Origin of the sequence: Lysobacter sp. Root604 (genome assembly GCF_001427505.1) — a bacterium.
Lineage (GTDB): Bacteria > Pseudomonadota > Gammaproteobacteria > Xanthomonadales > Xanthomonadaceae > Lysobacter.
Map to the genome: position 1 here is coordinate 1,649,833 of NZ_LMGS01000001.1, position 57,671 is coordinate 1,707,503.

The window sequence follows — 57,671 nt, forward strand, 5'->3', positions numbered from 1 at the left end:
ACCCGCCGCCAGACCCTGAGCAACGCCGAGCGCTACATCACCGAGGAACTCAAGCAATTCGAGGACAAGGTGCTGTCGGCGCGCGAACGCTCGCTCAGCCGCGAGCGCCTGCTCTACGAACACCTGCTGGATGCGCTCAACGAGCGCCTGGCCCCGCTCAAGCGCTGCGCGGCCGCGTTGGCCGAACTCGACGTGCTGTGCGGCTTCGCCGAACGCGCGCAGGCGCTGGACTGGTCGCCGCCGGAACTGCGCGACGAACCCGGCCTGCGCATCGAGCGCGGCCGCCACCCGGTGGTCGAGGCCGTGCGCAGCGAGCCCTTCGAGCCCAACGACCTGATCCTGGACGAGGCCAACGGCCGCCGCATGCTGGTCATCACCGGCCCCAACATGGGCGGCAAATCGACCTACATGCGCCAGAACGCGCTGATCGTGCTGCTGGCCCACATCGGCAGCTTCGTGCCCGCCGCGCGCGCGGTGCTCGGCCCGATCGACCGCATCCTGACCCGTATCGGCGCCGGCGACGACCTCGCGCGCGGGCAGTCGACCTTCATGGTCGAGATGAGCGAGACCAGCTACATCCTGCATCACGCCAGCGACCAATCGCTGGTGCTGATGGACGAGATCGGCCGCGGCACCTCGACCTACGACGGCCTGGCCCTGGCCGAAGCCTGCGCGCGCCATCTGGCCGAGCGCAACCGCGCCTACACCCTGTTCGCCACCCACTACTTCGAACTCACCGCCCTGGCCGAACCCGGCAGCGGCATCGCCAACGTGCACCTGGACGCCGTCGAGCACGGCGAACAACTGGTGTTCATGCACGCGGTCAAGGACGGCCCGGCCGACCGCAGCTTCGGCCTGCAGGTGGCGGCGCTGGCCGGCCTGCCCAAGTCGGTGGTCAAGCAGGCGCGCGGGCGTCTGATCGAACTCGAACAGCAGGGCCGCGACACGCCCACGCCGTCCTTCGCCCAGGCCGCGCTGGATCAGCCGCAGCAGTTCGGCCTGTTCGCGCCGTCCTCGGCCGCGCTGGATGCCTTGGCCGCGGTCGACCCGGACGAACTGACGCCGAAGCAGGCGCTGGAGGCGCTGTACCGGATCAAGGCGCTGACCTGATCGCGCGCGCGCTGCGGAAGCGCGCACGCGACCGGCTAGACTTGCGGCCGGAACGGACACCGGAGCGAGCGTGGAAACCCTGCTATTCGTGGCCGGCCTGGTCGCCGGCCTGATCCTGGCGCGACTCTATCGCCCCGGCGCCGCGGCGGCGTCGGCGCCGCCCGTCGCCGCCACGGCGGACGCCGATGGCGCGACCGACCAAGCCGCCGCGCCACCGGCGTCCGAAGAGACACCCGATGGCACGCAGGAAACGCCGCAAGACCGGCTCGCGCGCCTGCTGCGCGAGGTCATGGTCCACGACGACCGCATCCAGCGCCCGCAGGACCTGATGGCGCAGGCCGAGTTCCAACAGGGCACCGACCTGCTCGCCAGCGCCGCCTTCGACGCGGCCGAACTGCTGCGCCAGGTGCCGGGCAACGGTTATGTGCTGCAGTCGATGGCGATACGCGCCGCCGGGCGTCGCGACGATGTCGCGCTCGAACCGCTGCTGGAACAGGCCGGCCAGCTGGGCGCCTATCCGCTGTACTTCCTGGTCGAGTTGCTGCGCGCGCGGCCCGACGCCGGCGAGCGCTTGTTGGCGCTGATGCGCCACGCCCAGCCCTGGTGGTGGGAGTTCGTGCCGCTGCGCCAGCAGTTGCGCGATTACCTGCAAGCGGCCGAAGGCGCCGCGCCGCCGGCCGCGCTGCCGGCGCTGGACGATCTCGACGAGGACGCGGTCGGGCACCTGCGCGACACCCTCAAGCGCTTCCAGTCGCCGCTGCTGGCGCCCCTGCAGGAGCAGGTCGAACGCGCCGTCGGCGCGCGTCGCGAGTCGCGTGTGCTGGGCGGTTTCGGACGCGTGAATCCGGCGCTCAAGCCGCGTACCCGCATCGTCCACGACGAACTGGCCGCGCAGCTGCAACGCCTGCACGAACTCTACGCCGGCGACGAAGCCGCCTCGGTGCTGGTGTCGGGCGAGCACGGCGTCGGCAAGAGCGTGTTGATCGACCTGCTGAGCGAGCGCCTGCGCAACGAGGGCTGGCTGGTGTTCGAGGCCTCGGCGGCCGAGGTGCTGGCCGGCCAGAGCTACATCGGCGAACTGGAAGAGCGCGTGCGCGAGATGCTCGGCGTGCTCAATCGCAAGCGCGCCCTGTGGCGGGTGTCCGAATTCGTCGACCTGCTCGCCAAGGGCGCGCATTCGCGCGACCCGCGCGGCCTGCTCGATCTGGTTCTGCCGGCGATCGAACGCGGCGAGCTGCGCCTGATCGGCGAAGTCACGCCGCGCCAGCTCGCGCAACTGCTGGTCGCGCGGCCGGTCATCAAGCACCACTTCCAGATCCTCGGCCTGGCGCCGCTGGACCCGGCCGCGATGGAGCCGGTGGCTCAGCGCTGGGCGCAGGCCGAGCGCGAACGCCAAGGCCGCGAGGTTGCCGACGCGCGCACCCTGACCGAGGCCGCGCGCATGGCCGCGCAGTACTTTCCCGAGCAACAGGAACCCGGCCGCCTGCTGCGCCTGCTCGACGACGCCCTGCAGGCCGCGACCGCAGCCGATCCGCCGACGCTGCCGCTGGATGCCGAACAGGTGCTGGCGACGATCGCGCGCCGCAGCGGCCTGCCCCTGGACGTGATCGACGACCGCCAGAGCCTGGACCTGGAGCGCCTGCGCGCGTTCTTCCGCACCCGCGTGATCGGCCAGGACGAGGCGGTGGACGCCCTGCTCGACCGCATCGCCATGCTCAAGGCCGGCCTGACCGACAACGGCCGCCCGATCGGCGTGTTCCTGTTCGCCGGGCCCACCGGCACCGGCAAGACCGAACTGGCCAAGGCGCTCAGCGAACTGCTGTTCGGCAGCGACGAGCGCCTGCTGCGCCTGGACATGAGCGAGTTCCAATCCGAGGACGCGGCCTGGCGCCTGACCGCCGACGAGGACGCCAACGGCGGCGTGCGCTCGCTCACCGCGCGCATCCGCGAGCAGCCGTTCTCGGTGCTGCTGCTGGACGAGTTCGAGAAGTCCCACCCCAAGGTCTGGGACCTGTTCCTGCAGGTGTTCGACGACGCCCGTCTCAGCGACCGCAGTGGCAACACCGTCGACTTCCGCCACAGCATCATCATCCTGACCAGCAACATCGGCTCGACCATCTCGCGCAACGCCGGGCCGGGCTTCACCTCGGCGCGCGGCGGCTATTCCAGGCTCGCCGTCGAAAAGGCGCTGTTCGAGACCTTCCGCCGCGAGTTCATCAACCGCATCGACCGGGTCGTGCTGTTCAACCCGCTCGATCGCAACCTGATGCGCGAGATCCTGCACAAGGAGCTGGACCGGGTGCTGACCCGGCGCGGCCTGCGCAATCGCGACTGGGCGGTGGAATGGGAGCCGTCGGCGATCGAGTTCCTGCTCGACAAGGGCTTCACCCCGGACCTGGGCGCGCGGCCGCTGCGGCGCGCGATCGAGCACTACCTGCTGGCCCCATTGGCGCGCAGCATCGTCGAACACCGCGCCCCACAGGGCGACCAGTTCCTGTTCGTGCGCAGCGCTGGCGACCGGCTCGACGTCGAATTCATCGATCCCGCGCCCGCGCTGACGACGCCGCCGCCCGGTGCGGACGCGTCGGCGCAGGCGCACGACGCCGGCGACCTGCGCGACCTGGTGTACGCGCCGCCCACCGACGCGGACGCGGTCGCGCGCCTGGACGCGCGCCTGGCCGAGCTGGAAGAGATCGTGCTGGACCCGTCATGGCGCGGCGAGCGCGAGGCCGACTACGCGCGCATGGCCGCGGCCGACTTCTGGAACTCGCCCGAGCGCCATGGCGTGCTGGACCGGATCGAGCGCCGCGACCGCATCGAAAGCGCGCTGGACACCGCGCTGCGCATGCATCAGCGCCTCGGCCGCGACGGCGGCAACGCCAGCTTCGCCCAGTCGCTGGCGCAGCTGCTGTTCCTGCTCGGGCTGGCGGTGGACGCGCTGCGCGCACAGCGCCCGCAGGACGCGCTGATCGAGATCGACGTCAGCGAATCCGCGCAGCAGCGCCACGGCGAGGAACTGCGCCTGTGGTGGCAGCGCGTGGTCGGCATGTACCAGGCCTGGGCGCAGCGCCGCAACATGCGCGTGCAGGTGCTGCGCGAAGATCCCGAACGCTGCAGCGCCTGGCTGGCGGTGAGCGGCTTCGGCGCGTTCGACCTGCTGGAGCCCGAGTCCGGCCTGCATGTTTACGAAGACAAGAGCGACGACAACACCCAGCGGCTGTCGGTACTGGTGCAGGTCGCGCCGGACCTGCCCGGCCGCGCGCGCCAGTCGCAGGGCGCGCCCGAGGGCGAACGCCGCATTTGCCGCCGCTATCGTCAGGCGCCCTCGCCGCTGGTGCGCGACAGCGTGCGCGGTTGGCGCAGCGGCCGTCTGGACCGGGTGCTGGACGGCGAGTTCGATGTGATCCAGGGCAGCTGAGCGCGACCCGCGAGCCGACGGCGCCACGCCGTCGGCTCCATCGGGCTCAGGGGTTGCCGCCGCCGGGGCATACCCGTCGGTAGGTGTGGGTCTTGGCAACCTGCTGCCCATCGGAGGACGTCACCGTTACCGTGGCGGTGTCCTGCCAATACATGCGCACGCTTCGGGTGGAGCCCGCCACCGGCACGAAGGTACCGGACCAGCTGTACTGATAGGGCGGCGACCCGCCGGCCGCCGTGGCGGTGAACATGACGTACTCCCTGCATGCGGATTCGGCCGTGGTGATCGCCACGCTCAGCGGCAGCGCGAACTCGTAAGCCACGCGATCGTCGAACAGCTGCGCCCAGCGCCCGTCGAAGCCGCCGTTGGCTGGGGTGTACCAGGCCCCCGTCAGCCAGGTCCCGGCTTCGTAGAGCTCGCGCGTATCGACCGCGCCGCTGTGGACGAAGAAATCGTGCTGGCGCCAGTAATTGTTCAAGGAGCCGAGGTCGCCGCTGGCATCGGCGCGGTTGCGGCCGTCGCCGCCGCGCCCCGCCCCCTCGTAACCTTTGAACTTGTCGGAGCCGGACACGATGTCGGCGTTGGTCTCCGCCGAATACGCGCCCATGAACCAATCCTTGCCCAGCACGCCATTGCGTCCATCGGTCTGGCTGGACGCGCTGCTGTCGCGCGAGCCCAGGTAGAAGCGCTGCAGTCCGGCCGGCACTTCGACCTGTCCGGCCTCGTCCAGCAGCGCGGTCTCCAGCAGCACGTCCTCGGTGGAATCGGCCGTCCAACTGATCGGCCACGTCGCTGCATCCCACTGGCCGCGGAAGACGTCGGCGATATCCTGCAGTTCGTAGGTGATGCGCTTCACCGCATACCAGGGCGTCTCGCCGTCCTGCCGGGAGGCCAACGAGGTGGCGTTTCCGTAGTGGATCGGCTGCGCGCCCCAAGCGCTTACCGCGGCGGCGGAGGCTTCCGGCACCCAGACGTAGTGCACCTTCTTGTCGCCATCGTTGGTGACGTCCACCTTCGCATTGCCCGCCGTCTGCGCCCAGGATTGGATCTGGGCATAGCTGTGCTGGACGAAATGCAATTCGTGGGCGGTGGCGCCGCCCGGATCCAGACCGCCGTCCTCGTCGGCCTGCCAAAGCAACACGTGCTTGCCGCTGGCGACGCTCATGAAATTCAAGTCGGGGCTGCCGGCGGCGCGCATGACATGGTCGTGGTGGCTGGTCACGGTGACATGGCCGACGGACTCGCCTAAGGCGCCCGGCGTACCGCCCACCCCGCGCACGCCGATCTCCACGCGCTCCCAATCGTGGATTTCGTTACCTTTCTTATCCACCGGGTGGTAGACGTGGTACAGCAGGATCAGGCCTTTTCCGCCACCGTCCGTGTATTCCACCAACGACGTATACAGGGTCGGGCGAATGCGCCACTGCTTGTAGTCGCCGCTAGCCGCAGCCGAGCCCGCGACGTACTGCGGCAGCAAGTTCACCCAGGTGTAACGATTGTTGGCGAAGTTGCCGTCGCGATCGAAGTCGTAGTTGCTGATCCAATCCCGCCCGGGTTTGCCGCCGTTCTCCTCCGAGCGCTGCAGGATCAACGGCGCGTAGTACTGCAGGTAGCTCTGCCGTTGCAGCGGACTCAAGCTCCAGACCTGCGCGGACGCGGGGCCGGCCGACAGCAGAACGCAGGCTATGGCCATCATCAGGGCATAGCCGTATCGACGCGCCCGTTCTATCCAGTTCCCGGTTCGCGCTCCGGGCGCCTCCGCCGCGTCGCTCCCGGCGGTGCGCATCGGCCGACTCCAGGCCGACGCGGCCGACCAGCGCCAGCGAATCTTGCCGCTCTTCATCTTCAATCCTCCGTTGATCGAATGGGGTGGCGCCGCGCGCACGGGCGCTGCCAGGACGATGCTAGAGACCTCGCGCGCCAAGCGGCGCGCCCGCGCGTACAAACAAACCGAAAGCTGCGCTTCGGACACAGTTCGCTGGCACCTGCCAGCCGTCCGGAGCGGGTCGCGATCCCATGACACGCCTATTCATAGTTAAAAGCTATCGAATACGTCGAAAGGATCGATTTCACACGGAGTAGCGGACCGCCGTACTGTCCAGGGGCGCCTGCGACTCCCCTCCCCCATAAAGGCGAGCGAACGATCGAAACGCCGACACATTCCTAAGCGAAGTTCGAACGGAGCCATCGACTATTCCGTTCGCGCATCGGCATCGCGCTTCCACCCTACCCAATCGTTGCGTCCGCACCGTCAACAGCGAAGAGGCAAATCACCCATGTCAAACGAAGCGAAGTGCCCGTTCAATCACACCGCTGGCGGCGGTACCTCGAACCGGGATTGGTGGCCTCATCAGGTCAGCCTCAAGGTCCTGCACCAGCAAACGCCGGCCTCCGATCCCATGGACCCGGACTTCGATTACGCCAAGGCCTTCAAGACCCTCGACCTGGCGGCGCTCAAGCGCGATCTCACCGCGCTGATGACCGACTCGCAGGAATGGTGGCCGGCCGACTTCGGCCATTACGGCCCCTTGTTCATCCGCATGGCCTGGCATAGCGCGGGCACCTACCGCACCATCGACGGCCGCGGCGGCGGCGGCGCCGGCCAACAGCGCTTCGCCCCGCTCAACAGCTGGCCGGACAACGGCAATCTCGACAAGGCGCGCCGCCTGCTGTGGCCGATCAAGCAAAAGTACGGCAACAAGATTTCCTGGGCCGACCTGATGATCCTCACCGGCAACGTCGCGCTGGAATCGATGGGCTTCAAGACCTTCGGTTTCGCCGGCGGCCGCGCCGACGTGTGGGAACCCGAGGAAGTGTATTGGGGCGCCGAAACCACCTGGCTGGGCGACCAACGCTATAGCGGCGACCGCAATCTGGAGAATCCGCTGGGCGCCGTGCAGATGGGCCTGATCTACGTCAATCCGCAGGGCCCGAACGGCAATCCCGATCCGGTCGCGGCCGCGCGCGACATCCGCGATACCTTCGCGCGCATGGCGATGGACGACGAAGAAACCGTCGCGCTGATCGCCGGCGGCCACACCTTCGGCAAGACCCACGGCGCCGGCCCGGAATCGCATGTCGGTCGCGAGCCTGAGGGCGGCGACATCGAGCAGCAGGGCCTGGGCTGGGCCAGCAGCTTCAACAGCGGCATTGCCGGCGACGCGATCACCAGCGGCCTGGACGTGACCTGGACCAGCAAGCCGACCCAGTGGAGCAACGAGTTCTTCGCCAACCTGTTCGGTTTCGAATGGGAGCTCAGCAAGAGCCCGGCCGGCGCGCACCAATGGATCGCGAAGGACGGCGCGGGCGCGGGCACGATTCCGGACGCGTTCGATGCCAACAAGCGCCGCGCCCCGACCATGCTGACCACCGACTTGTCGCTGCGCATGGACCCCGCCTACGAAAAGATCTCGCGGCGCTTCTTCGAAAACCCGGACCAGTTCGCCGATGCGTTCGCGCGCGCCTGGTTCAAACTCACCCACCGCGACATGGGCCCGCGCGCGCGCTACCTCGGCCCGGAAGTGCCGGCCGAAGAACTGATCTGGCAGGACCCGGTGCCGCCGGTCGACCATGCTTTGATCGACGATCAGGACGTGGCGACGCTCAAGGCCAAGATCCTGGCCAGCGGCGTGCCGATCTCGCAGTGGGTGTCCACCGCCTGGGCCGCGGCGTCCAGCTTCCGCGGCTCCGATAAGCGCGGTGGCGCCAACGGCGCGCGCATCCGCCTGGCGCCGCAAAAGGATTGGGAAGCCAATCAGCCCGCGCAACTGGCGCAGGTGCTGCAGACGCTGGAAGGCATCCAGCGCGACTTCAATGCCGCCCAGTCCGGCGGCAAGAAGGTGTCGCTGGCCGATCTGATCGTGCTGGCCGGTAGCGCCGGCGTCGAGCAGGCCGCGAAGAACGCCGGCTATCCGGTCCAGGTGCCTTTCAGCGCGGGCCGCACCGATGCCACCCAGGCGCAGACCGACGCGCATTCCTTCGCCGTGCTGGAACCGATCGCCGACGGCTTCCGCAACTACCTACAGGGCAAACCCAACGTGTCCAGCGAGGCCCTGCTGGTCGACAAGGCCCAGTTGCTGACGCTGACCGCGCCGGAGATGACGGCGTTGATCGGCGGTCTGCGCGTGCTCAACACCAACGTCGGCCAGACCCGGCACGGCGTGTTCACCCAGCGCGCCGACACCCTGAGCAACGACTTCTTCGTCAACCTGCTCGACATGGGCACGCAGTGGAAGGCGACCTCGGACGCCAAGGACGTGTTCGAAGGACGCGACCGCAAGACCGGCGAACTCAAGTGGACGGCGACCCGCGCCGATCTGATCTTCGGTTCGCATTCGCAGCTGCGCGCCCTGGCCGAGGTTTACGCCAGCTCGGACGCGCAGGAGAAGTTGGTCCACGACTTCGTGGCGGCCTGGACCAAGGTGATGAACCTGGACCGTTTCGATCTCGCGTAAGACCGGAGGCCGGACCGTCGGGCGCAGGCCCGACCGTTCGGCGCCGATGGCCGATCCGGCCCGCGCGCGTAGCCGTCAGTCCTGCGCGCGCGGTTCCGGCATCGGCGTCGCCCTGCAATCCCTGTGCACCTCACTGGCCCGGCGAGCGATCGCTGGGTCTTTTTTTCGCGTTTAGCCCGCGTATCCGTCGGCACCCAGCGCCAATGCCGCCGCGAGCACCGACAGGGGCAGTTGCGCCTGCTCGGGCTCGTCGTCCTCCAGGTGCCAGGCCGCCGACACGCCCTGCTGCGCCGCGATCCAGGCCAACAGCCGCGCGGGCGCCAGGCCGCTGGTCTCGGCGACCACCTGCAGGCGGCGTTCCAGGCGGCGCGGCAGCTCGCGCCCCAGTTGCAAGGGGTCGCCGAACAGGGTCGCGTGGTCGTAGCCGCGATCGCCGATCACGCGCTTGGGATCGATCGCCAACCAGCCGCGTTGCGGGCCGAAATCCAGCACGTTCTCGTGGTGCAGATCGCCGTGCAGCGGGACCGGATCGACCGTCGCTTGCAGCAGGCCTTCGGCGATCCGCCAAGCGCGCGCGTACAGCCCGCCGTGATCGCGCGCGGCCTGAGCCAGGGACTCGAAATACATCGACAGCGGTTGCAAGCCGTCCGGCGGCACGGCGGGGTGCGCGTGCAGGCGCCGCGCCACCTCGCACAGGATGCGGCAGGCCCGATCGTCGCGACCGTCCGAGGCCATCGCCAGCAGGGAGTCGCGACCGGTCGCACGCTCGATCAACAGCACGTGGCCCTCGCTGGCGAGCACGCGCGCGGCGCCATCGCCATCCCACCAGCGCGTCAACACGCCGCCCCAGCGCTCCTCCGGGTCGTAGGCCAGCTTGAGCATGGCCGGCGCCCCCGCGTGCAGCACCGGTTGCAAGGCGCTGGACGGGGTATCGAAGGCCGCGCCGTCGGCTTGCAGGCCCCAATGCCGGCGCCAAGGACGCAAGGCGGTGTCCGGATCCGGGCGGAGTTCGTCGTCGTGCAGGGCTGCGGGCGATTCGCTCATCGGGCTCGTACTCATCCTGGGTGCGGGGCGGCGTCGCGTTGCCGGCATTCGGCCTGGCCTGGGTTTGGCCGACACGCCGCGGGGGCTAGCGGATCCTGAGGCTTGCGGACACCTCGCCGCCATGCCGGATCCGGCGGCATCGCCGCGCGCGCCCCAGGGACTATGCACAGAGTTCGTGCCGGTTCGCGCAGACCTTGCGGCAGGCCCGCTCGCGGCAGCGGACCGGCGACGGGCGGTCGTCACCACGCTGGCGCGAAACGGCGCTAGGATCGGTTTCCAATTGCCAAAAGGACGCGCCCCCATGAGCTTGACCGACGACCTCCTCCGCCAACTTCAGGGCCAGCCGCTGGAGCAGATGAGCAGCCAGCTCGGCCTGTCGCAGTCGCAGACCGCGGGCGCGGTGTCGGCGGCGCTGCCGCTGCTGCTGGGCGCGCTGGGTCGCAACACCAGTCAGCCGCAAGGCGCCGAGGCTCTGTTCGGTGCGCTCCAGCGCGACCACGCCGGCGCCGCCAGCGGCCTGGACATCGGCAGCGTGCTGGGCGCGGTGCTCGGCGGCGGCGCTCCCAGCCGCCAGACCGACGGCGCCGGCATCCTCGGCCACATCTTCGGCGGCCGCGAGGACACCGCGGCCCAGGGCCTGGGCCAGGCCACCGGCCTCGGCGGCAGCCAGGCCAACACCCTGCTCAAGATCCTCGCCCCGATCGTGCTGTCGTACCTGGCCCAGCGCATGTTCTCCGGCGGCGGCCAGGCCGCGGCCTCGCCGCAGGCCCTGGGCAACGTGCTCGGCCAGGAACGCGAACGCATCCAGCAGGACAGCGGCGCCGGCGGCCTGCTCGGCGCGGTGCTGGACCAGGACGGCGACGGCCAGCTCGGTTTGGGCGACCTGCTCAAGATCGGCGGCGGCCTGCTGGGCGGCGGCGGCAATCGCTGAAGCCTGGATCATCCGGCACTCCCTCTGCGGCCGCGTTTCGACGCGGCCGCAGTCGTTTTGGGGTCGACTGGGATCGCATCGCGGCTGACGCCGCTCCCACACGAAGCGATCGTGCTGCTTCGGGGTAGGAGCGGCGCAAGCCGCGGCCGCGCAAGGCGATGACGGCGATAGTCGGCATGTGCGCGTCGCCGGCTCCGGCGGCGGCGCGCACCTATGCCGGCGGCGACTCGACATCCATAAGGCGCTAGCGCTGCCTACTGTGGGAGCGGCGTGAGCCGCGATCGCGCCATCTCAGCGGCGGCGCTGCTCACGCAATGCGACCGTCCCTCAGCGCGGGCTAGGCGCGCCCCTACAACGCGTCGATATCGCCCAGCGCGCGGATCAGCCGTCGCGCGCGTTTGTCGGGCTTGGTCTCGGGCGCCTGGTAGCCGTTGCGTTCGGCCACGCGCAAGGCGCGGGCCGCTTCGCGCGCGGCGCGCGAGGCCTCGGTTTCGGCGTACAGGGCCTGGGCGACGCTGGCGGGGCCGCGGGTGTCGCTGAGCGCGAGCACGTTGACCTCGAACAGTTCCTCGCCACGCGCGATGCGCAGCGCATCGCCCGCGCGCAGTGCGCGCGAGGCCTTGGCGCGTTGGCCGCCGACTTCGATCTTGCCGGTCTCGATGGCGCTGCGCGCGAGGCTGCGGGTCTTGTAGAAACGCGCCGCCCACAGCCACAGGTCCAGGCGCACGCTGGCGGTCGCGGGCGCCGCTTCGACGGTGGACGGTTTTTTCTCGGAATTCGTTTTCATCGGTATCACGAATGCGGCGCGCCCAGGATCACGCTAGGCATTGAAATTGCGGTGCTTCCAGGCTTTGCGTACTCGCCTCGCGTTGACCGAGCGCAGCGCGATCGCAGCGGGACGACTACGCGCAGGCGCAGATTCCGCGGAGGCTCAGATCTCTTCCAAGGCCAAGGTGAACACACCGGCTTCGCCCGCGTCGTAGGCCTCGCGCCAGATCCGGTAACCCTCCAGATCCTCATCGGTCACCGGCATCGAGCCGATCACCCGCGGTGCGGCTTCGGCCACGCGGCTGTCGACGATGGGAAAGTGACCGAGCAGCGGCAGGCCCTTGAGTTCGGCGACATCGTCCACGTGCTCGGCCAGGACTTCGTCGGCGGCGTTCACGTCGAACTTGCGCAGCGACATCGCCGCGCCGCCGTCGGGCAACGCGTCGATGCGCTGCACCCAGAAGAAACCCCAGAGGCCATCGCTGCGCTGGTAGGTGCAGATATCGCCTACGGACAAGTTCGATTGCATGCATGCGCTCCTGCGCGGACCCTTCGGGTACGGCATCGGCGATGCCTTGCGACCAATCTAGCGCATGGCGCCCGTCGGATAAAAGCTTGCGCCCGCATCGCGCGTCGCGGCGCTGGCAGGCACGATACGCGGCGCACCGGGCGCCCGGCGGAAATGCGACATCGCACACGCGGCATCGCAGTTGGACGCCGTGAACCACGCTTCGAAACGAGATGCCTCAAACGAAAACGGCCGCCTCGCGGCGGCCGTTTTCCACGCTGCGCGCGAGGCGCGCGACGCGGAATTACTCGGCGGCGTTCTTGGCGCGCGCGTAAGCGGCCAGGTCTTCCTTGATGCGCGCCTTCTTGCCTTCCAGGCCACGCAGGTAGTACAGCTTGCCCGAGCGGACCTTACCGCGGCGCTTGACGTCGACCGAGTCGATGATCGCGCTGTGGGTCTGGAACACGCGCTCGACGCCGAAGCCGTGCGAGATCTTGCGCACCGTGAACGAGGAGTTCAGGCCACCGTTCTTCTTCGCGATGACCACGCCTTCGTAGGCCTGGACGCGCTCACGGTTGCCTTCCTTGACCTTCACGTTGACGACGATGGTGTCGCCGGGGCCGAAGTCCGGCAGCTGGCGCTGGACCTGTTCGGCTTCGAAATTCTGCAGCAGGGTGTGGAGCGAGGGCTTGTTCATGGCACGGCCTGTTGGATTAGTTGTTGCGCGAGTGCACGTGGACCCGCGTCATGGCATGGATGGAGCAATGAAGCCGTGCATTATAACGGCCTTTTTCGTTGCGTGACTAGGGCTTAGCCGATTCGGCCTGCGCCGCCGGGTCCGCCCCGGCCTCCTCGCCCCCGGCCCGAGCCGGCCCGGATACCGCCGCGGCGGCCTGTTCGGCCCGATAGGCGGCCAACAGGGCGCGATCGTCCTTGGACAAGCCGGCTTCGTCCAGTAAATCGGGGCGCCGCTCGGCAGTCCGGCCCAGCGCCTGCTGGCGCCGCCAGCGCGCGATCCGGGCGTGGTTGCCGGACATCAGCACCTCCGGAACCGGGCCCAACTCGTGCTCGACCGGGCGGGTGTAGTGCGGGCAGTCCAGCAGGCCGTCGTCCTCGAAGCTGTCCTGGACCGCGGATTCGGCGTCGTTGAGCACGCCCTCGCGCAGGCGCGCGACCGCGTCCACCACCACCGCCGCGGCCAGCTCGCCGCCGGACAGGACGTAGTCGCCGATCGACAGCTCCTCGTCGACCTCGGCCCGGATCAGGCGCTCATCCACGCCCTCGTAGCGGCCGCACAGCAGGATCAGACGTTCGCTGGCGGCGAGTTCGCGGACCTTGGCCTGGGTCAGGCGCGCGCCCTGCGGGCTGAGATAGATCACCCGCGCCGGCGCCGGATCGGCCGCGCGCGCCGCGCGCAGGCTGGCGCGCAGCGGATCGATCAGCATCACCATGCCGGGACCGCCGCCGAACGGACGGTCGTCGACCCGGCGGTAATTGCCCTCGGCGTAGTCGCGCGGGTTCCAGCCCTGCAGCGACAGCAGCCCGCGCTCGGCCGCGCGCCCGACCACGCCGAAAGCCGCGCACTGGGCGACGAATTCGGGGAACAGGCTGACGACGTCGATACGCATAGGGCCAGGAACGAGCGGGTAGGAGTGAGGAACGAGAGTCAAAGCCTAAGTGGATCGGCGGGTCGGTAACGAGACCGGGAAAGAAAGCGCTCTCGCTCCTTTTTACTCTGCGCTCGTTCCTAGAACTCGGGATCCCAGTCCACCGTGACCACGCCGGCCTCGAAATCCACCGAGGTCACGTACTGCGGGATCACGAACGGAATCATGCGCTCGCGCTCGTCGTCGCGCGCGACCAGCACGTCGTTGGCGCCGGTGGCGAACAGATGCGACACGGTGCCCAGCTGGACACCGTCGACGGTGACCACGCGCAGGCCTTCCAGGTCGACCCAGTAGTACTCGCCCTCGCTGGGTGGCGGCAGGGCCGAACGCGGGACATAGATTTCGGTGCCGCGCAGGGCTTCGACGGCGTCGCGGTCGGCGACGTCGGGGAAACTGGCGACCAGATATTTGCCGCTTTCGCGGCCACGCACGCCCGACAGCTCGCGCTCGCGTCCTTGCGGGTCGCGCACGATCCAGGGCTGGTAGCGGAAGATGGCGCTGCGAGGCTCGGTCCAGGACTCGAGCTTGACCTCGCCGCGCACGCCGAAAGCGCTCAGCACCCTGCCCAGCAGGATGCGACGCGTGGATTCGGTCATTGCGATGCGGCCGTGAGGCGGTCGCCGCGCGCGCGAGGCGCGCGGCGAAGCGGCTTAGGCGGCCGGAGCGGCCTTGCCGGCCTGCTTGTAGAGGCCAGCGACCTTCTCGGTCAGCTGAGCGCCCTTGCTCACCCAATGCTCGACGCGAGCGATGTCGAGTTCGACGCGCTTCTCGTTGCCGGTGGCGACCGGGTTGTAGAAACCGACGCGCTCGATGTTGCGGCCGTCGCGGGCGCTGCGGCTGTCGGTGACGATGATGTGGTAGAACGGACGCTTCTTGGCGCCGCCACGAGTCAGGCGAATCTTGACCATCTTTACAGTTCCTGTGTTGCCCAGTCGCCGGATTGGCGAGGTAAGCCGGAAATTGTAGCCGATTCGTGGGCTTAGGCAAACTCGCCCCCGGCCTCCACGCGCCCAGGCGGCCCCGCCCGGCCCTGGCGCGGCGGCGGGCCCTCCCTGGCCACGCCGCCTGCCCCTGCCTGAATGGCCGTCCCTGGCCGGCCCCGCCTTCCGTGGCGGGGCCCGATAAGGCTTACAGCCCGTAGCGGATGCTGCCGCGCAGGGGCTTATCGGCGCCGTCGCAGAACTGCTCGAAGTCCACGTGGATCCCGATCAGGCGCCCATTGAGGGGGTCGTAACGCACGCCCTTGACCTCGACCTGGCCGCCGCTGATCCAGCTGCAGCGCCCCTGGCTCGGACGATCGAACACGAACAGGGCACTGGTGTCGGTGCCGATGGGCCAGGTGCCCGGCTGCAGCACGCCGCCGACCGGCGGCCTGAGCTTGGCGCGCCAGACGTCGCGCTGGCCGCTCACGGTGAAATCCATGTAGTTCGACTCTCCCAGCAAATGGAAGGTGCTGGTGTCGCCGAAGTAGCTCTTCTGCAGGCCCTGGCCGACCGGGTCGTCGCCGCCGCTGTCGAGCTTCACCGAGTACGGGGCCACGTTGTGCCGGATCACCGCCGCCAGCACCGGTGCGCTCGCGCTGCCGCAGCGTTGCAGCACCGTGGCCTCCAATGCCGCCACCCGCCCCTGCCGATCCAGTTCCAGCTGCTGGATATGGATCTCGCCCCACAGATCGTCGCAACGGCGACCGCCATTGGCCATGTACACGTAGGGCGCGCGGCCGGTACGCAAGGTGGGGTGCTCGGCGTCGTAGTAACGGCCCAGTTCGAACTTGCGCTGCGTCGGCGCCCCCACGGAGACGTACCAGTGGTCGTCGCCGCGCGCGACGGTCAGACGGATGGAGTGCGCGTCGGCCTCCATCGTCATCGTCGAGTCGGCATCGGTGTACACGGCGGACTGGCCCGCACCGACCGGATCGCCGGCCTGGCTGTGGATGGCAAACACCGTGTCCGCATGCGCGGAAGCGGCGAACAGACCCGCAAACGCGAGCGCGGCGGTGGTGCAACGGCGGAACATCTTCGTCATATGCGCTTCACTCCTTGATGATGGCCGCGCCGCCCTTACCCCGGAGCGACGCGGCCTGTGGCGAACCCGCCGGCCCTGGCGAGCCGGCGGCCAGTCGGTGGCGACTGCGCGGCGCGTTGCGGTCCTGCATCGCGCTGCAGGGATATGATCGCGTTCGCACGTCTCCGCCATTAAGACGGCGCGGCGCCGCCGGTCGGGCGACGCGCGGCGAACGCAATCGCAGCGGGCGATACGCGGGTGGTGTACCTATGCGGACACGGCGATCGCGAATGCCGCGATGTCGCAGCGGCGACGCAGTCGCGGCTCTCCATGTATCGATCGCGGCTTACACCGCTCCCACAGAAGGCCGGGGTTGCGCTGCTTTGGGGTAGGAGCGGCGTAAGCCGCGACCGCGCGATGGCGATGGCGATGGCGTCGAAAGCCTCGCTGGCTGCGCGCCTGATTCGTCGCTACTTCATAGGCCGCTCGACGCAAGGCCCCGACCCGGCTTGCCCAGCGCACCGGATGCCGGCGCTCGGCCTGAATCTGATCGCGGCTCACGCCGCTCCTACCCCAAGGCCGCGCAACCGCTTTCTGTGGGAGCGGCGTGAGCCGCGATTGCGCGACTTCGTGCGGCGACGCGGTCGCCGCTCGCGCCGTTCCTACAGGAGGCAGCGGCTGCCCTTGGGAGGGCGAGCGGTGGCGATACGTTGCGTTCGCGCAAACGAAAACGGCGGCCAGTGGCCGCCGTTTCGATGCTGTCGCGCCCGCGCCGGACGATCAGCGGAACGGCATGCCGCCGCGGCCGCCCATCATGCCCTTCATGCCGCGCATCAGGCCCTTCATGCCGCCGCCGGAGAGCTTGCTCATCATCTTTTCCATCTGCTGGAACTGCTTCATGAGCTTGTTGACATCGGCCGGGGTCATGCCCGAGCCCTTGGCGATGCGCGCGCGGCGCGAACCGTTCAGCAGCGCCGGATTGCGACGCTCCTTCTTGGTCATCGAGTTGATGATCGCGACCATGCGCGGCACTTCCTTGCCGGTGACCTGGTTCTTGACCGCCTCGGGGATCTGGCCCATGCCCGGCAGCTTGTCCATGAGCCCGTGCAGGCCGCCCATGTTCTGCATCTGCTCGAGCTGGTCCTTCATGTCGTTGAGGTCGAACTTCTTGCCCTTGGCGACCTTCTCGGCGAGCTTCTGCGCCTTGTCCTTGTCGACCTGCTGCTCGACCTGCTCGACCAGCGACAGCACGTCGCCCATGTCGAGGATGCGGCTGGCGACGCGGTCGGGGTGGAACACGTCCAGGCCGTCGGGCTTCTCGCCGACGCCGATAAACTTGATCGGACGGCCGGTGATGTAGCGCACCGACAGCGCGGCGCCACCGCGCGCGTCGCCGTCGGTCTTGGTCAGGACCACGCCGGTCAGCGGCAGCGCTTCGCTGAAGTGCTTGGCGGTGACCGCGGCGTCCTGGCCGGTCATGGAGTCGACCACGAACAGGGTTTCGACCGGCGACACCGCGGCATGCAGGGCCTTGATCTCGGCCATCATCGCTTCGTCGATGCTGGTGCGGCCGGCGGTGTCTACGATCAGCACGTCGACATAGGACTTGCGCGCGTCGTCGATCGCGGCGCGCACGATCGCTTCGGGCTTCTGGTCGGCGCTGGAGGCGAAGAACAGCACGTCGACCTGTTCGGCCAGGGTCTTGAGCTGCTCGATCGCGGCCGGACGGTAGACGTCGGCCGAAACCACCATGACCTTCTTCTTGCGGCGTTCCTTGAGGTGCTTGGCGAGCTTGGCGACGGTGGTGGTCTTGCCCGCGCCCTGCAGGCCGGCCATCAGGATCACCGCCGGCGCCGGCACGTTGAGGTTGAGGTCGGCGGCCTGCGAGCCCATGACCGCGGTGAGCTCGTCGCGCACCACCTTGATCAGGGCCTGGCCCGGGGTCAGCGACTTCAGCACTTCCTGGCCGACCGCGCGCACCTTGATGCGCTCGATCAGGGCCTGCACCACCGGCAGCGCGACGTCGGCCTCGAGCAGGGCGATGCGGACCTCGCGAGTGGCCTCGCGGATGTTCTCCTCGGTCAGCCGGCCGCGGCCGCGCAGGCGCTCGATGGTGCCGGACAGGCGTTGGGTCAGGGATTCGAACATGGGGCGTCGGGGGCGTTAGGCGGAATCGCGAAGTATAGCGTCCGAGAGGCGGGAGGCCGTGCGGGGATCGAGAGGTCGGGGCTTGCGAAAGGGCTATCGCCCTGGCTCGAAGCGCAAATCCCCCTCGCTCCCCTTTTCCAAAGGGGGAGGAAAAGCGACGCCGCGGATTTGCACGGGGCGGTGCCGGAACACACGACAGCCACGCAGCGCCGTACGACCCTGCTCCCTGGCTCTTGCGAATCCCCAATCTCCAATCCCCAATCCCGGCTCTTATGCCACACTGCCGCGATGACAATCGTTCTCATCGCCGTGGTCCTCTATGTGGTCGCCGCCGCGCTGCTGGTCGCGGCCGTGCGCAAGGACGGCGGGCGCAAGGCCCGGTTGTGGCTGCTACCAGCCGATCTGGCGGTGTTGCTGCACGGCGCCGCCCACCTGATGGCCTGGAAACTCGCCGGCGGCGCCGATCTGCATTTCTTCGCCGCCCTGTCCCTGGTCGGACTGGGCATGGCGGCGCTGACCGCGGTGGTCGGCGCGTCCGGGCGCATGGCCGCGCTGGGCGTGGTGGTGTTCCCGCTGGCGGCGCTGACCCTGATCGGCTACCACGCCTACGGCCACGTGCTGGCCGAGCCGCTGGACTGGCGCCTGCAGCTGCACGCCTGGTTCGCCCTGCTCGCCTACGCCACCCTCGCGATCGCGGCCCTGCTGGCGACGATGCTGTGGCTGCAGGAACGCGCGCTGCGCCGGCGCGAGTTCCACGGCTGGCTGCGCGGCCTGCCGCCGCTGGTGGAGCTGGAGACCCTGCTGTTCCGCACCATCGCGGTCGGCTTCGCCCTGCTCACCGCTACCCTGCTGACCGGCCTGCTGTTCGTCGAGAACCTGCTGGCCCAGCACCTGGTGCACAAGACCGCGCTGAGCGTGCTGTCCTGGCTGGCATTCGGCGGCCTGCTGCTGGGCCGCTGGCGCTACGGCTGGCGCGGCGGCACCGCGGTGCGCTGGACCCTGGCGGCGATGGCGCTGCTGGTGCTGGCGTTCTTCGGCAGCAAGTTCGTGCTGGAGCTGGTCCTGCAACGGACCTGAGCCCACCGCCCTCTCGTACCACCGCAATCGGAATCGCGCATGCAGGACTGGATCCGCTCGCTGTCGCCACGCAGCGAGTTCGTGGTGGTGATCGGGCTGGCGTTCGGCTGGGCCTTGCTGTCCAGCCTGCAGAGCGTGCTGTCCGGCGCGCCCGCGCAGACCGACGCGGCCTACACTTTCAGCGCCGCCGACCTGTGGAGCGTGCTCATCGTCGAACTGACGGTGATCGCGATGCTCGGCTACTTCCTACGCCTGCGCGGCTGGACGATGGCGCATTTCGGGCCGCCGGCGCAGGCCGGCGATGCGGTGCCCGCGCTGGTCCTGGTGGCGGCGTCGATACTGTCGTACCAGTTGTTGGCGACGCTGGCGCTGTCCAGCGGCACCGCGCTCAAGCCCGCGCAGACGACGCCGGACGTGGGCTGGACGGCGATCCTGGCGACTTCGGCGGTGAACGGCTTCTACGAGGAGATCTTCGTCTGCGGCTACGTGCTGGTGGCCCTGCGCGAACGCTGGGGCCTGTGGCCGGCGATCCATGTCAGCACCGCGATCCGGGTCGCCTACCACCTCTATCAGGGCTCGGCCGGAGTGCTGGGCATCGTGCCGCTGGGCCTGCTGTTCGCCGGCTGGTACGCCCGTACCGGACGGCTGTGGCCGGTGATCCTGGCCCATGTGTTGCTGGACGTGATCGCCTTGGCGGCGTTGGCCTGAGCGAAGACTACGTCGCATCCAACTGATTTACCTGAATAATTTCCGCCTGAGACCTTTATGACAGGCCCTGGGCGGGCCCGGGCGCGCTCGCCCGCGCGCCGCGACACGGCGTTCCATTGACGTAACAATATTTGCATTGACAACTATTGCAGAGGGTAGCAATATGCCGCCCCATGAAGACCGCCCCTCCCCCGATCGCCTGCAGCGGCTCCACCCTGGGCCTGCTGTTCCGCCAAGTCCGCGACGCCATGTGGGCGCAGATGGAGCGCGAGCTGGCCGCCGCCGGCCATGAACTCACGTTCAGCCAGTACATCACCCTGAAGAAGCTCGCCGACGGCACCGCCGGCGTGACCGACCTGGCGCGCGCCGCCGAACTCAATCCCGGCGCCATGACCCGCCTGCTCGACCGGCTGGAAGCGCGCGGCCTGGTCGCGCGGGTCGCCGATCCGTCGGATCGCCGGGCTTTGAACATTCATCTCACCGACGCCGGTGTGACCATCTGGCAGGACATCAACAAGTGCGGCCAGCGCGTGCGCGAGCAGGCGTTGAGCGGCATGAGCGACGTAGAACGCGAAACCCTCACGCGCCTGCTCGAACAGGTGCGCGACAACCTCACTCCCTCCGGTTCCTGAGCCATGAACATGCCTGTCTCGACCGCCCGCACCGCGCTACCGCGACGCGCGCTGCGCCCCCTGCTCACCGCGCTGGCCGCGGCGCTGATCCTGGCCGGCTGCGCCAGCACCCACGGCCTGACCCCCGAAGGCCGAGCGCTCGACGCCGACGCGTTGGAGAGCCAGCGCAGCCTGGGCGCCTACGCGGTGTCCGACGCCGCGTTCCCGAAGCAGGATTGGTGGACCGCGCTAGGCGATGCCCAGCTCGACAGCCTGATCGCCGAAGCCCTGGCCGGCACGCCCAGCCTGGACGCCGCCGACGCGCGCGTGCGCCAGGCGATCGCGCAGGCCGGCCTGGCCGACGCCGCGCGCAAGGCCACCGTCGGCGCCGGCGCCCAGTACGCGGGCGTGCGCATTCCCGAAACCGTGGCCCCGGAACCGCTGGGCGGCCACTACAGCGGCGTCGAACTGCTGTCGCTGAGCTTCAAGTACAGCCCCGACCTGTGGGGCGGCCATCGCGCGCGCTGGGAATCGGCCCTGGGCCAGGCCCGCGCCGCCGAGGTCGAGGCTCAGGCCGCGCGTCTGACCCTGTCGTCCAACATCGCGCGCGCCTACGTCGCCCTGGCGCAGGCGCATGCGGCGCAGGACGTCGCGGTCGCCGAAAAGGAACGCGCCAGCCGCCTGCTCGGCCTCGGCCGTCAGCGCGTCAAGGCAGGTCTGGACAACCAGTTGCAGATCCGTAACGCCGAAAGCACGGTCGCCTCCGCGCAGCAGCAGGCGCAGGCGGCGCAGCAGCAGATCGACGCCAGTCGCAACGCGATCTCCGCGCTGCTGGGCAAGGGCCCCGACCGCGGCCAGAGCATCGCCAAGCCGGGCCTGCTGAGCGCGTCCGCGCCGGCGATCCCGGCGGTCGCATCGAGCGAACTGTTGGGCCACCGCCCCGACGTGGTCGCCGCGCGCTGGCGCGTGGAAGCGGCCGCGCACGGCATCGACGCCAGCAAGGCCGACTTCTATCCGACCGTGAACCTCAGCGCCATGATCGGCCTGGCCTCGGGCGGCCTGTCCGACCTGTTCTCCAGCGACGCCCTGCTGCTGCAAGGCGGCCCGGCGATCAGCATGCCGATCTTCGACGGCGGCCGTCTGCGCAATCAGCTGGCCAAGAGCGACGCCGACTACGACCTCGCCGTCGCCACCTACAACCAGAGCCTGGTCGGCGCGCTGCGCGAAGTCGCCGACGCCCTGCAGGCCGCGCGCTCGCTGGACGCGCAGCTGGTCTCCGCGCAACAGGCGCGCGACGCCGCGCAGTCGGCCTGGCAACTGGCCACGGCGCGCTACCGCGGCGGCCTGGGCACCCAGCTCGACGTGCTGGCCGCGCAGCGCCCGCTGCTGCAGCTGGATCAGCAGATCGTCACCCTGCGCGCGCAGCGCTTGAGCGCTTCGATCGAACTCGACCGCGCGCTCGGCGGCGGACTCCAGCTCGCCGCCCCCACCACCGCCATCTCCAATTCCGACATCGCCAAGGCCTCCACGCCATGACCACCGAAATCAATCCGCAAGCCGCGGCCCCGGCCGCGCCGACCAACGGCAAGCGCCGCAAGTTCCTGCTCCTCCTGCTGGCCGTGGTGGTGATCGCCGCGATCGGCTGGACGGCCTGGTACCTGCTGGTCGCGCGCTGGCACCAGGACACCGACGACGCCTACGTGCAGGGCAACATCGTCAGCATCACCCCGCAGTCGATCGGCACCGTGGTCAGCATCGGCGCCGACGACGGCATGAAGGTGAGCGCCGGCCAGGTGCTGGTCCAGCTCGATCCCAACGACGCCCAGGTCGCCTACGAACAGGCGGTCGCCAACCTCGCCAACACGGTGCGCCAGGTGCGCGGCCTGTACAGCGCGGTCGATGCCGGCCAAGCCGATCTGAGCGCGCGCGAAGTCGCGGTGCAGAAGGCGCGCGCCGACGTGAAGCGTCGCGAGGGTCTGGTCGCCAGCGGCGCGGTCTCGGCCGAGGAGCTGGCCCACGCGCGCGACGAACTGGCCGCCGCCGAAGCCAGCCTGTCGTCCTCGCGCGGCACCCTGTCGCGCAACCGCGCGCTGGTCGACGCCACCACCCTGGGCAAGCAGCCGCAGGTCGCCGCCGCCGCCGCGCAGCTGCGCCAGGCCTACCTCAACCTGCAGCGCGCCGCCATCGTCGCGCCGGTCTCCGGCTACGTCGCCAAGCGCAACGTGCAGCTGGGCCAGCGCGTGCAGCCCGGCGCCACGCTGATGACCATCGTGCCGCTGGAGCAGGTCTGGGTGGACGCGAACTTCAAGGAAACCCAGCTCAACAACATGCGCATCGGCCAGCCGGTCGAGCTGCATTCGGACCTCTACGGCAGCGATGTGGCCTTCGAAGGCAAGGTCGCCGCGATCGGCATGGGCACCGGCAGCGCGTTCGCCCTGCTGCCGGCGCAGAACGCCAGCGGCAACTGGATCAAGATTGTGCAGCGCGTGCCGGTGCGCATCGAGGTCGATCGCAAGCAGGTGCTCGAACACCCGCTGCGCCTGGGCCTGAGCATGCACGTCGACGTCAACATCCGCGGCCAGGACGGCGCGATGCTGGCCGGCTCGACCCCGGCCAAGCCGGTGCTGACCACCGACGCCTACACCAAGCAGCTCGCCGACGCCGACGCGCTGATCGAGAAGATCGTCAACGACAACCTGCCCAACCGCCACGGCTGAGCGCAGGCGGCGCGGGCCGGTCCCGCGCGCGCATCCGACGCCCGGCGCAATGAGCCGGGCGCCCTCGCCCAACCGCACTGCGATGCCGCAGCCGATCGCGACCTCGCCCCGTTAGCGACGAACGCCGCGCCACTCCTTCTCAAGGCCGTTCCATGTCCGCCACCGCCACCGCAGCCGCGCCCGCCCCGCAAGCCGGCTTCCGGCCACCGAACATCCCGCTGACCACGCTCGGCCTCGCGCTGGCGTCGTTCATGCAGGTGCTCGACCTGACCATCGCCAACGTCTCGCTGCCGACCATCTCCGGCAACCTGGGCGGCAGCGCCAACCAGGCGACCTGGGTGATCACCTCGTTCGCGGTCAGCAACGCCATCGCGTTGCCGCTGACCGGCTGGCTGACCCGCCACTTCGGCGAGCGCAAGCTGTTCGTGTGGGCGACCTTTTTGTTCGTGATCGCCTCCCTGCTGTGCGGCCTGGCCAACAGCATGGGCCTGCTGGTGGCCGCGCGCGCGCTGCAGGGCTTCGTCGCCGGCCCGATGTACCCGATCACCCAGGCCCTGCTGATCTCGATCTATCCACCGCACAAACGCGGACAGGCGATCGCGTTGCTGGCGATGGTCACCGTGGTCGCGCCGATCGCCGGCCCCATCCTCGGCGGCTGGATCACCGACAACTACAGCTGGGAATGGATCTTCTTCATCAACGTGCCGATCGGCATCTTCGCCAGCCTGGTCGTCGGCAGCCAGCTGCGCGGCCGCCCGGAGAAGCTGGAAAAGCCGAAGATGGACTACGTCGGCCTGATCACCCTGGTGATCGGCGTCGGCGCCCTGCAGATCCTGCTCGACCTGGGCAACGACGAGGACTGGTTCCGTTCCAACCTGATCGTGATCCTGGCGATCGTGTCGGCGATCGCGCTGGCGGTGTTCGTGATCTGGGAGCTCACCGACAAGGACCCGATCGTCAACCTGCGCCTGTTCCGGCACCGCAATTTCGCCGCCGGCACCGCCGCCATGGTGATCGCCTACGCGGCCTTCTTCGCGGTCGGCATCCTGGTGCCGCTGTGGCTGCAGCGCAACCTGGGGTTCACCGCGATCTGGGCCGGTTTCGCGACCGCGCCGATCGGCATATTGCCGGTATTGCTGACGCCGTTCGTGGGCCGCTACGCGCACAAGTTCGACCTGCGCTGGCTGGCCACCTTCGCCTTCATCGCGATGTCGCTGACCAGCTTCGCGCGTTCGGGCTTCAACCTCGACGTCGACTTCAACCACATCGCGATGGTGCAGCTGTTCCAGGGCTTCGGCGTGGCGCTGTTCTTCATGCCGGTGCTGCAGATCCTGTTGTCGGATCTGCAGCCGCATGAGATCGCGGCCGGCTCCGGCCTGGCGACCTTCATGCGCACCCTGGGCGGCAGCTTCGCCGCCTCGCTGACCACCTACGCCTGGACCGAGCGCGGCGCGGTCCACCACGCCCACCTCACCGAGAAGCTGTCGGCCTACGATCCCAACCTGATCGAGACCGCCACCCGCATGGGCGGGGGCAACCTGCAGACCGGCGCGGCGATGCTGGAGCGGATGATCTCCAACCAGGCCGCGCAGATCGGCTTCAACGAGATCTTCCACCTGCTCGGCCTGATCTTCCTGGCGGTGATCGTGTTCGTCTGGTTCGCCAAGCCGCCGTTCCAAGCCAAAGCCGGCGCGGCCGCGGCCGGCGGCCACTAGGCCTCCGACACAAGCGCCAGCGTAGGGCCGGGTCTTCCCGGCCCTACGCATTTGTGTCTAACGCATCATCAAGCCGACGAGGCGGCCTCGCGCGAATCGTGGGTGTCGCGCGCGGGCTCGCTCGCCGGCGCCGGCGCGCCCTTGCGCACGAAGCGTTGGCGGGCCTCGTGGTAGGCCGGATCGGGGCCGAAGAAGTTGCGGTACATGTGGCTGAGCTCCTCGGCGGCGTAGCTCTCCAGCGGCTTGCGGCGCTCGTCGCTGCTGCGGCGCCGGCGCTTGAGGCCGATCGCCTTGCGCCAGGCCGCGGGCTCGACCAGGGCTTGCGCACGCGCTTCCACCTCCGCGCGGAAACCGGCGCCGTCCTCGCCGAACGCGGCGTCGATCAGACCGATGCGGGCGGCGTGTTCGCTGGTCAGCGGACGCAGGCTCTCGGTAAGCTCCTGCGCGCGCGCCAAGCCGACCCGGCGCGGCATCAGATAGGTCCAGTACTCCGAGCCGTACAGGCCGCCCATGCCACGGTAATGCGGGTTCAGCACCAGCCCAGCGCGCGCCCACACCTGATCCGCGGCCAGGGCCAGCACCACGCCGCCGGCGCCGGCGTTGCCCTGCATGGCCGCGATCACGCGATGGCTGTCGGTGAGCACGATCTCGCGCACCAGCGCGTTCATGGCCAGGATGTTGTGCCAGGACTCCAGCGCCGGATCCTTCGCCGCCTCGATCTGGTTGAGGTGGATGCCATTGCTCCACACGTCCCGGCCGCCCATCAAGGCGATCGCCTTCGTCGGCCGCTGCCGCGCGTACAGGAAGGCGGCGCGCAGGCGCTCGCATTGCCGGGTCGACATGGCGCCGTTGTAGAAATCGAAATGCAGGTAGCCGACCTCGCCGTCCTCGCGGTAGCGAATGTCGCGCCAGGTGTCGGGCCCTTCCGGCGCGTCGAACGCCAACGCCCGCTCCGGCACCTTGGCCATGCGGCGCCGGCCCAACACCTGCGCCGCCGGTAGCTTGATCCCGTCCTTGACGCGCAGATGGCCCAGCCATAACGCGCCGTCGCCGCTGCCCACGCAGACCGCGCCTTCGCGCTGCGCCAGCAACTCGCCCGGGCGTCCGCGCAGGGTCGCTTCCGGCCAGGCGTCGTAGAGCTGACAGGGCAAGCCGGCCAGCAAGGCGCGCGCGCCCGGCGCGCTGTCGCCGCAGCGCACGCGGCGCAGGATCGTCGCGCTGGGCAGGTCCCAATCCACCGCACGATCGGCCGCGCGCATGGCCGGACGCAAGCGCCCGCGCACATCCGCGTCGCGATAGTCGAGCGCGCGCGGCGTATGCAGCCCGGACGCAAAACGCTCGATCGCCTGCAGCAAGGCACGCAACGCCGCCTGCGCGACTTCGTGGCGATAGAGTTCGCTCTTGCCGATCTCGCGCATGGGGAAGGTCGCGCTGGCCCAGATGTCGCCGGCGTCCATCTCCGCCGCCGCCTGCAGCACGGTCACGCCCCACTCGCGCTCGCCTTCCAGGATCGCCCAATCCAACGAGGAAGGACCGCGATCGCCGACGATGCCGGGATGCACGATCAGGCAAGTGCTGCGATTCCAGATCGCCTCGGGGATCGCCGATTTCAGCATCGGCGCCACGATCAGATCGGGGCGCTCGCGCTGCGCCGCCTGCTGCATGGTTTCGGGGTCGCTCGCGACCTGGATGACGACGTCGTGGCCCAGTTCCGACAACCGGCACGAGACCAGTTGGGTCAGCCCATTGCACGCCGTGCACAGAAGCAGAATGCGCAGTGCCATCGAACATTCCTTGTTCGTCCGTGTGAACTCACTGTCGGCCAAGGCCGACAGGCAAACTCGCTCCCTAGTCACAATTCCTACGAGTTATTTATGCCGAACCGGTCAAAACCGGACGGCGGTCGAATTCGGGTCGCAGCCAGGCTTGGGAATGGGCAGCGGATGGCGTTCGGATGCAGGTCCGCCAAGGCACAGACGCCCGCCACCGCGCTTGCCGCGCCTCTACGCCCGCCCCCCGTGTCCGGGCGCATACGATCCGTCCGGCCGACAAGGCCGACCTGGTCGATCTACGTCCGGGCGCCGTAACGGCGCCCGGACGCGACCTACTAAGGCGTCAAACGACGATTCAATGCGGCGTCGCCAGGGCCAGCGTGTACACGCTCTGCCAGCTGTGCCCGCCGCCCAGATCGGCGTCGGACGCCCCCCCGGCCTGCGGCGCGAAGCTCGCCATCGCCGAGATCAGGGCGGCGACGTTGCGGTCGCGCTCGGCCGCGCCGGCCGCGGCATCGGGACGAATGCCGTGGCCGCCACCGGCGCGGACTTCGGCCAAGCCGGCATCGTCGAGCCGCAGGTATCCAGCCGACGGCGTCTCCACCCGTTCCAAGGCAGGCAGGCGTCCACCCAGCGCGATCGCCGACGCCGTACGTTGCGCGACCGGATCCACTTCCTGCGCATAACGGCCGTTCTCCGCCCACGGCGCATCGGCCACCACGCCATCGACGCCGCAGTCACTGGCGGTCGGTCCGCCGCGGAATTGCGCCGCCGATGCCAGCGGCGCCGGCGCCAGACCCGCGACCACGTCGTCCTGGGTCCACACCGTGCCGTCGGCGAAGCGGATCCGCTCGACCGCATTGGGTCGTCCCCCGCCCGCCGCCGTGGCGAAGTAAGCCGCCACGGTCACCGCATCGGCGCTGCCGATGCGCTCGATCAGCAGATCGTCGCCCACACGCGACACATGCAGATCGCTGGCCGCGATGCCGACGCCGAATGCGATCTCGTCGAGGTCGCCTGGCGCCGCATCGTGGACGTAGTCGGAGATGCGGTCGCGGCCGAAGCCGAGCTCGAAGGCGTAGACGTCGCTGCCTGCGCCGCCGAACAAGCTGTCGCTGCCGGCCCCGCCGATCAGGATGTCGTTGCCGCCGTCGCCGGCCAGCAGATCGTCGCCATCGCCGCCTTCGATGCGGTCATGGCCGCCCTGCCCCGACAGCCGATCGTTACCGGCGCCGCCGGTCATCAGATCGTCGCCCGCGAAGCCGCGCAAGGTATCGTCGCCAGCCCCGCCGGTAGTCAGGTAGGCGGCGATTTGCGCGTAGCTCCACTCGCTGCCGTCCTGGAAGCGGAACGCATCGATCGACAGCGCATCGCGATTGCCGTCGGCATCGAAGTAGTCGGTCACGGTCAAGCGGTCGTCCGTGCCGGCGATGGCGATCACCAGATCGCGGTCCTGGCGCTGCCAGCGCAAATCGCCGGCCGCGATGCCGACCCCGAAGGTCACCACGTCCCAGGTCGCATCGCCATTGCGCGGCGACGGGCCGACGGTCCTCGATTCGGCCAGGATGCGATCGCGTCCCCAACCGCGGCCGAAGTGGAAGCTGTCGCTGCCGCTGCCGCCAAGCAAGGTGTCGTCGCCTTGCTCGCCATTGAGCATATCGTTGCCGGCGCCGCCATCGAGCGCATCGTTACCCTGTCCGCCGAACAAGGTGTCGCTGCCTTCGCCGCCACTCAGGGTGTCGTCGCCAAAGCCCGCATTGAGCACGTCGTGACCGTCACCGCCGCTGAGGTCGTCGTCGCCGCTGGCCGCGTCGAGGAAGTCGTTGCCCGAACCGCCGAGCATGAAGTCCTCGCCGACGCCGCCGAACAGGCGATCCCAGCCCGAGCCGCCGTGCAGAGAGCTGCCGTAGATGCTCGCCATGAGAAAATCGTCGCCGGCGCCGCCAAACAAGCCGTCGCGATGACCCCTTCCGTAGAGGCGGTCGTTACCGCCGCCGCCGGACACTGCGGTTCTAAGGCCTGTCCTCGTACTCATTTCGTCGTCGTCGACACTGCCCAGGCGCACCGGGTAGTACTGGTACCAGTACTCGCTCGCGAAGGTGAAGCCTGCACCGTCTTCCTCGGGCTCCAGCGGCGGCGCCTCCGTGGCGGTCGCCAGCCGGTTGGCGATCTGCGCGGTGGTCCACACCGTGCCGTCGGCGAAACGAATCCGATCCAGCGCACCCACGGTTTCCCCGTCGGCTTCGAAGTGGCCCTGGATGGTGATGCTGTCGCTACTCCCTTCGATATGCACGATCAGGTCAACCCCGGACCGATGCAGGCTGACGTCGGAGACGGCGACGCCGTCCTTCAGTTCCAGCACATCCACGTCGCTGAGCAAGGCGTCGCCGTAGACGACCGTATCCCGGCCGTCGCCGCGGCCGAACCGCACCACGTCGTTGCCCAAGCCACCGTCCAGCCGGTCGTCGCCGACGCCGCCGTCGAGACGGTCGTCGCCGTGGCCGCCGGACAGTACATCGTCGCCCGCGTCGCCGCTCAGATCATCGTCGCCGTCGCGGCCGTTCAAGCTGTCGTCGCCGTCTCCGCCCGAGATGAGGTCGCCGGAGGCGAGACCGTCGATGACGTCGCTGTCGTCGCTGCCGGCGAGCAAGCGTGCGCGCACGTCGGCCGCCGTCCAACGCGTGCCGTCGGCGAATACGATGGCATACGCGGCGCCATCGCCACCGTCGACCAATGCGTAATCTTCGATCTGCAGGCTATCCTCGCTGCCGTCGATACTCAGCACCAACCCGGAACCGAAGGTCCCCAGCCGCACCGAAACGTCGGTGACCGCGATTCCCGCGCCCAGTTCGATCGTGCTGGTCTCCCCAGGCTCGACACCGGCATAGCCGTTGCGCACGTAGTCCTCGCCGGAACCGCGACCGAAACGATAGGTGTCGTTGCCGCTGCCGCCTTCCAGGAAATCGCTACCGGCGCCGCCTTCGAGCACATCGTCGCCGGCGCCGCCGTAGAGGCGATCGTCGCCAGCCCCGCCCTGGATCGTGTCGCCGTCCGAGGATCCCAGCACCCGGTCGTCGCCGTCCCCGCTAGCGAGCAGGCGCGCGCGAATCTGAGCAGCGTCCCACACCGTGCCGTCGTCGAAGCGGATCTGGGCGAGACGGCCCGCATCCAGGCGCAGCTGGTCCTCGCTACCGATCAGGCGCAACACATGCCCCTGATCGCTGCTGCCATACGCCTGCAGCACCACGTCGTCCACCGAGATACCCGCGCCGAGGCGCAGCACCGAATCGGCATCGTCGTCGATCAGCGTGTCGCTGCCGGCGCCGCGGCCGAATACGTAGCTGTCGGCTCCGGCGCCGCCATCCAACTCGTCCGATCCCGCGCCGCCGTCGAGCACATCGTCGCCACCCTGACCGTAGAGTACGTCGTCGCCGGCACCGCCCGACAACGCATCGTCGCCCCCGCCGCCGACGAGCACGTCATTGCCTTCGGTCGCGGACGCGAGCATCAGCGCGCGAATCGCCGCCGCGTCGTAGCTGCTGCCGTCGGCGAAACGGAGCTGCGCCAGATTGCCGTTCAACACGAACACGTCTTCGCTGCCGCGGATACGTAGCGTCGCACCCGGCTCGTTACCACGGCCCTGCACGATCAAATCCGCGAGCGTCAGCCCGCTCTTGAGCTCGATCACGGCACCGCCGCCGCTGTCGTAAGCGTAGTCGTAGCCGTCGCCGCTGCCGAAGCGGTAAACGTTCTCGCCGCTGCCGCCGTCCAAGGTGTCGTTGCCGGCGCCGCCATCGAGGATGTCGTTGCCCAAGCCGCCGTACAAGCTATCGTTGCCATCGCCGCCGATCAGGCGGTCGTTGCCGGCCTTGCCGATCAAGGTATCGTCGCCATCGCCGCCGTCCAGGGTATCGGCGCCGCCGCGCCCGATCAGGGTATCGCCGTAGATGCCGCCCTGTATCAGCCCGGCTCCGGTGACCTGGTCGAGAATGTCGGCCTGCAGCCAGGCACTACCGTCGGCGAAGCGGATCTCCGAAATCGCCTGATCCGGACGCGAGAAGTAGTCGCGGATGGTCAGCGTCGAGTCCTGCTCGTGGTCGCGCTGACGCAGGAGCAGGTCGTTACCAACGCGCTCCAACGACACGTCATCGGCATAGGCGTCGATCTCGACCACGTCGTAGCCGGCCGTTTCGCCGGCACCGACGCTGTTATCGATCACGTCATTACCCCAGTCGTAGCGGTAGGTGTCGTCGCCCATGCCGCCCTTCATCAGGTCGTTACCGTAAGGCGCGCCGAAATCGACCCGGAACAGACCGCCATCGAGGATGTCGTTGCCCGCGCCGCCGTCGATCACGTCGTCGCCCTGATTGCCGCGAATGAGGTCGTTGCCGCCGCGGCCGGACAGTACGCTCGTATCGGCGTCGCCGTCGTCGCCGACGATCACGTCGTCGCCCTCGCCGCTGCGGCGCTGCCCATCGATCAGGGCCTGCACGCGCTCGCGGTCCCAAGTGGTGCCATCGGCGAAGCGGAAGAACTCGGCCGCACGGCCGACATCCTCCGGGCCGGTATAGGCGCCGTCGCCACCGGCATCCGAGAACCGGGCGAACGCCGGTCCAGAACCGGGGTCCCCGCCATCATCGACGGACGCCGCCCAGCCGAAGTAGTGAGGCACGCGCAACACGTCCTGGGTGTCGCGGATCGACAGCACCAGGTCATTGCCTTCGCGCCGCAGCACTACGTCGCCCTCGGCGATGCCGTCCCCGAACTCGACCGTGTCGATCCCTTCGGACGCGGCGCGGAACAGGGCCACGTAGTGAGCGTTGTCCCACTCGCCTTGCGGATCCTTCGGGATCTCGACCAGCGTATCGCTTCCGGAACCCCGACCGAAACGATAGACGTCGTGACCGGCGCCGCCGTCCAGCAGATCGTCGCCCGCGCCGCCGTCGATCACATCGTTGCCGCGACCTCCGTGCAGATCGTCGCCGCCCAGACCGCCGGACAGGCTGTCGTCGCTGTCGTAACCGAACAGGCTGTCGTCGCCGTCGGTGCTCTGCAAGGCCATGGCCATCACGGTTGCGACGTTCCAAACCGTGCCGTCGGCGAAGCGGATGTTATCGACCGCATAGCCCGATCGGCCGTCGTCGCGGAAGTAGTTCAGGATCACCAGTTGGTCGTCCGAGCCTGCGAAACTCAGCACCAGATCCTGGCCGTTGCGATTTTTCGCGGACACGTCGGCCGGCGAAATGCCCGCGCCGAACTCGACGTCGTCGGTATAGCCGCCTCGGTCGCCATATCGCACGTTCTCGATGGTGTCGTGCCCGAAGCCGCGATCGAAGCGATAGCGATCGTAACCGGAGTCGCCGATCAGATAGTCGTCGCCCGTACCGCCGACCAGCAGGTCGTCGCCGCTGCCGCCATCCAGGCTGTCGTCTCCATCCCCGCCGAGCAGAATGTCGTTATCTTGAGCGCCGCCGATCACGTCGTTGTCGGCGCCGCCGTCCAGCGTGTCGCTGCCATAGTGGCCGTAGAGCTTGTCGTCGCCAGCGCCGCCGGAGAAGTGCTCGCTGCTCACGTTGCCGTAGAACTCGTCCGCACCGCCGCCACCTTGATAGGAATAGACCAGCTGCGAATCTGTCGCGGTGATGCGCACGCCGTCGCTGAACTCGATGCTGTGATTGCTGCCCGGGGCGAAGAAGCCGTCGATGCCCAGGCTGCTGATCGTCCCCGATTGGTTGAACACCAGGACCAAATCGTCGCTACCCTCCTCCGTCGGACCGAAACTCATGTCCGCCGCATTGAAGGCGAAGTTGAAGCGGATCGTGTCCCGACCCGCGCCGGAATCGCCAAGGCCGACCACCGTATCCATTCCGAAGTAGGCGTCGAAGTTGTAGACATCGTCGCCTTCGTCGCCTTGCAACAGGTCGTTGCCGCTGCCGCCGGCCAATACGTCGTTGCCTTTTCCGCCGCTGATCTGGTCGTCGCCACCGGCGCCGTCCAGCCGATCGTTGCCGTCTTCGCCGAACAGGGTGTCGTTGCCTCCGGTCCCACCGATTACGTCGTCGCCGCTCGAACCGACCACCGGCACCAGCGCACCCAGCAGTTGTTCCAGTTGTGCGCGGTCCAGCGTGGTGCCATCGGCGAAACTCAGACCGATCTGAGTGTCGGGATTGAAGTAATCCTCCACCAGGACGGCGTCGCCGCCGCTTCCGACCTTGATCAGCAGGTTGCGGCCGATCACTTGATAACTAAGGTCGCCTGGCGCGATGCCGGCACCGAACTCCAGAGTATCGATGCCAACCTCGCCTTCCTCATCGGCGAGGATGCGGTCCTGACCGAAACCGGTCTCGAAGCGATAGCGGTCGTTGCCGCTGCCGCCGGCGAGCATGTCGTTGCCGGCACCGCCCTCCAGGAGGTCGTCGCCCTCCTCGCCCGCCAGCACGTCGTCCCCGGCATCGCCTTTGAGGCTGTCGTTGCCCTCACCACCCCACGCCTGGTCGGCGCCCTCGCCGCCAAGCAGCTGATCGACACCCGCGGCGCCGTTGAGCAGATCGTCGCCGCTGTCGCCGCGCAGCACATCGTCGCCGTCGCCACCGAACAGGCTGTCGTTGCCGGCATTGCCGTTCAGCACGTCGGCATCGGCACCGCCGTCGAGCTGGTCGTTGCCATTGCCACCCGACAAGCGATCGGCGCCGGAATCGCCGTAAAGTTCGTCGCTGCCTTCGCCCCCGTCCAGCGAGTCGTTGCCGCTACCGCCCCAGAGCCGATCGTTGCCGATACCGCCATCGATGCGATCGTTTCCAGCCTCGCCGACGAGTTGATCCGCGCCGGCACCGCCGTTGAGGCGGTCGTCGCCGTCTTCGCCGAACAGCTTGTCGTCGTCTTCGTTTCCGTCGAGATAGTCGTTGCCGCTGCCACCCTGCAATTCATCGTTGCCAGCGCCGCCGGAGATGACATCGTCGCCATCGCCGCCACGCAACAGATCGACGCCTGCCTCGCCGAGCAGCGCATCGTCGCCGTCGCCGCCGAGCAGGACGTCGTCGCCGTCGCCGCCAACCAGACCGTCGTTGCCGCCCTCGCCGAACAAGCGGTCGTTGCCTGCGCCGCCGGACAGCGTGTCCCGGCCTTCGCCGCCGACCAGGTCGTCCACGCCTTGCCCACCCGACAGGTAGTCGTCGCCCCCGCCACCATAGAGCTTATCGTCGCCGTCTCCGCCCTCAAGATGGTCGTTGCCGTAGCGGGTGCCGGCATGTTCGTCGTCGCCGAACAGGATGTCGTTGCCGCCGTCGCCCAGCAACACGTCGTCGCCGTCCTGGCCGGCGAGCTGATCCGCGCCCTCGCCGCCGTCGAGATAATCCGCGTCGGTGTCGCCGGCGTCGGCCGCACCGCTGGGCTGGCCGTTGCGTCCGTACAGTTTGTCGTCGCCGTCGCCGCCATACAGCGTGTCGTTGCCGCCCATGCCGATGAGCGTGTCGTTGCCATTGCCGCCGTCGAGTATGTCGTCGCCGTTCTTGTTGGCGGCGCTCGAAACCAGGGCCGTCAGCGTCACCCCTGGTATCGCACCATCGGCAAGGTCACCGACCAAGGTGTCGTCGCCTTCGCCGCCAGACAAGGTATCGTCGTCGTGGCCGCCGTTCAGCGAATCATTGCCCAGGCCTCCGATGACGATGTCGTCGCCCTCGCCCGCAGACACACGGTCGGACCCGGCGCCGGCATCGATGAAATCGTCTCCGCTGCCGAGCGTCTCAGGGTCCAGATAAACGGATCCGTCTGGAGTGCGAATGATATAAACGCCGTCCTGGGTGGCATCTCCTGTCGCCGCCACGCCATCCTGTCGATAGACGAACCAGTTTTTTCCACGTGCGATCACCGAAGCGCCGTGCTGCAAAAGTTCTTCGTCGAAACGCTGCTGCTCGCTCTTCCCGCTACTATCGATATAGGTACGCAGCTCGCGCATGTTCTGCAGTTCCGAGCCGTCTAGGATGATGTCGTCGCCGTCGCCACCCAGAATGCGGTCGTCGCCGCTGCCGCCGAAGATCAGATCCGCGCCCGCCCCGCCATCGAGGACATCGTCGCTGGCGCCGCCCTCGATACCGTCGTTGCCGCCTTTGGCCGCGATGGAGTCGACGCCATCGTTGCTGCCCGATTCGCCGAACAGATCGTCACCCTCGCCCAAACCCAGTGCGGCGCCGACCTCGTCGTAACCCGGCAGCGAAATTCCCAGGTCGCCGTTGCGCCAGGACTGGATCAGGATCTGCCCGCCCGACCGTCCATCGATGAGCCTGCGCACGATGAGCAGCGATTGCGTGGGCGTACCCGCACCGATTACGAGCAGACGGAACTCGCCGTTGGCGGTGTCCCATGAACCGATGGCGTTGCTGCGTATATTGTCGAAGCCGATGCCCGTACCCGACAGGTCGACACCGTTGAAGGTGATCCGGCCCGAGCCGTCGCTATCGGTGATCGTATCGCGTGTACCAGCGTTCTTAAGGTCGTCGGTCGAGAAGCTGTAGGTGTCGAAACCGGCCCCGCCCTCAAGCCGGTCGACCCCCATGCCACCGTCGAGCAAGTCGTCGCCGCTGCCGCCCAACAGGATGTCGGCGCCATACCCCCCGTGCAGCGTATCGTTGTCTGCGCCACCGCTAAGGCGATCGTCCCATGAGCCGCCGAGCAGGATATCGTTACCTCCGTCGCCGATCAGCACACTGCCGGGGTTCAAGGCGCTTACGGGATAGTTCACGGTTAGGGTATCCGCCCCATCCGTCCCGAACGCAACATAGTCGCCGAGGGCAGGCAGCTCAGCGCTACCTCCCAGAGTAACCATCTGCGAGATCAATCGATGCGCTCGGCTGCGTACGTCGCCCGGCTCTCGATCGAACTCGAGCAGTTCCTCCACGAAGGAATCGGTCATGCTGCTTCCGACGAAGCTTGCGATGACACCCACCACGGTGACGGCCGCGATAACCGGCCAGTAGAGAAGCCCAGCAGCCGCGACGGCGGTCATCGCCAGCGCAGTCACCACAGTGCCGACAAGCGCACCGCCGAGCACGCCAACGAAAGCCGAGACATCACCGTGCCAGGCTTTCTCACCGAGCTCGATAATCATTAAGCCCTTGGCCATAGGCTTGATAATCTTCTCGGCAGTTGCCCCGAAGGCAACAAACTCCGACTGCGTTTCGAGCGTATCGAAAGTCTTTGCGCAGAAAGCAAGCACTATCTCAGCTGCCGGGGGTCCTCCTTCGACCACACGAAATACCTGCGACTGCTCTTCGAAATTACGCTGAATCTCTCGGCATATCGTTGCAAGCTTGACCTCTCCTCTCGCTTCATAGCGATCCGCATAGGCTGCAGCGAGCTCGGCATTCTGTCGGAACGCGTCCTCTGCGACTGACACGAGCGTCTCCAAGGACGCATCCTCGGCGTCGATCTCGACCCCGGCGCTCGCCAGCCCTCGCGAAACGTTTCCCTGAAATGCCGCTGAGAGCTCCGTCATCATCATCGCAAACTGTTGGTCTTCTGCACTTTCCTCGGACATACACCGCTCCTTTTGAATTGTCGGCCGTTGTGGCCATCACGTTCTGACCTGCGCGCACGGCAGGCGGGTAATGGCGAACGAGAACAGCTACCAAGCACGTCGCGGTCAGCTGGTGCGAAAAGCGAAGCGCAGCCGGCCACGGCGGCGCCAATGCGGCCCGCGCTCGATCCCGATAACGTTCCCCTCTGCGCAGACCGGGACACGCCCCCGATCCGAATCCAGCGATCGCGCTGTCCTGTTCCGTTCGGCGCTTCGTGCGCCGCTCCATGCGAGGATTGTCTGCGCGTTCGCACGCGATTTGTCGTCGCTTCAGCGCACTATCGCCACGATTCGGCGCACTGCATTTTATGAATGGTTTGCACGTTGTTCGTGCTCATTGGCAGCCAAGAAGTCGCCTCCAAAAGACGGTGGAGCGCGGCAACTGACCATGCAGAATTGCACCGGCGTTGCAGCTGTTCTTCGAAGACGCAAGTCGGCCAATCGGACCGACTCGGCAGACATTTCGCGCTACCGGCTCACGTCCTTCTGAGCACAGCGCCGCCTGCCGATGCCAGCGGGGGTCGCATACAAGCCCCGACTCGAACGGGGCGAATTCAACCAAGCGCCGACGATGACGCCCGGCGCGTTGCGTTAACGCTCGCGCATCGCTTCATCGCCATGCTGCTTCAGTGGACTCAACAGATAGTCGATCACGCGTCGCTTTCCGGTCTTGATCTCGACGCTCAACGACATGCCGGGGGTCAGGGCGACCTTCACGCCGTCCACGATCAAGTACGCGTCGCGCAAACGCACGCGTGCGGGAAACACCAGGCCCAGCTTCTCGTCCTGTGCTGCGTCGTGGGAGACGCTTTCCACCGTGCCTTCGAGATAGCCGTAGCGGGTATAAGGGAAGCTTTCGACTTTCACAGTCGCGCGTTGCCCCGCGCGCACGAAGCCGATGTCCTTGTTCAGTACCGTGGCTTCCACTTCAAGCGCTTCCTCGCTGGGCACCACCGCCAACAACGGCTGGGCGGGCGTCACCACGCCGCCCACGGTATGCACCGCCAGCTGCTGCACGGTGCCCGCTACCGGCGCTCGCAACTGCATCAAGCGGTCGCGTTGCCCTGCCTTGGCACGGTCCGGCGTCGACTGACGTACCTGTTCGCGCGCCTGGCGCAGGCCGTCCAGGGTCTGTTCGCGGGTATCGGCCACCAGAACGCGCAGCTCTTCCTCCGCGCCGTCCAGCGAAGCGGATATCTCGCGCAAGCGATTGCGCTGCGCGGCCAAATCGCGTTCGGCGGCGATATGCTCCTGTTTGCGCAACAGGTATTCATGACGAGCGACGTACTTGGCGTCCACCAGCTCGGCGTAGTCGTCGACACGGCTCTTGGCGATGGCGGCGGCTTCTTGCATCGGACCGACCATGGCCGAGCCGGTACGCAGCTCCGCACGTCGCTGCGCGGCGGCGGCGCGTAGGTTGTCGCGGCGTGCGCGGAAAGCCTGGAACTGGCTGCTGGCCAGCAATTGCTCGGCGTCGCGGCGCGCTTCGGGCAAGCCGGGATCGACCGCCAAGCGCGGCGGCACATCGCGATCCAGGGCTTCGATCATCGCGCCCAGGCGCAGCTCCGCCAGACGCGCGTTGAGCAGCGCCTCGTCGGCCTTGGCATAGTCGGCGCCGGTGCTGGTGGCATCGAGCTCGATCAGCAGCTGACCCTTGCGCACGGTCTGGCCGTCGCGCACCAGGATACGGTGCACCACCGCGGTCTCGGCGGGTTGAACCACCTTGGTGCGCGACCCGGCCACGGTTTTGCCGTTGGCTACCGCGACGATATCGAGCTGGCCCAGGACGGCCCACAGCAAGGCCACGCAGAACAGCGCGACGATGATGCGCATCGCCCAACGCGCGGTCGGCGAGACCGGCGTATCGGTCAGCTCCAGATGCGCGGGCAGGAATGCCAGCTCGTCGGCATCGCGCCGAGGCGGTTCAAGACGGCTACGTTCCGCCCAGGAGGCCTTGAAGGCTTGCGCGTAGCGCGAGACGAACTCCGATAACGCCGACGCCAGATGTTTCATGCGTCCCCCTGTTGCAACTGCAGCAGACGCGCGTAGTGACCGTCGGGGCGTTGCGACAGCTCGTCATGCCGGCCGCTTTCGACGATACGCCCCTTTTCCATCACGATGATCCGATCCGCCGTTCGCACCGTCGACAATCGGTGGGCGATGATCAGCACGGTACGGTTGCGGCAGATCGCGCGCATGTTGCGCATTACAGCATGCTCGGACTCGTAATCGAGGGCACTGGTCGCCTCGTCGAAGATCAGGATGCGCGGGTCGGCGATCAAGGCGCGCGCGATCGCCAGCCGCTGGCGCTGGCCTCCCGACAGCGACGCGCCTTGCTCGCCGACCACGGTGTCGTAACCCTGCGGCAACTCGAGGATGAAATCGTGCGCGCCGGCCAGCTGCGCGACCTCGATCACCCGCTGCAGCGGCGCGCCCGGATCGCTAAGCGCGATGTTCTCGCGCACGCTGCGGTTGAACAGGAAGTTCTCCTGAAGCACCACGCCCAACTGGCGTCGCAGCCAGGCCGGGTCCGCCAGCGCCAGATCATGGCCGTCGACCAGAACGCGGCCACGCTCGGGCACATACAGGCGCTGCACCAACTTGGTCAGCGTGCTCTTGCCGGACCCGGAGCGGCCGACGATGCCGATGACCTCGCCAGGGGCGATATCCAGATCGATGCCGCCGAGGATCTCGGCGCTGTCGGGGCGATAGCGGAACACCACTTTGTCGAAGCCGATCCGGCCCTGGATCGGCGGCAAGGCCATGCGACTGCCGGGCAGCTCGGTGCGGGTATTGAGGATGTCGCCCAAGCGCTCGACCGAGATGCCGACTTGCTGAAACTCCTGCCACAGCTGGGCCAGCCGCACGATGGGCGCGGAGACTTGTCCGGACAACATGTTGAACGCGATCAGCTGCCCTAGCGACAGCTCGCCCGCAATGACCAGCTTGGCGCCGAAAAACAGGATGCAGATCGCCACCAGCTTCTGCACCAACTGAATGCCCTGTTGGCCGATATTCGCCAGCCGCGACACCTTGAACGACGCCTCGACGTATCCGGCCAGTTGGTTGTCCCAGGTTCGGGTGACGCGCGGATCCACCGCGGTGGCCTTGACCGTTCCTATGCCATTGACGGTTTCCACCAGGAACGATTGGTTGTCGGCGCCGCGCGCGAACTTGTCGTTCAGACGCTTGCGCAGCACCGGCGTGATCGAAGCCGACCACAACGCGTACACCGGCAACGAGATCACCACGACCAGGGTGAGCCAGCCGCTGTAGTAGAACATCACCGCCAGGAACACCACCGTGAACAGCAGATCCAGCACCGAGGTCAGCGCCTGTCCGGTCAGGAAATTGCGAATGTTCTCCAGCTCGCGCACGCGTGCGATGGTGTCGCCCACGCGCCGCGACTCGAAATAGCTCAAGGGCAAGGCCAGGATGTGCCGGAACAGCCTCGCCCCCAACTCGACGTCGATCTTGCTGGTGGTGTGGGAGAAGGTATAGGCGCGCAATCCGGTCAGCACTACGTCGAACACCGCGATCGCGATCAATCCGACCACCACGACCTCAAGCGTGGTCAGGCTGCGGTGCACCAGCACCTTGTCCATCACGACTTGAAAGAACAGCGGCGTCACCAGTGCGAACAGTTGCAGGAACAGCGACACCACCAGCACTTCGACCAATAAGCGGCGATACTTGACCACCGCCGGCACGAACCAGCGGAAATCGAACTTGGCCAACTGGCCCAGCACCGAAGCTCGGGAAGTCACCTGCAGCAGGCGGCCGTGGTAGCGCTGCTCGAAGGCGTCGCGCGTCATCACCTTGGCGCGGCCTTCGCCGAGTTCGTGCACCAGCAAGGAATCGTCGCCGGCCTTGGCGACCACGAAATGCTGCCCGTCTTGAGCCAAGGCCAAGGCCGGCAACGCGGCCATGGCGACACGCTCGGATGCGGTACGCGTGATGCGGGCCTTGAGCCCCAACTGCTTGGCGGCCAACAACAGGGACGCGTCGTCGAACGGCTCGCCACCGCGGCCGAACTGGTGCGTCAGTTGCGCTGGATCGGCAGCGATGCCATGGAATTGCGCCAGCATCGCCAGACCCAGCAGGGCAAGATCGTGCTGGGGCGCGACGACTTCAGCAGGCAGCCTGCTGGGCGTAAGGGAATCCGGAGCCATCGTTCATTCACATCCAAGCGTGCGTCGCGGCAATCGATTTCAGGCCTCCGCCACGCACCCACGAGCGTGCACAGACGCGAGCGGCTGCATGCCGTTCTGCCGTCCGTATCCGTTAGCGAAATTCGTGCACGCGCCCCACGGCGCGTAGCGAAAGCGCAGGCACTGTGCCTACGCGTCCATTGTCGGCGCAAAGCCGCCCCATGCGGGCTCGGCTCGCCGCAGTGCGAACACGACTGGGCGCAGTGCGAGACGAAGCCTGTGCGCACGCAGGCTGCGGCGGCGGCCAGAGTCGCTAGGGTTTCCGCCGAGGCCGCTTAACGGCCCCGGCGCCGACCGAGCGGGCTCAAGCCCGACGCGCGGCGCGTTCGGCGGTCTGCGGATCCTGGCTTGGGTCCTGGGTCTGAGCCTGGACCTGATTCGGCGCGCGTGCGGCTTCGATCTCCGCCGCGCGCTGGCTGCTCTCGCGCAAAGGCGTGTCCATACCGCGCGCGGTTTCGACGCTGGCGTTGAGACGCGCGGGATCGTCCAGCCGGCCCTGCACCGCGAACACGCGGCTGGCGTCGCGGCTGAGCTCGACGTGGTTGATCTCCTGCATGCCGCTGCGCATCGCCGCGACCGCGAGCGAGCCGGCAAGCTGGTCGCTGCGCGGATCGGGGGTACGGTCGAAGCGCGCGTCCAAGGCGTACACGCCCTCGGCCGCGCCGCGGTACAGCGGGTACTGCGAATGACGCGGATCGTTGAGCAGCACGCCGTCGCCGGGCGGGTTCGCGTTGGCGCCGCGCGTGCCCTGAGTCGCCTGCGGCACGATCGGGCTGTCCTGCGCCGGCGGAGCGATCGTCTGCGGCAGGCGTTGCGCCGCCGCACGCTCCATTTCGCGGGTGCGGAAATCCAGGCTGGGCAGCACGGTGTCGACCATGCCGTGGCGCTGCACCGCTTCGCCCGCGGCCTGGCCGATGTTGTCGAACAACACCTTGGTCTGGACGATGTTGCCGATGCCGCCCGGACGGGTCGGATCGAAGGTGACCGCGGCGCCGCCGACGCCGGCCACGGTCGCGCCGGTCAGGGCGAAACCCAGCGGCGCGTAGCTGGTGGTGCGACGGATCTGGTAGCCGGTGGCATCGAGCGTGGCATCGATGGAATGCCCCGCGCCATCGGCGCCGCGACGCACGTGGGCGCCGACCGCGTCGGCGGTCTGCTCGATCGCGCGCGCGCCCTGATTGGCGCCCGCACGCGTGTTGTTGGCCGCCTGCTGCGAACCGGTCAGGGCCGCGCGCGCTTCGCCGCGCTGGGCCTCGCAGTACTGCGCGGTGGCGCGGTCGCGCTGATCGGCGATGTCGTTGAGCATCGGCACCCAGCGCCCGGCGCCGCGCAGGAAGGTATTGGTGGCGCTGTTGGTCCACTTGGCGCCTTCGCACTGAACCATGTCTACCGCGGCCGCGGCACGGCCCGACACCAATTGCACCTGGGCCACAGCTTCGCCGCCGGTGCGCACCTGCCAGCCGGGAATCTGGCCGACGGTGTGGGTGCCGGCCTGGGCGGCACGCCCGCTCATCTGCAGTCCAACGCGCGCGCCGTCGCCGGCCAGGTCCAGCCCGCGGTCGGCGACACGGCCGCCACCGGCAACGACTTCACCGGCCTGGCGCCCGACCTGGGCGCCGGCCAGCGATACCGTAGCCACGCGCAGCAGCGGCCCGGCGAACTCGCCGGCCTGCCCCAGCGACATCGCCTGCGGTCGATCGATCAGGCTGCCCTGGGCGTCGCGCGTTTTCGGCGTCAGCAAGGGCTGCACCTGGCCCGCCGCGAGCGGCATGTCGCGCAGCGCGCGGTTGCCCGACTGGGTCGCCAAGGCATCGACCAGACCGCGCGCGTCGGCCTGGGCCTCGCGGCTGTAAGGCAGGTGCTGCGCGAGCTGCTGGCCCAGCAGTTCCTTCGCGCCCGGCAGGCGCATCAGTTCCGAAGCCTGGTTGGCGACGCGACCGAGTTCGGCCCTGCGCTGACCGTTCATGCGGTCGATGCTGGTCTGCACGTCGGTGAGCACTTCGCCGGTGACCTGGTAGGCCACGACGGTCTGATTGGGGTTGTGGACGGTCAGCCCGTTTTGATCCGCATAGCGCTGCGCCGTGGCCTGATGCAGGCCGGCGGCGTTGAAGGTGGTAGCGGGCACGCCGGTGATGGCCGAGCCGGCGGAGGCCATGCCGCCACCCAGGGAGTGGCCGACGATTTCGAAGTTGCCGCCCACCTTGGAGTTTCTGAACTCGACCGCGACTTCCATCGCCCGGTCGTAATAGTCGCTGCGCAATCCCAGCCCCTGACGACCGTTGTTCATCCAGTCTTCCGGGGCGGATTCGCGCGTAACCTGCTTGCCGCTCTCGTCGAACACCACCGGGCCGTTGGAGCCCTTGTAACTGAGGACCGGTTTGACCTCGGGACCGTACACGCGCGGATCGGGCAGATAGATTTCCGCACGGAAGGCCGAATCGTCGGGCTGCAGTAGTTGGTCGACGCGATCGTTGCTCCAACCCACACCGGCCTTACGCAATAGGTCCGGATGTTCGCTGCCGCGCAGCCAACCGGGCGGCGGTTGGCCAGTGTGTTCGGCAGAGCGGTAAACGTCGGCCGCCAGCCCGGCCATTTCTCGGGCGTGGTATTGGCGTTGCAGGGCATCGGCCTGGCTGCCCAGCTCGCGGTCGCCGCTGCTCGCCGAACGCTCGCGCATCGACGTCAGCAAGGCCTGTTGCTCGCGCAACTGAGCGATCTTTTCCTCAACCGTGCGCGGGGTTTGCGACGGGAGGTCCTGCTCGGGCGTGGACATGGCGGTTCTATCCCTGAACGGCGCTAAGCTCTGACCGAAACTGCCACTTCAACCCGCCCCTGTCAAACGTCGGCTTTGTTACATTCGGGTCGCCCCACGCCAAGGACGACCGCTGCCATGACGCTGCCGCTACCGCCCTCGCCGCTGCGCCGCTGGACCCTGGCCGGCCTGATGCTGTGCGCCCTGACTGCGTGCTGGGCGGCGCCACCCGCAAGCGGCGAGCGGCTGCCCTGGGACCCGGGCGATTACTTCGAGGGTCCGGCCCTGCAGCTGGCGGTGGCCAGCGACCGCCGAAAGGCTGAGCAGATCCGCTGGATGATCCACGAAAAAGGCATCAATCCTGATCATTTATTCGATAAGGGCGACATGCCGCTGGTGGCCTGGCCGGTGTTCAATGAGAACCCCGAAGGCCTGCGCCTGCTGCTGGAGAACGGCGCCGACCCGAATGCGCGCAAGCACGAGCCGGAGCGCAAGCGAGGCCAGTACCGTAACAATGCGATGGTGCTGGCCGCGCGCAGCAAGAACCCGATTTATCTCAAGCTTCTGCTAGACCACGCCGGCGATCCCAATACGCTCAGCTCGAACAACGAGTCATTGCTGCATGTGGCGTATCTGCGCGGGCAATGGCAGAACGTGCAGTTATTGGTCGAGCGCGGTGCGCGCATCAACGAGCCTTTGTTCGCGAAATCCGAAAGTTACGAAGGCCACGACACCGTACTCAATTGGTACGCGAGCCTGGGCAATTTCGACAAAGCTTATTGGCTCTTGCAGCACGGCGCCGATCCGGCGCGCAAGATGTGGTTGCCACCGGACTTCGATGACAAGAGCCAGGGCGAGCGCATGCCCATCCTCGAATCCATCTTCTGGCTGCCAGTGAAACCGCACATGGTCGAATGGCAACGCAAATGCCAGATGTTCGCCCTGGCGCGCGGCCTGAAACCGCCGCCGATGCCCGACGGCATCAAGTTCAGCCGCAAAGGCCTGGGCCTGCCCACCGAGGAAAAGGACATCCCGCTGCCGACGGCGTCCCCCGCGACGTCAAGCCCGGTGCCGACATCCCCGCCGGCGCGCTGACAGCGCCGCGGCGGTGTGTGGATTCAGTCCTCCGCCGACTCGAAGGTGCAGGCCAGGTGCCGAAGCGTTCTTGAATCGCGCAGCACCCGGAAGCAACTACCGCTCTCGCCCTCGAAGTACAGCACCGCGTCGATCATGTATTCGAGCGCGCACGAGCCGACGATGTCGCGCTCTTGGCGACGTGGCGACTATCCCTGAACAGCGCCATGCTTGGACCGAAACCGGCACTTCAAGCCGCCTTGTCGAAACGTCGGCTTTGTTACATTCGGGCCGCCCCACGCCAAGGACGACCGCCACCATGACGCTGCCGCTACCGCCCTCGCCGCTGCGCCGCTGGACCCTGGCCGGCCTGATGCTGTGCGCCCTGACCGCGTGCTGGGCGATGCCGCCCGCGAGCGGCGAGCGGCTGCCCTGGGACCCGGGCGATTACTTCGAGGGTCCGGCCCTGCAACTGGCGGTGGCCAGCGACCGCCGCAAGGCTGAGCAGATCCGCTGGATGATCCACGAAAAAGGCATCAATCCTGATCACTTATTCGACAAAGGCGACATGCCGCTGGTGGCCTGGCCGGTGTTCAATGAGAATCCAGAAGGCCTGCGCCTGCTGCTGGAGAATGGCGCCGACCCGAATGCGCGCAAGCACGAGCCGGAACGCAAGCGAGGGCAGTATCGTAACAATGCGATGGTGCTGGCCGCGCGCAGCAAGAACCCGATCTATCTCAAGCTGCTGCTAGACCACGGCGGCGATCCCAATACGCTCAACTCCAACGACGAGTCGCTGCTGTACGTGGCCTACCTGCGCGGGCAATGGCAGAACGTGCAGCTGTTGATCGAGCGTGGCGCGCGCATCAACGACGGCCTCTACGCCACGCTCAACGACAAGCGCGGTCACAACACCGTGCTCAACTGGTACGCCAGCCTGGGCAATTTCGACAAAGCCTATTGGCTGTTGCAGCACGGGGCCGACCCCGCACTGAAGATACGCGCCTCGGACGAAGCCAAATTCGCGAACGACCGCGACCGCATGCCCATCCTCGAGGAAATCTTCTGGCTGCCGGTGAAACCGCACATGGTCGAATGGCAACGCAAATGCCAGATGTTCGCCCTAGCGCGCGGCCTGAAACCGCCGCCGATGCCCGACGGCATCAAGTTCAGCCGCAAAGGCCTGGGCCTGCCCACCGAGGAAAAGGACATCCCGCTGCCGACGCGCGCAGGCCTCGGAGCCGAAGCCGCCGGTCGCCGCGCAGCCCGCCACGTCGGTCCGCTAAGGCGACCGAAGGCGCCACCCACGTCGGCCAACCGCGGGCCTCAATCCGCCGACGCCTCCAGCGCATCGGCCAGACGCTCCACCGCCACCACCGTCATCTCGCCCACCTTTCCGCTCTTGGGCGCGTTGGCCTTGGGCACGATCGCGCGCTTGAAGCCATGGGTCGCGGCTTCCTTCAGACGCTCCTCGCCGTTGGGCACCGGCCGGATCTCGCCGGACAGGCCGACTTCGCCGAAGGCCACGGTCTGCTCGGCCAAGGGCCGGTCGCGCAGCGAGGACAGCACCGCCAGCAGCACCGGCAGGTCGGCCGCGGTCTCCTGCACGCGGATGCCGCCGACCACGTTGACGAACACGTCCTGATCGCCGACCCCGACCCCGCCGTGGCGGTGCAGCACCGCCAGCAGCATGGCCAGGCGGTTCTGCTCCATGCCGACCGCGACCCGGCGCGGGTTGGACAGCGGCGAGGAATCGACCAGCGCCTGCACCTCGACCAGCAGCGGCCGGGTGCCCTCGCGGGTGACCATCACGCAGCTGCCCGGCTGCGGGGTGCGGCTGCCGGACAGGAAGATCGCCGAGGGGTTGGGCACCTCGCGCAGGCCCTTGTCCCCCATCGCGAACACGCCCAGTTCGTTGACCGCGCCGAAGCGGTTCTTGAATGCGCGCAGCACGCGGAAGCGGCTGCCGCTCTCGCCCTCGAAGTACAGCACCGCGTCGACCATGTGTTCGAGCACGCGCGGACCCGCGATGCCGCCTTCCTTGGTCACGTGGCCGACCAGGAACACGGCGGTGCCGGTTTCCTTGGCGTAGCGCACCAGGCGCGCGGCGCTCTCGCGGACCTGGCTGACCGAGCCCGGCGCGGCGCTGAGCTGCTCGGTCCACAAGGTCTGCACGGAGTCGGCCACGATCAGCGCCGGCTTCATGCGTGCGGCGTGTTCGAGGATACGTTCCACCCCGGTCTCGGCCAGCGCATGCACGCCGTCCAGGGGCAGGCCCAGGCGTGCGCCGCGCCCGGCGACCTGGGCCAGGGATTCCTCGCCGGTCACGTACAGGCCCGGCAGGGTCTGGGCCATGCGCACGATGGCCTGCAGCAGCAGGGTGGACTTGCCGATACCCGGGTCGCCGCCCACCAGCACCACCGCGCCGTGGACCAGGCCGCCGCCAAGCACGCGGTCGAACTCGCCGATCCCGGTGCTGACCCGCGATTCTTCGCCGTGCTGCACGTCCTTCAAGGCGGTGACGGCAGGCGCGTCGGCGCGCCCGGCCCAGCTGCTGCGTCGCGTCGCCGCGACACCGCCGCCCTTGGCCGCCGGCTCGACCACGAACTCGCTCAGGGTGTTCCAGGCCCCGCACTCGCCGCACTGGCCCTGCCACTTGGTGTGGTCGGCGCCGCATTCGGAACAGACGTAGGCGGTGCGCGCCTTGGAGGCGGGCTTGCTGGCGGGCTTGGACATGGGGATCGCTGGCGGAAACTGACCGGCACTGTACCGGGACCGCGTCGCAACGCGCGAGACCGCAACGGCTGAACGGCGTGTAGGCGGATGCCGCCAGACGGGGTAGGCCCTCGCCTACCGCCCTATCCGTCTATGGGGCGGAGGCGACCGCGACGGCTCAGGCCGCCAGCGGCCGGTGGTGTTCCGGATACAGCGCGGGCAGCCAGCGCTGCGGCGTCGCCAACAGGCCCGGCACATCGGCGCGCGGCACGATCCCGTACCCGCGCGCATCGATATCCGCGGCGATGCCGCGCCAGTCCAGACGCGGCGCGGCCATGGTGCTCTCGATGGTCCAGCCGAAGCGCAAGGCGCCCAGCGCGAACATCTCGTCCAGCGGCAGCGGCCGCCCGGCGGGCGCGACGACGTAACCCTCCTCGTCGCCGACCACGAACACATCCACGCGCATCGACCGTCTCCTCGCCTCGCCTGCACCGGAGCGGCCGCGCCGCTCGATGGCGCGCCATGGTGGCGACCGCGCAAGAAAAATTTCGTGAAGAGCCGATGGCCGAACGGTGAAACACTGGCCGGCGTTCACACTCCGGTTCAGTACCGATGCTTATGCGCGCATGCGCTACGCGCCTTAGGCGGCCTCGAAGCGATTGAGCATGCGCCGCACCACCAGCGCCAGGGTGCGCCGCGACATTTCCATCGCCGCCAGGTAGTCGCCTGGACGCTCCTGCCCCATCGCGTGCTTGGCCGCGTTGACGGTGTCCAGCACCAGCACCGCGCCATCGGCGCCGACCATGTCGCTGAGCGAGCGCCGATGCGCGTCGAGGCGGCGCTCGATCTCGTAATCCAGGCCGCGCCCCGCGCGCGCGGCCACGCGCGCGAGCGTGGCGTCCAGGCGCTGGAGTTCGTCTTCGATCTGCGCGGAGCTGTAATGCATGGACGGCGGTTCCTGGGAGGGCGCGCCGGCGACGGCGGACGAGGAGCCTAGGCAGCGCGCGTCTCACCGGATGACACTGCAACGGCGGCGCGCACTTAGGCGACCACGAGTGTGACCGGCGTAGCGCGGGCGGGTTCCGCGACGCGACGCCTGCTGGTTCAGATGCGCGTCACGATCCGGCGCGGACGCCCGAATCGCCGGGCACGCGAACCTGCCACTGCGTGTGCGCCGAGCGATGCCGCGATCCCGATGGAGTCGACCGCACCGGATGGATCCCTAATGCATCGCAGCGACGGGGCGCCAATCCAAACACCGATGCCGGACCAAGTCGTGCCGCGTCCACCATCGACGCCAGGCGCGCGCTCTGGTGAAGGCGGGCGCATCCGGTCGGGCGGGATCCGAGGCTTTCGGCAGCCCCGGAAATCCGGCAAAGTGTGATGGGGATTCTTCCGCACCGACCATGCCGGCCCAGGCTCGCACGGCGCACACCTACTGCCGAATCATGTCTCAAATCATAGAAAGCACCGCCGCACGCATACGCGAGACCGTCCATTCCGCGACCACCGGCCTGGTAGAGCGCGAGCAACTGGCGGAATTGATGGTTCTGGCGGCCGTGGCGAGAGAGCATCTCCTGATCGTCGGCCCTCCGGGCACGGCGAAAAGCGCGGTCGTGAGACGGGTCGCTGCAGCGCTGGGCGGACGCTATTTCGAGTACCTGCTGGGTCGCTTCACGGAGCCGGCCGAACTTTTCGGCCCGGTCGATCTGCGCAAGCTTCGCGAGGGCACGGTCGAGACGGACGTTGCGGGCATGCTGCCGGAGGCCGAGGTCGCTTTTCTCGACGAGGTGTTCCTGGGGTCGACCGCCATCCTGAACACCTTGCTGGGCGTACTGAACGAACGCCGTTTCCGACGCGGCCATACCGATCTTCCGTGCCCGCTCCGGGTCTGCATCGGCGCCGCTAACGCGCTTCCGGAAGATGAATCTCTCGCCGCCTTCGCGGATCGCTTCCTGCTGCACCTGTTCATCGATCCGGTGCCCGATCATCGGCTCGAAGCGATGCTGACCGGAGGTTGGCAGGCAGACCAGGCGAAAGTCACGCATTTCGCCGATCTGACGGATATCGACCTGCTCGGCGGCGAAGTGGCGCGGGTGAATATGGACGAGGCGCGAGGCGCGCTCGCCAACGCAATCCGCAAGCTGCGCGGCGCCGGCTTGAGCTTGTCGGACCGAAGGATCGTCAAGACCCAGCGCCTGATTGCGGCCGCAACGGTCCTCGCCGGACGCCAAACCGCAACCGAAGCCGATCTGTGGCCGATCTTTTACGTGCTGCCCACGCGTGAGGCCCAGACCAGTGCGCAGGAGGTCCTGCGCGACTCCTTGGTCTCCGCCGCCAATCCGACCTTGCGCGCCGCCGTCGAGCACGCCACGCTGCAACCGGTCTCGCGGGCGACGAGGCTGGTGGAAGCCGCGCGCAGCTGCCTGCACGAGCAGGACACGCCCTCAATGCGCACGATCGCCGAAGCGCTGTTGCGCGAGATCGACGCCAACTTCACTCCTCGCTCGCTTCCAGAGGAATTGGCTGTCGAGCGCGCTCGTCTGATCGAGCGCACCCACACAGACTCATGACCTGGTCCTGGCGGGATGAACCCGACCCGCCTCAACCCCAGGGCGTAATCGGGATCGGCTCGGTCGCCCGGCATCTGCTCACGATCGTCGAGCGGCTCGCGCAAGGCGGCGATACCGGGCTGATGGCGACAGCCAACGACGACGTATTGATACTGACGGGACCGGCGCAGCTACTGCCCTGGGCGGATGGCGTTCAATACATCGCGCCGCACGATGAAGCGACGGCGCTGTGGTTACCCGTTGCGGAACGCCCCGCGATTCCCATCGATTTGTTGGAGCAGGCGATCCGGCGCAAGCACCCCCGAATGCCCATGCTACTGCTGCGGGAGCCAGGGCAATTGGTGCCTCTGACCCGCTTGCTGCCGGCCGACGCAGGTTTGCTACGGCAGATTCGGAGCCGCTGGCAGGGCGACCAATGACGACGAAGCTGCCGCCGGCACTTCAGCCGTGGAGTGTCTGGCTGGATTGGTTCGACCCTGAAATAGCGACGATCGTCGGCGAGCTACTGCTGCGCCTGGATCCGCTGTTGAGCCGCGGCAACAGCCGCCTTCAGCGGGGCAAGATCGAACCCGACGGCGTCGACGACCTGCGCCAGCGCGGCCCTTACGAACGCCTGCTGTTGAGCGAATGGGCGCTCGCCGACGCGTTGCCGGACGAGTTCCTGCGCCGCGCCGCCTACCACGAACACCTGTTCCTCGCCCCTCGGCTGGTCACGCCCCAATCCGACGGTTTGATCGCCGTCGTATTCGACGCTGGCCCCTCGCAGTGGGGCGCTGCGCGTCTGGTGCATGTAGCGATGTGGATACTGCTGGCCCGTCGCGCGCAGGCGACGCATATGCGTTTCGCGTGGGGCTTGGCCCACAGACCCGGCGTCCTGACGGAGAACGACTCTTCCGCGATGCTGAAGAACATGCTGAGCGCCCGCACGCACGAAGTCTCGGGGGCGGACCGGCATCGAGCCTGGCGCGACTACTTCGACTCCGCCGACCTTCCCCCCGGCGAACGCTGGCTGCTGGCGGCGACCGATGAAAACGTGGACGCCTTCAGCCATGTCGGTTCGGTGCGGCGCGGCTTCGACCACCGTCTGCATGTCCGTCTTGGCAGCGCTCAAAACCGGCGCAGCGTGGACCTGCCGATGCCGCCCGCGCAACAGGCCGCGCAGTTGCTGCGTGGCGACTTCCTGGGAAATGCCAACGCGGCCGCGCATCGAAGGACCGCAGGAAAACTGTCCCTGCGACAACCTCCCCTGCTCAGCATTGGCGGCGATTACGTAGCCTTGCCGTTGTTGGGCGAAAGCCGTGCCATGGTCATCAAGATCCAGCGCAGCGAGAAGGAAAAGCCCGCCAAACCTCGTTACGGCAACTGGTCGTCCGGAGCGCAGTTGCTTTGCGGCGCGCTCTCGGGAGGCAGCTTCGGTGGCATCGTAGCCGATGCCCATCACCTGTACTTCTGGAAAATATGGGGCTTCCAGACCGTACAACGCCCTTCCAGCCGGGAATTCACCGTCACCCCCGGGCTCGCTCGGTGGCTCAGTTGCGTGTGGCTGAACAATGGCGGAAAAACCCACCGTATCGCCGTACTGGACAACGCCGGTCGCCTGTTGACCTGGACCAACGCCAGCGCGTCCCATGGCCGCAGCGATGCCGCGCATGTGATTCTGGACGAAGCGGTGGTCGCGCTCGTGCAGGCCGACCCGCAGAGGCTGATGTATGCCGCGCACAAGGCCGGCAAACTGAAGATCAAACTCGTGCATCGCGACGGAAACAAGACGCTGGTGACGAGTCTTCCGATTTCGGGGAAACCCGCCGCGGTGTTCTTTTGCGGGGCCATGCGCGACAAGGAATGGAATGGCGCCGTCTGCGTCGAACAACGCCCCGAAGGCAAGAGAAGCAAATCCAGCATATATCGCTTGTTCGAGGGCCGGCCCCAGGATGGCTTTCGCGAGTACGAACTGACTATCGCGCCGGGCTCGAAGGCACTGGGACTGATCAAGGACGGGCAAACGCATACCAAGCACATATTGCTCGCTCTCAGCGCCGATCGCCGCGGGCTGATCGGGGTCGGACCGGATGGCATCGAAGACATCTATCGCTCGTCGAGAGACATCGTGGCGGTATCGCTAGGAATCGACGGCGACCTGGTCGCCTTGATCAACCTCGACGGCCAACTGATCCTGCTCGGCGACGGCGGTCGCCGCTTGCTGATGAGCGTGAGCGGCCAAGCGGAGGCTGCCGATGAGTGATTCGGCCAATGTCCGCCACCCTGTGTGGCGGGGACAGCAAGCGGTGTCCGGCCTTTGGTTCCCCAGCTGGATCGCACCCGATCTGCGATCGGCCCGCTTGCTCGCGGCCTGGGTGCCAGGCTGCCGCGCCTACCGCTTCGCGACCGGGGATGCGCTGTGCTTCCCCCAGCCTCGGATTCTGGTTTGCGAGACCACGCAGGGGCTGGCGCTTTGTCGCATTCAAGGCGGCATGTATTCGGCGCCGCTGACGTCTCGCGAGCTGGCCCGGCTTCCGGCCACCGATATCGGAATCGTGCAAGGCGCCCAGGTCCTCAGCCTGACGCTTGAGCAAGCGATCGAACTCGACATGTCAGCTTCGATAGATGTCGGCGGCTACGCCCTGCACGATACCTACGATTGCCGCATCGCCGATGCCGCCCTGAAAGTCCCCCGACTCGACGGCAAGAGTGTGCGCAGCCTGCTGGGCGACAAGATTCCGCCACAAAGTAAGGACAGCGAGGCTCTACTTCGCGATATCGCCGATAAGCAAGCCGGCAGGGAAGTCAACAGTGGGGAACCTCGTTCCCTGAAGCATGGCATCGGCGCAGCGCGGGACAGCATCATCGGCCTGATGCTCTCGGCGTTCTTCAGGGCCGTCCCAGGCCCGGCGACCGGTGGCGCCTCGGCCAGGGCGGTTTCGCCTCGTCGACGACCGAACGGACTCCAGCCATGGCGCGAAAGAATGGCGCGTCTGGCCATGCTCTCGAAGATCGCCAAGCTGATTGGTTACCGGCAAGGCGCCCACCTGCGCCGCATGATGAATATGTTCGAGAGAGGCGACCTGAACGAGGCCCTGCGCAATGCGATACCGCTGGGCGGCCTCGCGGGCTCGTTGGGGCCCGCCTTCTCGGCCGGCCAAAGACGGCAAGATCTGCGCTTGTCCACCCACCTGGGCCCCTCTTCGAGCATCGGCATCGGCGAGGACCTGCAGTCTCATCTGCGCCGTCTGTACCGGACCGCATTCGAGCGATTCGACTGCCAGGGCAGCATCGACGAAGCTGTGTTCGTACTGGCGGAACTTCTGAACGCGCGTCAGGAGGCGCTCGACTATCTGGTCAAGCATGGCCGCCACTCCCAGGCAGCGGAGCTTGCGCTGGGGTGGGATATGCCACCCGGCATGATCATCCGATTGCTCATGCTTTCGGGCGATACGCAACGGGCGCTACAGGTGGCGCGAAGAGACGACGCCTTCTCGGAGGCGATTCAGCACCTCCAAGCCTCTCATCCGAAGCTTGCGGACGAGCTGCGATTGGAATGGGGGCACGCAAAGGTGCAGCGTGGCGACTGGCTCGGCGCCGTCGATGCCATCTGGCAGCTGCCGCACGCTCGCGATCACGCCCTGGCATGGCTCAAGGCAGCGGAAGAGGCCGGCACTGAACTCTCTGCGCGCGCACTGGTGCAGCGAGCCGCCCTGCTACCGGAAACGCTGCAGCATTACGCGGCGAGGATAGAGGTTCTGTCGGACCCGCTATCCGAGCCGGGCGCCAGATCGGCTCTGGCAGGGGCCCTGCTCGTATGTGGTGGCAAGAACGAAACCTTGCGAGCGCTGGCGACGTCGGTTTTGCCCGCCGTCGCGGCGGATCGCGCGGCCGGCCAGAACAACTTCAGCAACAAGGATCTGAGCCGGCTGCTGAAAATTTCGAACGATGCCTATCTCATCGCCGATGTGCCCCGCTGGGCCGGCCCAAAGACGGAGCCGGACAAATCGCTTTGGCTACGAACCGAACCCCTAGCGCTGCAGGCTCCAAGGGCCGGTCTTCATGAGATACACGATGCCGCCGCGCTTCCCGGTGGCCGTTATCTCGTGGCACTGGGTGAATCCGGCGCTGCGATACTGGATTCGCATGGCCGGATCAGGCAACGCTACACCGTGCCCGCGTTCAAGCTGGTCCTCGCCGACAGCGGCGAAGTGGCGCTGGCCATCGCACCTCGAGAACAAGCGTCGCGTGTTTCCAGATTGGACCTGGTAAACCATGCAATCGTCGATCTTGGCGTGATTGCGTTGCAGTTCGCGGCACCCCGTTTCGATGGCATCGGCTGGACCGTGGTCATGGCCAATCGCATTGTCGTAATCGATACCGCCAAGGACACCCGCGAAGTGCTCTGGCATGTCGCCGACCTACCGGGCCCCATCGTCGCCGCCGGCTTCTTCTCCGATCGAGAGATTTACCTGGTGGGCCTGACGGACGGCCTGCAAGATTGGAGCTACGCCCTGCCGGGGCGCCGCCTTCAAGCACGCAGCGAACTCCGCCTGCACGACGACCGCCCGTTGCTACCGCATCGCCTATCCACGGTGCAGCAACCGCAGGTGCGCTTGTCAAACGGGACGCAGATCGAGCTGTGCTATCAACGCGACGGCGTCGATCGGTACTGCGTATTGAGCGAGGAAGCTCCCGCACAGGAGTTTCACTGCACTTTCGTTCCCTTCAGCCTGGGGATGATCGTCGGCTTGCACGAACCATCAGGCAGCCGCTACTTCGTGGTGCGGCTGGACAATGGAACCTTGGTGGCGAAGGTGGACTGGCCGGCCGGGGCATTGGCGTTCGCGCGTGAACAAGCGGAGCACTTGTTGTTTCATGACGCAACGGGACGTCTATTGGACGTACTCATCGCACGTTCAAGCGCGCACGCCATTTCCGTGCTTTAAATCTTCGGCGCCGCGGCACCGGCCTTCACCCGCGACCCGCGCGGCTGCGTAGCAACTCGGAGTACTTGGCGATGCTCTGGTCGATCTTGTCGATGGCGAAGCCCGCCGACTCGGCTTCCATCGCGCCGGCCGCCGCGGCGACGGCGGCAGCCGCGCTCATGAACAGGTCTGTGGCCAGAATGCCCAGCGCATCTTCCGCGGCGTTGTTCGGCGCCTGATCGGTCAGTCCCTGGGTCATCTGCTTCAGCAATACCGCCTGGCTAGCCAGGGCGAGCTGGGAGATGCCGTCGAAGTAAGCGGCCGCCGAATGCGCGACCAGGTCGGCGGCGTCGGGCGACACGCGGCGCAGGGAGGCGATCGCCTCCATCGCGGTGGCGACGGAGTCCTGTGTCCGGGCTTGAATGTCCGCGTCGATAATCGGTGCGGGAGTGATCTTGTCGTCCATGATCGGTTCCTGGAGGTGGCTTGGAATGGAAAGCTGAGCGCGGAACGCGACCGTCCGACTGGCGACGCCGGCCGCGCGTAGCACGGTTCAAGCATAGCGAATCGGCTCGGCGCGCGACGCGCGCGTCGCTAACCGGAGGGCTTCCGTGCCGCCTTTGGACGGCGCGACTGCTTGCCCAATTCGGTCAGGCGCTCGGGCGAGCCCTGGCCGTTGAGTTCGTCCAACGCCGCCTGCGGATACTCGGCGAACACGTTACCCCACCAGCGTTTCAGGCTGTTGTCCCAAACGCGCCAGCCGTCGCCCGGGACCGCCCGGCCTACATAGCGTCGTTTGCGGGCTCCCATGATCGGCTACGCCCCGCCTACTTCCACCAGACCTCGCGCATCGGCATCGCATCGGCACAGGTGCCGCGAAGCCGGTCCTGCGCGTACGGCGGCAGTTGATCCGAACGGCCCAGGTCGAAGTAGTGAAGCTGGCGCATCAGCTCGGCGAAAGACGTCGCTCGAAACGTGCCGGACCACCCCAGCAAGGCGGCTTCCATTTCCCCGTCGCGGGTGCGGGCCTGCGGGAACAGCACGATCTGCTCGTACAGGCTATCGCCGTACTTACCTACCACGAGGGCGTCTTGCAGGTAGCGCGAACGCGTCGTGGCGCTGTCCTGATCGATGCCGTAGACGAAGTACCGGCCATCGTCGGCATGCAGCGGCTGAGCTTGCGCGAGCGCCAATCCCTCCGGGTCGAGACGCGCGACGGTGTCGACCGCGCCCAGCGATAGAAAGCCGGTGCCGTGCGCGATCGTTCGCCAGTCCGCCTGCGGACGTTGCGCACGAATGAAGTCCAGATAGGAACGCGGCAACGCGACGCCGAGCGCGCGTTGGCGTTCCTCGATTGTCCGCTCCAGCGCGCCCTCCTCCAGCGGCAACGCGACCGTCGCGACCAGCGGCTCCGGGCCCGCGCTGCGCGCCTGTCCGACTTCGCGCGACCAGCAATCCAGGAACCGGCGCCAGTCCGTCGGCGTGCCTGCGTATCCGGAAACCCGTTGATCCAAGGTCATGGCGTGCTCGCTCTGGCTCGGCGTATCCGGCGGCGTTCGGGCGCAGCCTGCCAGGATCAGCAGGACCGCCACCAGAAGCCGCCGACGCATCAGCTTATCGCGAGCAGACATAGCCTGTAACGGGCAGGCCGCGCACTGCGACCACTTTGTACTTGCGGCTGGGCGTGTTGGCGGGGATGCCGCAGCGCGCATGGAACCAGCGCAGATGCGAGCCGACGCTGCGGTTCTGCGATTCGTTCACGCTGCGCAACGACACGTCGTTGGCCGCGCCGCCTTCGCGACTGGCCGCCCAGGGATACTCGTCGCAATCCGTGCCTGCGCCACCGGCGCAGGCACGGCCCGGCCCCTTGTTCAGTCGCAACCAGGCGCGGCTGTGCGGGGGTTCCTGCCGCGACAGCATCGATGGCTTGCCCTCGCTCAGCGCGTCGCCGACATGCGCGCGCACCTCGGCGCTGTCGTCGCCGACCAGGAACATGGCGAACTGCGGCTTGCACTTGTTCTCGCCGGACTTCGCCGAGTTGATGCACTCCTCCAGCTTGGTGCGGATCAGCACGTCGGTCAGGACGTAGGTGCCGGTCACGGCCGCGACCGAGTACAGCGTCACCTTGGCGATCAAGCCCGCGGTGACCAGGGATGGCACGGCGGTTACCGACAGCTGCGCCTGGATCTGCAGGCCCATGGTCATGCCGCCCAGGTCGCTGAAATAGCCGCTGGGGTCCACGTAATAGGCCGGACTCGCGTTGGCGTACAGATACTTGTGCAGGCTGACCGGATCGCTGTCGTCGCCGGAGTAGGCGTCCATCTGGGTGAAGCGCCCGTTGGCCGGGTTCATGTAGCGCGCACGCAGATAGTAGAAGCCCAGGTTGGGATCGAGCTGCTCGCCGGCGAACAGGAACGCGTTGTCGCTGGAGCCGGTGTGCGACTCGGTTTCGCCGAAGGCCTCGAACCAGTAGCGGTCCGCCGCCGCACCCGCCGAGGTGGTCAGCAAACGCGTGCTGCCCAATCCGTCGCCGTGCAGATAGACCGTCTGTCCGCCGTCGCTGCGCCCGATGCGATCGTCGCCCATCAGGTACAGCACCGCGCGCGCGCCGGTGTGCTCCTCGATGACCTGATCGTTGCGGGCCGTTGGATCGACCACGTAACGCGTGGTCACGCCGTTGACCGTCTGCGCCTGGCGGATGCCGGCCGGATCGTAGCGGTAAGACATCGCGCCGGTCGGCGTGACCGCATCGACTAGGCGGTCGCCGCCGTCGTAGCTGTACATGCTCAGCCCCGCGACATCGCTGCGTTCGATCAGGCTGCCGTTGGCGTCGTAACGGTACTGCACCGCCCCGCCACCGCCGACGTCCTCGCGCTGCAAGCGGTCGTTGACGTCGTAGGTGTAGGCCGTGCTGGTGGTGACGCCGGCCTTGGTCCGCACCTGGGTGAGGCGATTGCCGACCGCGTCGTAGGTCCAGTCGGTGGTGCGGTTGCCGCGCGTGCTGTCGACCACTTGCTCGCGCTTGAGCCGCTTGAGCGCATCGTACTGGTAGGTCACGGTGCGCGTCGAACCCACGCTGCTCTCCACCGCCTGGGTACGCAGGCCGGTGTTGTCCACCGTGTAGGTGAAGCCCAACAGGACCGCGTTGGCCGCGGAACGGTGGGTGAGCGTCTTCAGGCGGTTGCGCACATCATAGGTGTAGTCGGCGCGGTTTCC

The 57,671-nt window shown here is 67.8% G+C and carries 37 protein-coding genes and 1 pseudogene (2 of these 38 only partly in view); 16 read left to right on the plus strand and 22 right to left on the minus strand.

Features of this window, described 5'->3' with window-relative positions:
- Together mutS and ASD69_RS07455 are read left to right on the plus strand one after the other, a co-directional pair.
- Positions 1-1,110, plus strand: partial view of a DNA mismatch repair protein MutS gene (mutS, locus tag ASD69_RS07450; RefSeq protein WP_056175779.1) — the 3' end only. It extends 1,491 nt beyond the left edge of the window; the window shows 1,110 of its 2,601 coding nt (coding positions 1,492-2,601); the start codon falls outside the window, past its left edge; it ends in the stop codon at positions 1,108-1,110.
- 70 nt (positions 1,111-1,180) lie between these two features.
- Complete coding sequence (locus ASD69_RS07455) at positions 1,181-4,528, plus strand: AAA family ATPase (protein ID WP_056175783.1); 3,348 nt, start codon at positions 1,181-1,183, stop codon at positions 4,526-4,528.
- Positions 4,529-4,574: 46 nt separating this feature from the next.
- On the opposite strand, the gene ASD69_RS07460 is transcribed toward ASD69_RS07455, so the two are convergent.
- Positions 4,575-6,224, minus strand: coding sequence for a SprB repeat-containing protein (locus ASD69_RS07460; RefSeq protein ID WP_200943946.1), 1,650 nt, complete (start codon positions 6,222-6,224; stop codon positions 4,575-4,577).
- A 580-nt stretch (positions 6,225-6,804) separates the two neighbouring features.
- Here ASD69_RS07460 and katG point away from each other — a divergent pair.
- Positions 6,805-8,982: a catalase/peroxidase HPI gene (gene katG, locus ASD69_RS07465; RefSeq protein ID WP_056175786.1), complete on the plus strand. Its 2,178-nt coding sequence runs from the start codon at positions 6,805-6,807 to the stop codon at positions 8,980-8,982.
- A gap of 171 nt (positions 8,983-9,153) precedes the next feature.
- Here the strand turns inward: katG and ASD69_RS07470 are convergent, their stop codons facing one another.
- Complete coding sequence (locus tag ASD69_RS07470; RefSeq protein ID WP_082576326.1) at positions 9,154-10,026, minus strand: aminoglycoside phosphotransferase family protein; 873 nt, start codon at positions 10,024-10,026, stop codon at positions 9,154-9,156.
- A 301-nt stretch (positions 10,027-10,327) separates the two neighbouring features.
- Between ASD69_RS07470 and ASD69_RS07475 the strand changes: the two genes are divergently transcribed.
- Positions 10,328-10,957, plus strand: coding sequence for a DUF937 domain-containing protein (locus ASD69_RS07475; RefSeq protein ID WP_056175790.1), 630 nt, complete (start codon positions 10,328-10,330; stop codon positions 10,955-10,957).
- Between the two features lie 349 nt (positions 10,958-11,306).
- Here ASD69_RS07475 and ASD69_RS07480 read toward each other — a convergent pair whose 3' ends face one another.
- The 8 genes from ASD69_RS07480 to ffh form a co-directional block, all read right to left on the minus strand.
- The gene (locus ASD69_RS07480) at positions 11,307-11,744 is read right to left on the minus strand and encodes an RNA-binding S4 domain-containing protein (RefSeq protein ID WP_056175793.1); all 438 of its coding nucleotides are present in this window, start codon (positions 11,742-11,744) and stop codon (positions 11,307-11,309) included.
- Positions 11,745-11,888: 144 nt separating this feature from the next.
- Positions 11,889-12,254 carry a hypothetical protein gene (locus ASD69_RS07485; RefSeq protein WP_056175796.1) on the minus strand — a complete coding sequence of 122 codons (366 nt, stop codon included), beginning with the start codon at positions 12,252-12,254 and terminating at the stop codon, positions 11,889-11,891.
- A 283-nt stretch (positions 12,255-12,537) separates the two neighbouring features.
- Entirely contained in the window at positions 12,538-12,930 is a 393-nt protein-coding gene (rplS, locus tag ASD69_RS07490) for a 50S ribosomal protein L19 (RefSeq protein WP_056175799.1), read from the minus strand.
- A 106-nt stretch (positions 12,931-13,036) separates the two neighbouring features.
- Entirely contained in the window at positions 13,037-13,861 is an 825-nt protein-coding gene (trmD, locus tag ASD69_RS07495) for a tRNA (guanosine(37)-N1)-methyltransferase TrmD (protein WP_056175804.1), read from the minus strand.
- A gap of 119 nt (positions 13,862-13,980) precedes the next feature.
- Positions 13,981-14,496, minus strand: coding sequence for a ribosome maturation factor RimM (gene rimM / locus ASD69_RS07500; RefSeq protein ID WP_056175806.1), 516 nt, complete (start codon positions 14,494-14,496; stop codon positions 13,981-13,983).
- Between the two features lie 54 nt (positions 14,497-14,550).
- Positions 14,551-14,808, minus strand: coding sequence for a 30S ribosomal protein S16 (gene rpsP / locus ASD69_RS07505; protein ID WP_056175808.1), 258 nt, complete (start codon positions 14,806-14,808; stop codon positions 14,551-14,553).
- 220 nt (positions 14,809-15,028) lie between these two features.
- Complete coding sequence (locus tag ASD69_RS07510) at positions 15,029-15,925, minus strand: hypothetical protein (protein ID WP_056175817.1); 897 nt, start codon at positions 15,923-15,925, stop codon at positions 15,029-15,031.
- A gap of 759 nt (positions 15,926-16,684) precedes the next feature.
- Positions 16,685-18,052 carry a signal recognition particle protein gene (ffh, locus tag ASD69_RS07515; RefSeq protein WP_056175819.1) on the minus strand — a complete coding sequence of 456 codons (1,368 nt, stop codon included), beginning with the start codon at positions 18,050-18,052 and terminating at the stop codon, positions 16,685-16,687.
- Positions 18,053-18,340: 288 nt separating this feature from the next.
- On the opposite strand from ffh, the gene ccsA reads away from it, so the two are divergent.
- The 6 genes from ccsA to ASD69_RS07545 all read left to right on the plus strand — a co-directional run bounded on the left by ccsA (position 18,341) and on the right by ASD69_RS07545 (position 24,880).
- Positions 18,341-19,129: a cytochrome c biogenesis protein CcsA gene (gene ccsA, locus ASD69_RS07520; RefSeq protein ID WP_056175821.1), complete on the plus strand. Its 789-nt coding sequence runs from the start codon at positions 18,341-18,343 to the stop codon at positions 19,127-19,129.
- A gap of 39 nt (positions 19,130-19,168) precedes the next feature.
- Positions 19,169-19,837, plus strand: a complete 669-nt coding sequence (locus tag ASD69_RS07525; protein WP_056175825.1) for a type II CAAX endopeptidase family protein — start codon at positions 19,169-19,171, stop codon at positions 19,835-19,837.
- A 173-nt stretch (positions 19,838-20,010) separates the two neighbouring features.
- Positions 20,011-20,469 carry a MarR family transcriptional regulator gene (locus ASD69_RS07530; protein WP_056175828.1) on the plus strand — a complete coding sequence of 153 codons (459 nt, stop codon included), beginning with the start codon at positions 20,011-20,013 and terminating at the stop codon, positions 20,467-20,469.
- Between the two features lie 3 nt (positions 20,470-20,472).
- Positions 20,473-21,984 (plus strand): efflux transporter outer membrane subunit, encoded by a 1,512-nt coding sequence (locus ASD69_RS07535; RefSeq protein ID WP_056175831.1) that lies wholly within the window; start codon positions 20,473-20,475, stop codon positions 21,982-21,984.
- Positions 21,981-23,165, plus strand: a complete 1,185-nt coding sequence (locus ASD69_RS07540) for an efflux RND transporter periplasmic adaptor subunit (RefSeq protein WP_056175834.1) — start codon at positions 21,981-21,983, stop codon at positions 23,163-23,165. Before ASD69_RS07535 ends, ASD69_RS07540 begins: the two co-directional genes overlap by 4 nt.
- Before the next feature lie 152 nt (positions 23,166-23,317).
- Positions 23,318-24,880 (plus strand): DHA2 family efflux MFS transporter permease subunit, encoded by a 1,563-nt coding sequence (locus ASD69_RS07545; RefSeq protein WP_056175836.1) that lies wholly within the window; start codon positions 23,318-23,320, stop codon positions 24,878-24,880.
- A 68-nt stretch (positions 24,881-24,948) separates the two neighbouring features.
- Here the strand turns inward: ASD69_RS07545 and ASD69_RS07550 are convergent, their stop codons facing one another.
- From ASD69_RS07550 to ASD69_RS07575, 5 genes are all read right to left on the minus strand, one after another.
- The gene (locus tag ASD69_RS07550; protein WP_200943947.1) at positions 24,949-26,664 is read right to left on the minus strand and encodes an enoyl-CoA hydratase-related protein; all 1,716 of its coding nucleotides are present in this window, start codon (positions 26,662-26,664) and stop codon (positions 24,949-24,951) included.
- A 343-nt stretch (positions 26,665-27,007) separates the two neighbouring features.
- Positions 27,008-36,184 carry a calcium-binding protein gene (locus ASD69_RS22930; protein WP_157499072.1) on the minus strand — a complete coding sequence of 3,059 codons (9,177 nt, stop codon included), beginning with the start codon at positions 36,182-36,184 and terminating at the stop codon, positions 27,008-27,010.
- 630 nt (positions 36,185-36,814) lie between these two features.
- Positions 36,815-38,236, minus strand: a complete 1,422-nt coding sequence (locus ASD69_RS07565; protein WP_056175847.1) for an HlyD family type I secretion periplasmic adaptor subunit — start codon at positions 38,234-38,236, stop codon at positions 36,815-36,817.
- Positions 38,233-40,395, minus strand: a complete 2,163-nt coding sequence (locus ASD69_RS07570) for a type I secretion system permease/ATPase (RefSeq protein WP_056175850.1) — start codon at positions 40,393-40,395, stop codon at positions 38,233-38,235. Before ASD69_RS07570 ends, ASD69_RS07565 begins: the two co-directional genes overlap by 4 nt.
- A gap of 343 nt (positions 40,396-40,738) precedes the next feature.
- On the minus strand, positions 40,739-43,207 hold the full coding sequence (locus ASD69_RS07575; protein WP_157499073.1) for an XVIPCD domain-containing protein: 2,469 nt from the start codon (positions 43,205-43,207) through the stop codon (positions 40,739-40,741).
- A gap of 171 nt (positions 43,208-43,378) precedes the next feature.
- On the opposite strand from ASD69_RS07575, the gene ASD69_RS07580 reads away from it, so the two are divergent.
- Positions 43,379-44,281 carry an ankyrin repeat domain-containing protein gene (locus ASD69_RS07580; protein ID WP_082576363.1) on the plus strand — a complete coding sequence of 301 codons (903 nt, stop codon included), beginning with the start codon at positions 43,379-43,381 and terminating at the stop codon, positions 44,279-44,281.
- Between the two features lie 679 nt (positions 44,282-44,960).
- Positions 44,961-45,242: pseudogene (locus ASD69_RS22650) on the plus strand (ankyrin repeat domain-containing protein); the annotation flags it as partial.
- 344 nt (positions 45,243-45,586) lie between these two features.
- On the opposite strand, the gene radA reads toward ASD69_RS22650, so the two are convergent.
- The 3 genes from radA to ASD69_RS07595 form a co-directional block, all read right to left on the minus strand.
- Entirely contained in the window at positions 45,587-46,996 is a 1,410-nt protein-coding gene (gene radA / locus ASD69_RS07585) for a DNA repair protein RadA (protein ID WP_056175861.1), read from the minus strand.
- A gap of 157 nt (positions 46,997-47,153) precedes the next feature.
- Entirely contained in the window at positions 47,154-47,441 is a 288-nt protein-coding gene (locus tag ASD69_RS07590) for a hypothetical protein (RefSeq protein WP_056175864.1), read from the minus strand.
- A 174-nt stretch (positions 47,442-47,615) separates the two neighbouring features.
- Entirely contained in the window at positions 47,616-47,921 is a 306-nt protein-coding gene (locus tag ASD69_RS07595; RefSeq protein ID WP_056175867.1) for a hypothetical protein, read from the minus strand.
- Positions 47,922-48,423: 502 nt separating this feature from the next.
- Between ASD69_RS07595 and ASD69_RS07600 the strand changes: the two genes are divergently transcribed.
- From ASD69_RS07600 to ASD69_RS07615, 4 genes are read left to right on the plus strand one after another with little or no spacing between them, the layout of a single operon-like run.
- Positions 48,424-49,548, plus strand: a complete 1,125-nt coding sequence (locus ASD69_RS07600) for an AAA family ATPase (RefSeq protein ID WP_056176711.1) — start codon at positions 48,424-48,426, stop codon at positions 49,546-49,548.
- Positions 49,545-49,967 (plus strand): hypothetical protein, encoded by a 423-nt coding sequence (locus ASD69_RS07605; protein ID WP_056175872.1) that lies wholly within the window; start codon positions 49,545-49,547, stop codon positions 49,965-49,967. The genes ASD69_RS07600 and ASD69_RS07605 overlap by 4 nt, the downstream gene beginning before the upstream one ends.
- Positions 49,964-51,790, plus strand: coding sequence for a hypothetical protein (locus ASD69_RS07610; RefSeq protein ID WP_056175874.1), 1,827 nt, complete (start codon positions 49,964-49,966; stop codon positions 51,788-51,790). Before ASD69_RS07605 ends, ASD69_RS07610 begins: the two co-directional genes overlap by 4 nt.
- Positions 51,783-54,476: a bpX6 domain-containing protein gene (locus ASD69_RS07615; protein ID WP_056175877.1), complete on the plus strand. Its 2,694-nt coding sequence runs from the start codon at positions 51,783-51,785 to the stop codon at positions 54,474-54,476. The genes ASD69_RS07610 and ASD69_RS07615 overlap by 8 nt, the downstream gene beginning before the upstream one ends.
- Before the next feature lie 25 nt (positions 54,477-54,501).
- On the opposite strand, the gene ASD69_RS07620 is transcribed toward ASD69_RS07615, so the two are convergent.
- From ASD69_RS07620 to ASD69_RS07630, 4 genes are all read right to left on the minus strand, one after another.
- Positions 54,502-54,921, minus strand: a complete 420-nt coding sequence (locus tag ASD69_RS07620) for a hypothetical protein (protein WP_200943948.1) — start codon at positions 54,919-54,921, stop codon at positions 54,502-54,504.
- A gap of 128 nt (positions 54,922-55,049) precedes the next feature.
- Positions 55,050-55,265: a hypothetical protein gene (locus ASD69_RS21195; protein WP_082576327.1), complete on the minus strand. Its 216-nt coding sequence runs from the start codon at positions 55,263-55,265 to the stop codon at positions 55,050-55,052.
- Between the two features lie 17 nt (positions 55,266-55,282).
- Positions 55,283-56,086, minus strand: coding sequence for a hypothetical protein (locus tag ASD69_RS07625; RefSeq protein ID WP_157499075.1), 804 nt, complete (start codon positions 56,084-56,086; stop codon positions 55,283-55,285).
- Positions 56,070-57,671 carry the end of a putative Ig domain-containing protein gene (locus ASD69_RS07630; protein WP_082576328.1) on the minus strand. It continues 9,660 nt past the right edge of the window, so the window shows 1,602 of its 11,262 coding nt (coding positions 9,661-11,262); its start codon lies beyond the right edge, outside the window; the stop codon is at positions 56,070-56,072. The genes ASD69_RS07625 and ASD69_RS07630 overlap by 17 nt, the downstream gene beginning before the upstream one ends.

Excerpts from the sequence above, each read along its gene's own strand:
- katG (WP_056175786.1), top strand. The coding sequence starts at position 6,805 with ATGTCAAACGAAGCGAAGTGCCCGTTCAATCACACCGCTGGCGGCGGT.
- ASD69_RS07565 (WP_056175847.1), bottom strand. The coding sequence starts at position 38,236 with ATGAAACATCTGGCGTCGGCGTTATCGGAGTTCGTCTCGCGCTACGCG.
- ASD69_RS07590 (WP_056175864.1), bottom strand. The coding sequence starts at position 47,441 with ATGCGCGTGGATGTGTTCGTGGTCGGCGACGAGGAGGGTTACGTCGTC.
- ASD69_RS07615 (WP_056175877.1), top strand. The coding sequence starts at position 51,783 with ATGAGTGATTCGGCCAATGTCCGCCACCCTGTGTGGCGGGGACAGCAA.
- ASD69_RS07535 (WP_056175831.1), top strand. The coding sequence starts at position 20,473 with ATGAACATGCCTGTCTCGACCGCCCGCACCGCGCTACCGCGACGCGCG.
- ASD69_RS07600 (WP_056176711.1), top strand. The coding sequence starts at position 48,424 with ATGTCTCAAATCATAGAAAGCACCGCCGCACGCATACGCGAGACCGTC.
- ASD69_RS07510 (WP_056175817.1), bottom strand. The coding sequence starts at position 15,925 with ATGACGAAGATGTTCCGCCGTTGCACCACCGCCGCGCTCGCGTTTGCG.
- ASD69_RS07570 (WP_056175850.1), bottom strand. The coding sequence starts at position 40,395 with ATGGCTCCGGATTCCCTTACGCCCAGCAGGCTGCCTGCTGAAGTCGTC.
- ASD69_RS22930 (WP_157499072.1), bottom strand. The coding sequence starts at position 36,184 with ATGTCCGAGGAAAGTGCAGAAGACCAACAGTTTGCGATGATGATGACG.
- ASD69_RS07540 (WP_056175834.1), top strand. The coding sequence starts at position 21,981 with ATGACCACCGAAATCAATCCGCAAGCCGCGGCCCCGGCCGCGCCGACC.
- ASD69_RS07480 (WP_056175793.1), bottom strand. The coding sequence starts at position 11,744 with ATGAAAACGAATTCCGAGAAAAAACCGTCCACCGTCGAAGCGGCGCCC.
- ASD69_RS07545 (WP_056175836.1), top strand. The coding sequence starts at position 23,318 with ATGTCCGCCACCGCCACCGCAGCCGCGCCCGCCCCGCAAGCCGGCTTC.
- ASD69_RS07580 (WP_082576363.1), top strand. The coding sequence starts at position 43,379 with ATGCTGTGCGCCCTGACTGCGTGCTGGGCGGCGCCACCCGCAAGCGGC.
- ASD69_RS07610 (WP_056175874.1), top strand. The coding sequence starts at position 49,964 with ATGACGACGAAGCTGCCGCCGGCACTTCAGCCGTGGAGTGTCTGGCTG.
- ASD69_RS07595 (WP_056175867.1), bottom strand. The coding sequence starts at position 47,921 with ATGCATTACAGCTCCGCGCAGATCGAAGACGAACTCCAGCGCCTGGAC.
- ASD69_RS07525 (WP_056175825.1), top strand. The coding sequence starts at position 19,169 with ATGCAGGACTGGATCCGCTCGCTGTCGCCACGCAGCGAGTTCGTGGTG.
- ASD69_RS07575 (WP_157499073.1), bottom strand. The coding sequence starts at position 43,207 with ATGTCCACGCCCGAGCAGGACCTCCCGTCGCAAACCCCGCGCACGGTT.
- ASD69_RS07620 (WP_200943948.1), bottom strand. The coding sequence starts at position 54,921 with ATGGACGACAAGATCACTCCCGCACCGATTATCGACGCGGACATTCAA.
- ffh (WP_056175819.1), bottom strand. The coding sequence starts at position 18,052 with ATGTTCGAATCCCTGACCCAACGCCTGTCCGGCACCATCGAGCGCCTG.
- trmD (WP_056175804.1), bottom strand. The coding sequence starts at position 13,861 with ATGCGTATCGACGTCGTCAGCCTGTTCCCCGAATTCGTCGCCCAGTGC.
- ASD69_RS07625 (WP_157499075.1), bottom strand. The coding sequence starts at position 56,086 with ATGTCTGCTCGCGATAAGCTGATGCGTCGGCGGCTTCTGGTGGCGGTC.
- ASD69_RS07475 (WP_056175790.1), top strand. The coding sequence starts at position 10,328 with ATGAGCTTGACCGACGACCTCCTCCGCCAACTTCAGGGCCAGCCGCTG.
- ASD69_RS07460 (WP_200943946.1), bottom strand. The coding sequence starts at position 6,224 with ATGATGGCCATAGCCTGCGTTCTGCTGTCGGCCGGCCCCGCGTCCGCG.
- rimM (WP_056175806.1), bottom strand. The coding sequence starts at position 14,496 with ATGACCGAATCCACGCGTCGCATCCTGCTGGGCAGGGTGCTGAGCGCT.
- rpsP (WP_056175808.1), bottom strand. The coding sequence starts at position 14,808 with ATGGTCAAGATTCGCCTGACTCGTGGCGGCGCCAAGAAGCGTCCGTTC.
- ASD69_RS07470 (WP_082576326.1), bottom strand. The coding sequence starts at position 10,026 with ATGAGCGAATCGCCCGCAGCCCTGCACGACGACGAACTCCGCCCGGAT.
- ASD69_RS07485 (WP_056175796.1), bottom strand. The coding sequence starts at position 12,254 with ATGCAATCGAACTTGTCCGTAGGCGATATCTGCACCTACCAGCGCAGC.
- ASD69_RS07530 (WP_056175828.1), top strand. The coding sequence starts at position 20,011 with ATGAAGACCGCCCCTCCCCCGATCGCCTGCAGCGGCTCCACCCTGGGC.
- ASD69_RS07605 (WP_056175872.1), top strand. The coding sequence starts at position 49,545 with ATGACCTGGTCCTGGCGGGATGAACCCGACCCGCCTCAACCCCAGGGC.
- ASD69_RS07550 (WP_200943947.1), bottom strand. The coding sequence starts at position 26,664 with ATGGCACTGCGCATTCTGCTTCTGTGCACGGCGTGCAATGGGCTGACC.
- ccsA (WP_056175821.1), top strand. The coding sequence starts at position 18,341 with ATGACAATCGTTCTCATCGCCGTGGTCCTCTATGTGGTCGCCGCCGCG.
- ASD69_RS21195 (WP_082576327.1), bottom strand. The coding sequence starts at position 55,265 with ATGGGAGCCCGCAAACGACGCTATGTAGGCCGGGCGGTCCCGGGCGAC.
- radA (WP_056175861.1), bottom strand. The coding sequence starts at position 46,996 with ATGTCCAAGCCCGCCAGCAAGCCCGCCTCCAAGGCGCGCACCGCCTAC.
- rplS (WP_056175799.1), bottom strand. The coding sequence starts at position 12,930 with ATGAACAAGCCCTCGCTCCACACCCTGCTGCAGAATTTCGAAGCCGAA.